This is a genomic window from Mitsuokella sp. UBA4253 (genome assembly GCF_002395285.1).
Lineage (GTDB): Bacteria > Bacillota > Negativicutes > Selenomonadales > Selenomonadaceae > Mitsuokella > Mitsuokella jalaludinii.
Genome location: NZ_DGWR01000002.1, coordinates 87,694 through 145,244, shown reverse-complemented (window position 1 = coordinate 145,244; position 57,551 = coordinate 87,694). Strand labels below are relative to the sequence as shown.

At 58.4% G+C, this 57,551-nt stretch carries 52 protein-coding genes and 1 CRISPR repeat array (1 of these 53 running past the window's edge); of the genes, 44 read left to right on the top strand and 8 right to left on the bottom strand.

Annotated features, from left to right (window positions below):
- The 7 genes from rny to ftsH form a co-directional block, all read left to right on the top strand.
- Positions 1 to 609 carry the 3' end of a ribonuclease Y gene (rny, locus tag B2X55_RS00995; protein ID WP_051652249.1) on the top strand. The gene continues 966 nt to the left of window position 1, outside the view, so the window shows 609 of its 1,575 coding nt (coding positions 967–1,575); the start codon falls outside the window, past its left edge; the stop codon is at positions 607 to 609.
- Between the two features lie 66 nt (positions 610 to 675).
- A complete protein-coding gene (locus tag B2X55_RS00990; protein WP_286820537.1) occupies positions 676 to 1,221 on the top strand; it encodes a hypothetical protein in 546 nt (181 codons plus the stop codon).
- A 41-nt stretch (positions 1,222 to 1,262) separates the two neighbouring features.
- Entirely contained in the window at positions 1,263 to 2,048 is a 786-nt protein-coding gene (locus tag B2X55_RS00985) for a TIGR00282 family metallophosphoesterase (protein WP_172674662.1), read from the top strand.
- 153 nt (positions 2,049 to 2,201) lie between these two features.
- Complete coding sequence (locus B2X55_RS00980) at positions 2,202 to 2,462, top strand: stage V sporulation protein S (protein WP_036377856.1); 261 nt, start codon at positions 2,202 to 2,204, stop codon at positions 2,460 to 2,462.
- A gap of 47 nt (positions 2,463 to 2,509) precedes the next feature.
- Entirely contained in the window at positions 2,510 to 3,340 is an 831-nt protein-coding gene (locus B2X55_RS00975; RefSeq protein WP_036377859.1) for a PHP domain-containing protein, read from the top strand.
- A gap of 16 nt (positions 3,341 to 3,356) precedes the next feature.
- The gene (locus tag B2X55_RS00970) at positions 3,357 to 4,190 is read left to right on the top strand and encodes an Asp23/Gls24 family envelope stress response protein (RefSeq protein WP_036377860.1); all 834 of its coding nucleotides are present in this window, start codon (positions 3,357 to 3,359) and stop codon (positions 4,188 to 4,190) included.
- Between the two features lie 53 nt (positions 4,191 to 4,243).
- Entirely contained in the window at positions 4,244 to 6,223 is a 1,980-nt protein-coding gene (gene ftsH / locus B2X55_RS00965; protein WP_286820534.1) for an ATP-dependent zinc metalloprotease FtsH, read from the top strand.
- Positions 6,224 to 6,325: 102 nt separating this feature from the next.
- Here ftsH and B2X55_RS00960 read toward each other — a convergent pair whose 3' ends face one another.
- Both B2X55_RS00960 and B2X55_RS00955 read right to left on the bottom strand, forming a co-directional pair.
- Positions 6,326 to 7,648 carry an aspartate aminotransferase family protein gene (locus tag B2X55_RS00960; RefSeq protein WP_286820533.1) on the bottom strand — a complete coding sequence of 441 codons (1,323 nt, stop codon included), beginning with the start codon at positions 7,646 to 7,648 and terminating at the stop codon, positions 6,326 to 6,328.
- Positions 7,649 to 7,661: 13 nt separating this feature from the next.
- Positions 7,662 to 9,617 carry a peptidase U32 family protein gene (locus tag B2X55_RS00955; RefSeq protein ID WP_286820531.1) on the bottom strand — a complete coding sequence of 652 codons (1,956 nt, stop codon included), beginning with the start codon at positions 9,615 to 9,617 and terminating at the stop codon, positions 7,662 to 7,664.
- 440 nt (positions 9,618 to 10,057) lie between these two features.
- On the opposite strand from B2X55_RS00955, the gene pheS reads away from it, so the two are divergent.
- The 19 genes from pheS (at position 10,058) to B2X55_RS00860 (ending at position 25,026) form a co-directional block, all read left to right on the top strand.
- Positions 10,058 to 11,086, top strand: coding sequence for a phenylalanine--tRNA ligase subunit alpha (gene pheS, locus B2X55_RS00950; RefSeq protein ID WP_036377866.1), 1,029 nt, complete (start codon positions 10,058 to 10,060; stop codon positions 11,084 to 11,086).
- A 15-nt stretch (positions 11,087 to 11,101) separates the two neighbouring features.
- Positions 11,102 to 13,537: a phenylalanine--tRNA ligase subunit beta gene (gene pheT, locus B2X55_RS00945; RefSeq protein WP_286820530.1), complete on the top strand. Its 2,436-nt coding sequence runs from the start codon at positions 11,102 to 11,104 to the stop codon at positions 13,535 to 13,537.
- A 47-nt stretch (positions 13,538 to 13,584) separates the two neighbouring features.
- Positions 13,585 to 13,845 (top strand): cell division protein ZapA, encoded by a 261-nt coding sequence (locus B2X55_RS00940; RefSeq protein ID WP_036377870.1) that lies wholly within the window; start codon positions 13,585 to 13,587, stop codon positions 13,843 to 13,845.
- Positions 13,846 to 14,092: 247 nt separating this feature from the next.
- On the top strand, positions 14,093 to 14,863 hold the full coding sequence (locus B2X55_RS00935; protein ID WP_286820529.1) for an acyloxyacyl hydrolase: 771 nt from the start codon (positions 14,093 to 14,095) through the stop codon (positions 14,861 to 14,863).
- Between the two features lie 251 nt (positions 14,864 to 15,114).
- Complete coding sequence (locus tag B2X55_RS00930) at positions 15,115 to 15,543, top strand: competence type IV pilus major pilin ComGC (RefSeq protein WP_051652252.1); 429 nt, start codon at positions 15,115 to 15,117, stop codon at positions 15,541 to 15,543.
- 42 nt (positions 15,544 to 15,585) lie between these two features.
- The gene (locus B2X55_RS00925) at positions 15,586 to 16,095 is read left to right on the top strand and encodes a prepilin peptidase (RefSeq protein WP_286820527.1); all 510 of its coding nucleotides are present in this window, start codon (positions 15,586 to 15,588) and stop codon (positions 16,093 to 16,095) included.
- Positions 16,092 to 16,592 (top strand): pilus assembly FimT family protein, encoded by a 501-nt coding sequence (locus B2X55_RS00920; RefSeq protein ID WP_286820525.1) that lies wholly within the window; start codon positions 16,092 to 16,094, stop codon positions 16,590 to 16,592. The genes B2X55_RS00925 and B2X55_RS00920 overlap by 4 nt, the downstream gene beginning before the upstream one ends.
- The gene (locus tag B2X55_RS00915) at positions 16,589 to 17,023 is read left to right on the top strand and encodes a hypothetical protein (RefSeq protein WP_286820524.1); all 435 of its coding nucleotides are present in this window, start codon (positions 16,589 to 16,591) and stop codon (positions 17,021 to 17,023) included. The genes B2X55_RS00920 and B2X55_RS00915 overlap by 4 nt, the downstream gene beginning before the upstream one ends.
- Complete coding sequence (locus B2X55_RS00910) at positions 17,007 to 17,528, top strand: hypothetical protein (RefSeq protein ID WP_286820523.1); 522 nt, start codon at positions 17,007 to 17,009, stop codon at positions 17,526 to 17,528. The genes B2X55_RS00915 and B2X55_RS00910 overlap by 17 nt, the downstream gene beginning before the upstream one ends.
- 17 nt (positions 17,529 to 17,545) lie before the next feature.
- Positions 17,546 to 17,965: a hypothetical protein gene (locus tag B2X55_RS00905; protein WP_226867429.1), complete on the top strand. Its 420-nt coding sequence runs from the start codon at positions 17,546 to 17,548 to the stop codon at positions 17,963 to 17,965.
- Positions 17,940 to 19,181, top strand: a complete 1,242-nt coding sequence (locus B2X55_RS00900) for a PilN domain-containing protein (RefSeq protein WP_286820522.1) — start codon at positions 17,940 to 17,942, stop codon at positions 19,179 to 19,181. The genes B2X55_RS00905 and B2X55_RS00900 overlap by 26 nt, the downstream gene beginning before the upstream one ends.
- Before the next feature lie 17 nt (positions 19,182 to 19,198).
- Complete coding sequence (locus tag B2X55_RS00895) at positions 19,199 to 19,819, top strand: type 4a pilus biogenesis protein PilO (RefSeq protein WP_286820521.1); 621 nt, start codon at positions 19,199 to 19,201, stop codon at positions 19,817 to 19,819.
- Positions 19,820 to 19,913: 94 nt separating this feature from the next.
- The gene (gene aroC, locus B2X55_RS00890; RefSeq protein ID WP_286820519.1) at positions 19,914 to 21,074 is read left to right on the top strand and encodes a chorismate synthase; all 1,161 of its coding nucleotides are present in this window, start codon (positions 19,914 to 19,916) and stop codon (positions 21,072 to 21,074) included.
- Between the two features lie 5 nt (positions 21,075 to 21,079).
- A complete protein-coding gene (locus B2X55_RS00885) occupies positions 21,080 to 21,610 on the top strand; it encodes a shikimate kinase (RefSeq protein ID WP_036377947.1) in 531 nt (176 codons plus the stop codon).
- The gene (gene aroB, locus B2X55_RS00880) at positions 21,603 to 22,691 is read left to right on the top strand and encodes a 3-dehydroquinate synthase (protein WP_286820518.1); all 1,089 of its coding nucleotides are present in this window, start codon (positions 21,603 to 21,605) and stop codon (positions 22,689 to 22,691) included. Before B2X55_RS00885 ends, aroB begins: the two co-directional genes overlap by 8 nt.
- A gap of 132 nt (positions 22,692 to 22,823) precedes the next feature.
- The gene (gene rplS / locus B2X55_RS00875) at positions 22,824 to 23,165 is read left to right on the top strand and encodes a 50S ribosomal protein L19 (RefSeq protein WP_036377891.1); all 342 of its coding nucleotides are present in this window, start codon (positions 22,824 to 22,826) and stop codon (positions 23,163 to 23,165) included.
- Between the two features lie 60 nt (positions 23,166 to 23,225).
- On the top strand, positions 23,226 to 23,747 hold the full coding sequence (gene lepB, locus B2X55_RS00870) for a signal peptidase I (RefSeq protein WP_036377894.1): 522 nt from the start codon (positions 23,226 to 23,228) through the stop codon (positions 23,745 to 23,747).
- A gap of 17 nt (positions 23,748 to 23,764) precedes the next feature.
- Positions 23,765 to 24,520: an exodeoxyribonuclease III gene (locus B2X55_RS00865; protein ID WP_286820515.1), complete on the top strand. Its 756-nt coding sequence runs from the start codon at positions 23,765 to 23,767 to the stop codon at positions 24,518 to 24,520.
- A complete protein-coding gene (locus tag B2X55_RS00860; RefSeq protein WP_278823358.1) occupies positions 24,517 to 25,026 on the top strand; it encodes an NUDIX hydrolase in 510 nt (169 codons plus the stop codon). Before B2X55_RS00865 ends, B2X55_RS00860 begins: the two co-directional genes overlap by 4 nt.
- Positions 25,027 to 25,145: 119 nt before the next feature.
- Here B2X55_RS00860 and B2X55_RS00855 read toward each other — a convergent pair whose 3' ends face one another.
- Positions 25,146 to 27,158, bottom strand: coding sequence for a molybdopterin-containing oxidoreductase family protein (locus B2X55_RS00855; RefSeq protein ID WP_286820514.1), 2,013 nt, complete (start codon positions 27,156 to 27,158; stop codon positions 25,146 to 25,148).
- A 166-nt stretch (positions 27,159 to 27,324) separates the two neighbouring features.
- On the opposite strand from B2X55_RS00855, the gene B2X55_RS00850 reads away from it, so the two are divergent.
- Complete coding sequence (locus tag B2X55_RS00850) at positions 27,325 to 28,950, top strand: peptide chain release factor 3 (RefSeq protein WP_036377902.1); 1,626 nt, start codon at positions 27,325 to 27,327, stop codon at positions 28,948 to 28,950.
- Positions 28,951 to 29,009: 59 nt separating this feature from the next.
- Here B2X55_RS00850 and B2X55_RS00845 read toward each other — a convergent pair whose 3' ends face one another.
- From B2X55_RS00845 to B2X55_RS00835, 3 genes are all read right to left on the bottom strand, one after another.
- Positions 29,010 to 29,456: a MarR family winged helix-turn-helix transcriptional regulator gene (locus B2X55_RS00845; RefSeq protein ID WP_036377903.1), complete on the bottom strand. Its 447-nt coding sequence runs from the start codon at positions 29,454 to 29,456 to the stop codon at positions 29,010 to 29,012.
- 3 nt (positions 29,457 to 29,459) lie between these two features.
- Positions 29,460 to 30,608, bottom strand: a complete 1,149-nt coding sequence (locus tag B2X55_RS00840) for an MFS transporter (RefSeq protein ID WP_286820512.1) — start codon at positions 30,606 to 30,608, stop codon at positions 29,460 to 29,462.
- 169 nt (positions 30,609 to 30,777) lie between these two features.
- Positions 30,778 to 31,542, bottom strand: coding sequence for a DUF4931 domain-containing protein (locus B2X55_RS00835; RefSeq protein ID WP_286820511.1), 765 nt, complete (start codon positions 31,540 to 31,542; stop codon positions 30,778 to 30,780).
- 238 nt (positions 31,543 to 31,780) lie between these two features.
- On the opposite strand from B2X55_RS00835, the gene B2X55_RS00830 reads away from it, so the two are divergent.
- Positions 31,781 to 33,436: a putative polysaccharide biosynthesis protein gene (locus B2X55_RS00830; RefSeq protein ID WP_036377950.1), complete on the top strand. Its 1,656-nt coding sequence runs from the start codon at positions 31,781 to 31,783 to the stop codon at positions 33,434 to 33,436.
- Between the two features lie 35 nt (positions 33,437 to 33,471).
- On the top strand, positions 33,472 to 34,350 hold the full coding sequence (locus tag B2X55_RS00825) for a diacylglycerol/lipid kinase family protein (RefSeq protein ID WP_278823354.1): 879 nt from the start codon (positions 33,472 to 33,474) through the stop codon (positions 34,348 to 34,350).
- A gap of 127 nt (positions 34,351 to 34,477) precedes the next feature.
- Here B2X55_RS00825 and B2X55_RS00820 read toward each other — a convergent pair whose 3' ends face one another.
- Positions 34,478 to 35,725 (bottom strand): ATP-binding protein, encoded by a 1,248-nt coding sequence (locus B2X55_RS00820; RefSeq protein WP_286820509.1) that lies wholly within the window; start codon positions 35,723 to 35,725, stop codon positions 34,478 to 34,480.
- A gap of 91 nt (positions 35,726 to 35,816) precedes the next feature.
- Positions 35,817 to 37,088 carry a tRNA(Met) cytidine acetate ligase gene (locus B2X55_RS00815; protein ID WP_286820508.1) on the bottom strand — a complete coding sequence of 424 codons (1,272 nt, stop codon included), beginning with the start codon at positions 37,086 to 37,088 and terminating at the stop codon, positions 35,817 to 35,819.
- 700 nt (positions 37,089 to 37,788) lie between these two features.
- Between B2X55_RS00815 and mnmA the strand changes: the two genes are divergently transcribed.
- The 15 genes from mnmA (at position 37,789) to cas6f (ending at position 56,138) form a co-directional block, all read left to right on the top strand.
- Positions 37,789 to 38,889, top strand: coding sequence for a tRNA 2-thiouridine(34) synthase MnmA (mnmA, locus tag B2X55_RS00810; protein ID WP_286820506.1), 1,101 nt, complete (start codon positions 37,789 to 37,791; stop codon positions 38,887 to 38,889).
- A complete protein-coding gene (locus B2X55_RS00805; RefSeq protein ID WP_286820505.1) occupies positions 38,886 to 39,896 on the top strand; it encodes an NYN domain-containing protein in 1,011 nt (336 codons plus the stop codon). Before mnmA ends, B2X55_RS00805 begins: the two co-directional genes overlap by 4 nt.
- A gap of 45 nt (positions 39,897 to 39,941) precedes the next feature.
- Entirely contained in the window at positions 39,942 to 40,385 is a 444-nt protein-coding gene (locus tag B2X55_RS00800) for a DUF3783 domain-containing protein (RefSeq protein WP_036377918.1), read from the top strand.
- The gene (locus B2X55_RS00795; RefSeq protein ID WP_286820504.1) at positions 40,378 to 41,325 is read left to right on the top strand and encodes a hypothetical protein; all 948 of its coding nucleotides are present in this window, start codon (positions 40,378 to 40,380) and stop codon (positions 41,323 to 41,325) included. Before B2X55_RS00800 ends, B2X55_RS00795 begins: the two co-directional genes overlap by 8 nt.
- A 66-nt stretch (positions 41,326 to 41,391) precedes the next feature.
- Positions 41,392 to 42,345 (top strand): ABC transporter substrate-binding protein, encoded by a 954-nt coding sequence (locus tag B2X55_RS00790; protein ID WP_036377953.1) that lies wholly within the window; start codon positions 41,392 to 41,394, stop codon positions 42,343 to 42,345.
- 23 nt (positions 42,346 to 42,368) lie between these two features.
- The gene (locus B2X55_RS00785) at positions 42,369 to 43,157 is read left to right on the top strand and encodes an ABC transporter ATP-binding protein (protein WP_286820503.1); all 789 of its coding nucleotides are present in this window, start codon (positions 42,369 to 42,371) and stop codon (positions 43,155 to 43,157) included.
- Positions 43,154 to 43,903 carry an ABC transporter permease gene (locus tag B2X55_RS00780; RefSeq protein ID WP_286820502.1) on the top strand — a complete coding sequence of 250 codons (750 nt, stop codon included), beginning with the start codon at positions 43,154 to 43,156 and terminating at the stop codon, positions 43,901 to 43,903. Before B2X55_RS00785 ends, B2X55_RS00780 begins: the two co-directional genes overlap by 4 nt.
- A gap of 10 nt (positions 43,904 to 43,913) precedes the next feature.
- On the top strand, positions 43,914 to 45,575 hold the full coding sequence (locus tag B2X55_RS00775; RefSeq protein ID WP_286820500.1) for a hypothetical protein: 1,662 nt from the start codon (positions 43,914 to 43,916) through the stop codon (positions 45,573 to 45,575).
- Positions 45,576 to 45,757: 182 nt separating this feature from the next.
- Positions 45,758 to 47,644, top strand: a complete 1,887-nt coding sequence (locus B2X55_RS00770; RefSeq protein ID WP_286820498.1) for a glutamine synthetase — start codon at positions 45,758 to 45,760, stop codon at positions 47,642 to 47,644.
- Positions 47,645 to 47,789: 145 nt separating this feature from the next.
- Positions 47,790 to 48,773 (top strand): type I-F CRISPR-associated endonuclease Cas1f, encoded by a 984-nt coding sequence (gene cas1f / locus B2X55_RS00765; protein ID WP_255240434.1) that lies wholly within the window; start codon positions 47,790 to 47,792, stop codon positions 48,771 to 48,773.
- Positions 48,770 to 52,135 (top strand): type I-F CRISPR-associated helicase Cas3f, encoded by a 3,366-nt coding sequence (cas3f, locus tag B2X55_RS00760; RefSeq protein ID WP_286820496.1) that lies wholly within the window; start codon positions 48,770 to 48,772, stop codon positions 52,133 to 52,135. The genes cas1f and cas3f overlap by 4 nt, the downstream gene beginning before the upstream one ends.
- A gap of 196 nt (positions 52,136 to 52,331) precedes the next feature.
- On the top strand, positions 52,332 to 53,537 hold the full coding sequence (locus B2X55_RS00755; RefSeq protein WP_286820495.1) for a type I-F CRISPR-associated protein Csy1: 1,206 nt from the start codon (positions 52,332 to 52,334) through the stop codon (positions 53,535 to 53,537).
- Positions 53,534 to 54,508, top strand: a complete 975-nt coding sequence (gene csy2 / locus B2X55_RS00750) for a type I-F CRISPR-associated protein Csy2 (protein ID WP_286820494.1) — start codon at positions 53,534 to 53,536, stop codon at positions 54,506 to 54,508. Before B2X55_RS00755 ends, csy2 begins: the two co-directional genes overlap by 4 nt.
- Before the next feature lie 2 nt (positions 54,509 to 54,510).
- Entirely contained in the window at positions 54,511 to 55,542 is a 1,032-nt protein-coding gene (gene csy3 / locus B2X55_RS00745) for a type I-F CRISPR-associated protein Csy3 (RefSeq protein ID WP_286820493.1), read from the top strand.
- A gap of 5 nt (positions 55,543 to 55,547) precedes the next feature.
- A complete protein-coding gene (cas6f, locus tag B2X55_RS00740; RefSeq protein WP_286820492.1) occupies positions 55,548 to 56,138 on the top strand; it encodes a type I-F CRISPR-associated endoribonuclease Cas6/Csy4 in 591 nt (196 codons plus the stop codon).
- A 130-nt stretch (positions 56,139 to 56,268) separates the two neighbouring features.
- A CRISPR array of direct repeats spans positions 56,269 to 57,496; the repeat unit is 28 nt; unit sequence GTTAACTGCCGCATAGGCAGCTTAGAAA.
- Positions 57,497 to 57,551: the final 55 nt, after the last annotated feature.

The window sequence follows — 57,551 nt, the reverse complement described above, 5'->3', positions numbered from 1 at the left end:
CTCGTCCGTCTGCTCGGCCGCCTGCGCTACCGCACGAGCTACGGCCAGAACGTGCTCAATCATTCTATCGAAGTCGCGCACCTCGCCGGTGTCATGGCAGCTGAGCTCGGCTGTGATGTCATGCTCGCGAAGCGCGGCGGTCTGCTGCACGATATTGGCAAGGCCATCGACCACGAGGTCGAGGGTTCGCATACGACCATCGGTGCCGATATCGCCCGCAAGTACCGCGAGTCGAAAGACGTCATCAATGCGATCCTCTCGCATCACGGTGATGTCGAAGCGACGAGCGTCGAATCGGTTCTCGTGTCGGCTGCTGACGCTGTTTCAGCAGCGCGTCCGGGTGCACGCCGCGAGAGCCTTGAGTCGTATCTCAAGCGCCTCAAGAGCCTCGAGGGGATTGCCGAATCCTTCGACGGCGTCGAGCGCTGCTTTGCCATCCAGGCAGGCCGCGAAATCCGTGTCATGGTCAAGCCGGACAAGGTTGACGATGCGGAGGCCGCAGCACTCGCTCATAACATTGTCAAGAAGATCGAAGACGAGCTCGAGTATCCGGGGCAGATCAAGGCCACGGTCATCCGCGAGACGCGCGTCGTCGATTATGCAAAATAAACGGTTCTGCTGTACTGAGGGTGCGGGCTTTGTCCCGGACCCTCAGTCTGTTAAGAGGATACTATCATGTTTGGTTTCAGATCACAGCGCAGCAAAGAGGAGGAGAAGGCAGGCATCCAGTTCCTGGCTTCGATGCTCGTCTGCTATCCAGAGATCAGCTCTTTGTCGTACGATCCGCGACGCTCGACGCTGACGTTCGAGTTCATCGTACGCGGCGATTACCCCGCACGCGAGCTCGATGCCTTTGCGCGGCTTCTCTCGGAGAGCATTGAGACATACCACGTGCTGGTCGCCGACGAAGAGGTCGGCGCCAACATCTGGGTCGAGGAAGTCTCTGCCGAGAAAAAGACGGTCATGTTCCATGTCGAGCGCGATGTCATGACACTCGAGCGCGACGAGCTGACGCTCATCGCACGCCTGTTCACGGAGCGCTTCGGCAAGGCGCTGCTCGTCGACGAGCACTCGCTGCAGAAGCTCGAAGAGGACTTCGCGACGGTGCAGAGTGAGCTTCTCGACCAGATGCTCGACCAGGTCCAGCGGCGGGAGTTCCGCTTCCGCATGCTCATGGTCGGCCTGCGCGAGAACGACCGCGTCGTCGTCTACAATCGCTGACGCGCTGATACGCTGCTGTGCAGAAGAAAGAGGGAGATATGTTGAAAGTCATGCTGGTAGGAGATGTCATCGGCCACTCGGGCCGACGGGCATTCTGCAAGATTACGCCGAAGCTGCGCAAGGAGAAGGCTATTGACGTCGTCATCGTCAATGGCGAGAACTCCGCGGGCGGCAAGGGCTTCACACGCAAGTCGCTCGATGAGCTCTACCGCGGCGGTGCCGATGTCATCACATCGGGCAATCACGTCTGGGATAAGCGGGATGTGCTCGAGTTCATCGATCAGGAGCCATTCCTGATCCGCCCGGCCAATTATCCAGAGGGCACGCCTGGCAAGGGCTGGTGCTCGTACCCGTTCAAAGCGAAGAACATCGGTGTCATGAACCTCTCGGGCCGCGCCTTCATGCCGCCACTCGACTGCCCCTTCCAGAAGGTCGAGGAGCTCCTGCACGAGATGCAGGATGAGTGCGACATCATTTTCCTGGACTTCCATGCAGAGACGACGTCCGAGAAGATTGCAATGGGCTGGTACCTCGATGGCCGCGTCAACGGCGTCGTCGGCACGCACACACACGTGCAGACAGCCGATGAGCGCATTCTGCCGCAGGGCACGGCCTATATCACGGATCTCGGCATGGTCGGTCCGCGCGACTCTGTGCTCGGCGTCAAGACTGACCTCATCCTCAAGAAGTTCACGACGGCCATGCCCGTCCGCTTCGATGTCGCTGAAGGCCCCTGCGTCTATTCAGCCTTGATCGTCGAGATCGACACGGCGACAAACAAGACTTGCGGCATCGAGCGCATCATGCTGCAGGAAGATGCGCTCTGAGCACGGAGTGCAAACACACTTTTGAGAAATAGCGCGGGAAAAGAAGGATTTCCATGCTCGATGACGAATAATAGAAACTAGTGATAGTATGAATAACAGCATGCATAGCGATTCATATTCCAGCAGTAGGTGAACAAGGAGGTCGTGCTAATCATGGAAGTCTTGAAAGTTTCTGCAAAGTCGAATCCGAATTCTGTCGCCGGCGCATTGGCTGGTGTGATCCGTGAGAATGGGAGTGCGGAGATGCAGGCCATCGGAGCCGGTGCGCTCAATCAAGCCGTCAAGGCCGTCGCGATTGCCCGTGGCTTTGTCGCACCACACGGCGTCGATCTCATCTGCATCCCGGCCTTCACCGACATCAAGATCGACGGGGAAGAGCGCACGGCAATCAAGCTGATCGTGGAGCCCCGCTGAGGCGGCTCTGGTGATGGATCAAGAGACGATTTAGGAGTGAAATCAGGATGCCAAGTGATCTGCATATGCACACGACGTACTCGGACGGCAAATTGACGCCTGAGGAACTCGTGGCAAAGGCGAAGGAGGCTGGCCTCACGTACATGGCCATCACGGACCACGATACCGTGGAAGGGATCAGCCATCTCTACGAGAACGGCCTGTACCCGGCGAGGGGGATACACATCATCCCCGGGATAGAGTTCAGCGCGCATCATCCGACGCGTGAAATCCACATCTTGGGATACAATGTCGACATCTATTATGGAGAACTCGTCGATAAGCTCAACGATGTCACAGAGGCGCGCTGGACGCGCTTCAGCGAGATGGTGGAGAAGCTCCAGCATCTCGGCTATGAGATCAGCGAGACAGAGGTCCTGACGATTGCGGGCACGAGCCGTTCCATCAGCCGCTCTCACATCGGACGCGTCCTCGTCAAGAAGGGGTATTTCCCGACGGTCCGCGATGCCTTTGAAGCGATGCTCATGAAGGGCAAGCCCGCCTATGTGCCGCATTATCACCTCGAGGTCGAGGACATCATCGGCCTCATCAAGGCGGCTGGCGGTACTCCCGTGCTCGCGCACCCGAAGCTCATCGGCGACGACAGGCTTGTCGAGGAGCTCTGTTGCCGCGGCATCGAGGGCCTCGAGGTCTTCTATCCGCAGCACGATGAAGCTGACACAGCGCGTTATCTCGACATGGCGAAGCGCTATCAGCTGCTCGTGACGGGCGGCTCAGATTACCATGGCTTCGCGACGCGCTACCCGCAGGACCTCGGCGTCTTCACCATCGATGACTGCTGGGCGGAGAAACTATACCGCCCGGCCCAGAAACTCTGAAAGCAAGGGGAAAAAGATGGATGTCATTGCCTTAGTCGGTCCGAGTGGGACCGGAAAGAGTCATCGCGCGCTGATTGTCGCGCATAAGAATGGTGCCGATGCCATCATCGATGATGGCATCCTCATCAAGGACGGCAAGATCTTGGCGGGCCACTCTGCTAAGAAGGAGCAGAGCAAGATCATGGCCGTCCGCCGGGCTATCTTTGTACTGCCGGGTCATGCAGAGGAGGTGCGCAAGGCCATCGAGAACTCGAAGCCGCACCGCATCCTGATCCTCGGCACCTCGGAGAACATGGTACAGAAGATCACGAAGGCCCTGCGCCTGCCACCCATCGCGAAGATCATCCGCATCGAGGACATCGCGACGCGGTCGGAGATGGAGAAGGCGCGCTTCTACCGCGTCAAGCAGGGCAAGCACATCATCCCTGTGCCGACGATCGAGCTCAAGCCGCATTTCTCCGGCTATCTCATCGATCCGCTGCAGTCGTTCTTCAAGCGCTCCTCGACGCGGCGCCGCCGCCTCGGCGAGAAGTCCATTGTGCGGCCGGTCTTCAGCTATTACGGCAAGCTCATCATCGACGATTCGGCCATCAAGGGCATCGTGCGCCACGTCATCCTCGCAGAGGGGCCTTTCAGCAAGGTCAGCGATGTGGAGGTCAAGCACCTCTTCGTCGGCGATGAGGACCAGGGACTGCGCATCTCCTGCAACGTCGTGCTGACGTACGGCAACCACATCCCGACGCTCTTGAAGCAGGCGCAGGAGAAGGTCACGAGCCATGTCGAGTTCATGACCGGCATGATTGTCCACGAGGTGGACATCGTCGTCAAGACACTCTACGTACGAGCATGATCGTGCCCCCGCGAGAGGCTGCGGGGGCTTTTCTTTATCTGGAGGTGACTACTATGAAAGAAGTCAAATCGCCAAAGAAGCCGATGGCTTTTTACTATATCGTCGTCTTGGCCCTGATCCTTCTCTTCAACGAGATGGCCAGGCCTTACATGGAGCAAGCACAGATCGTGCCGGTCGACTACAGCACGTTCATGCAGTCCATCGACGACAAGACGGTCGACCACGTCGAGATCCAGTCGAACCAGATCCTCTACACGGTCAAGGACGACCACAAGAAGTACAAGACCGGCATCATGAACGATCCGACGCTGGCGCAGCGACTGATGGAGTCGGGGGCGACCTTCACACAGGATATCAAGGAGGAGACATCGCCGCTCATGAGTTTCTTCCTGGCCTGGATCCTGCCGCTCTTGATTTTCTTCGCCATTGGCCAGTACATGAGCCGCAAGATCATGGACCGGGCAGGGGGGAACTCGATGATGTTCGGCGGCTCAGGCAATCAGGCGAAGATATACGTGCCATCGTCGGAGGGCATCCACTTCAGTGATGTGGCTGGCGAGGATGAGGCCAAGGAGAACCTCTCCGAGATTGTCGACTATCTGCACAATCCTGCGAAGTACACGAGCATCGGCGCCTCGATGCCGAAGGGCGTGCTGCTCGTCGGCCCTCCGGGCACCGGCAAGACGATGCTCGCGAAGGCTGTCGCCGGCGAGGCCAATGTGCCGTTCTTCTCGATTGCCGGCTCGGAGTTCGTCGAGATGTTCGTCGGCATGGGTGCTTCGAAGGTCCGCGATCTCTTCAAGCAGGCCAAGGAGAAGGCGCCGTGCATCGTATTCATCGATGAGATCGATGCAATCGGCCAGAAGCGCACGGGCGCGGCGATGGGCAATGACGAGCGCGAGCAGACGCTCAATCAGCTGTTGACCGAGATGGACGGCTTTGAGGGCAACACGGGTGTCATCATCCTCGCGGCGACGAACCGCCCGGATTCTCTCGACCCGGCGCTGCTGCGCCCGGGCCGCTTTGACCGCCGCGTGCCAGTCGAACTGCCGGACCTCAAGGGGCGCGAGGATATCCTCAAGGTCCATGCAAAAAAGGTCCGCATGGCAGACGATGTCAACTTCCACACGATCGCGCGCATGGCCGCCGGTGCCTCTGGCGCAGAGCTCGCCAACATCATCAACGAGGGCGCGCTGCGAGCTGTGCGCTCGGGCCGCAGCGAGGTGACGGAGGCGGATCTCGAGGAGAGCATCGAGGTCGTCATCGCTGGCTACCAGAAGAAGAACGCCATCCTGTCGGATGCCGAGAAGCGCACGGTCGCCTATCACGAGATCGGTCATGCGCTCGTCGCGGCTCTGCAGTCGCATTCCGCACCGGTCCAGAAGATCACCATCATCCCGCGCACGTCAGGTGCTCTCGGCTACACGATGCAGGTCGAGCAGCAGGATAAGTACATTCTCTCCCGCGAGGAGCTCGAGAACAAGATCGCGACGTTCACGGCCGGCCGCGCAGCCGAGGAGGTCAAGTTCGGCCTCGTCAGCACGGGCGCCTCGAATGATATCGAGCAGGCGACGAAGCTCGCCCGTGCGATGATCACGCGCTACGGCATGAGCGAGGAATTCGACATGGTCGCCATGGAGACGGTCAACAACCGCTACCTCGGCGGCGACACGAGCCTGACCTGCTCTGCTGCCACGCAGCAGCAGATCGACAAGAAGGTCGTCGAGCTCGTGCGCAAGCAGCACGAGAAGGCCATCGGCCTATTGAAGGCCCACATGGACAAGCTTGACGCGCTCGCCTCGTACCTCTACGAGAAGGAGACAATCACCGGCGAAGAGTTCATGAAGATCCTCGAAGGTGACAAAGCGGAAGAACCGCAGGTCGAAGCCGCCGAGCAGAAACTCCTCGCAGATGAAGCGAAAGATGACAGGGCGGATGCCGAAAAGGCGAAGAAGCTCGCTTTCCCGCCGGAAGAGGAGCGTGGCAGCGAGACGAAGCCCAATCCCGATGAAGTGAAGAACGATAACGCATAAAGGATGATGACCTGGATGCAAAGAGGCCGCCCCCTTGTTGATGGGGGGCGGCCTCTTTGTGTCGGGGCTCATTTCATTGTCGGAGATGTGCAGTGAAACGTATCAGAGCTTCTTCTCGGTCAGCACCATCTCGAGTGCATTGAGCGCGTTGTCGATGTCTTCTGCCGTGATGACGAGCGGCGGCTGGAAGGCCATGACGTTGCGGGCGACGCCGTTCTTGCCGATGATGAAGCCGCGGTCTTTGAGCGTCTCGAGTACATCGTCGAGCTCTGCGGCAGCAGGGCTCTTGTCGGTGTGAACGAACTCAGCACCCGTCATGAGGCCGAGGCCGCGGATATCGCCGATGATGGCGTGGCGCTTCTGGATCTCGCGCAGGCCGGCGCGCAGCTGCTCGCCGCGCTCGCTGGCATTCTGACAGAGGTCGTGCTTCTCGATGTAGTCGAGCACGGCGAGGCCGGCCGTCGTCGAGACGGGGTTGCCGCCGAGCGTCGAGGCGCCCGGGCGCGTGTAGGTATCGGCAATCTCCGCCGTCGAGATGAAGGCCGAGATCGGAGCGCCGTTGCCGAGTGCCTTGGCTACGGCCATGATGTCTGGCACGACGCCGAAGTTCTCGATGGCAAACATCCTGCCCGTGCGTCCAAAGCCCGTCTGGACTTCGTCGGCGATGAAGAGCGTGTTGTGCTGTGCGAGGATTTCCTTGACGCGCTGGAAGTATCCCTCAGGCGGCACGACGATGCCTGCATTGCCCTGGATTGTCTCCGCGATGAAGGCGCTGGGATGACCGGCCGTCGACGTCTGGATGACGTCCTCGACCATGTTGGCGCAGGCGAGGTCACACGTCTCGCGCTTCTTGCCGAGCGGGCAGCGGTAGCAGTACGGGTTCGGTGCGAAGTGGATGCCGCCGACAGGATTCTCATCCGTGCGCCACATCTGGATGCCCGTCACGCTCATGCCGAGCTTCGTGCGGCCGTGCAGGCCGTTCCGCAGGGCGATGATCTCGTTGTTGCCTGTGTAGATGGAGGCGAGCAGCAGCGCGCCCTCCGTGGCCTCTGAGCCGGTCGAGCAGAAGAACGTCTTCTGCAGCTTGCCCGGCGTCACTTCGGCGAGCTTTTCGGCGAGGTTCACGAAGTTCTCCGTCAGGTAGATGTTGCAGACGTGCTGCAGCGTGCCGACCTGCTCCTGGACTTTCTTCGTGATCTCCGGATTGCAGTGGCCGCAGTTCATGACCGATACGCCTGCGAAGCAGTCGAGGTACTTGCGTCCCTCGCTGTCGTAGAGGTATTGCATGGAGCCCTTGACGAACTGGCGCGGCTCCTTGTAGAAGTGGCCGAGGCAGGGCATGATGTACTTCTTCTTCTTCTCGATGATGGCCTCAGGGCCAAGGTATGTATGTTCAGCCAAGATAATCCCTCCTGATCCTATCATTCTATCATTCGATTTAGATTGAATTCCGGCTCTGGCGGAAGCGGTAGGTGCCGATACCCCACTCGCGCGGGCTCAGGTGCTCTACTTCCTCGAACGCTGCGTGGTCGAAGGCTTCTTCAGCGCTCTTGCCGGCTGCGAGCGCGTCGAGCGCTTCGCGGTAGAGCTTTGTCACGCGGCCCGTGAGTTCGGGCGTGTAGTCCTGCGCCTCAATGCGGTAGGAGGCGAGCCCGTTGAACTTCGCGAGGTACGGGTAGAGGCAGAGGTCCTTCGCGAAGTAGAGATGATTGCGTCCGTACTGGTCGATGCGGATAGCGTGTTTCTCGCCGGCCGTGTCGAGGAGCGCGTAGTGGCGGTCGAGGACCTCCGGGTTGTCGAGCTCGTTGAATTCCGGCAGGCTCATTGCCGGGAAGTCATGGTCACAGATCATCGACTCGTAAGAGCCGTGTACGACCGTCTCGAGCGGCAGTTCTGCCGTCTCGACGATTTCGCGCAGCTGCTCGAATGAGAGCTCGTACGATGTCGCGGCCATGGACAGGCCGTTTTCCTTCAGGAACTTTGCGGCGAGCTGGTTGAAGAGGTTGAAGGAGAGGTCGGCCTGCACTGGCAGATCCGTTATGCTCTGCGCGAGTTTCAGCGAACCGAGGTTGCTGACCATCAGGCCGTCCGGTCTGATCTCGCGCAGCGCCGTGAAGAACTGCTCGAGTTCACCGCACTCGCGGCGCATTGTCGTGCGTGGCGTCGTGACGACGACGCGCGCCTTGCCCTTCGCGTAGGCGAGAATCTCTTCGTAGTCGCCGAGCTTCCACGGGCGCAGCGGGCGGAAGGCCTCGCCGCCGACGTAGACCGTATCGGCGCCGCTACGGATAGCTGCCTTGGCCGATTCGACCGTATTGCAGCGCACACTGAGCACGCGGTGCGCTGCATTCTCTTTCTCGATATCGCGTTCCTGGCGCAGCACCTCATCCTGGAAGCCTGCCTCCTTGACCGCATGGCTGAAGAAGCGCGGCTCGCGCTCACCCGTGAAGCCGATGTCTTTCTTGCCCGGCTGGCCGAAGGCGAACGTCGTCGTGAAATCGCGCGCGCGGTTGTCGTAGAGCGTCTTCCAGCCCTCTTCATCTGTCGTGTAGCCGTTCGGATCTGCGATGTAGGCATCGATGGCCTTGCGGTACGTCGAGACGATGCGGCGGATGAAGCCAGCCGGGCGCATGCGACCTTCAATCTTGAAGGAGAAGACGCCTGCCTGGATGAGCTGCGGGATGGCGCGGTACATGCACATGTCCTTGAGGGCGAGCTTGTAGGCACCGGGGCCATTCTTGTCGAGGACTTCGCCCGTCTTCTCGTCGATGAGCTTATAGGCCCAACGGCACGGCTTGAGGCAGCGGCCGCGATTGCCGCTCTGGCCGAAGAGCACGCCTGAGTGGATGCACTGGCCCGACTCGCTGATGCACATGTCGCCGTGCATGAAGTATTCGACCTCGATGCCCGTGCGCTCGCGGAAGAGGCTGAGCTCGGAGAGCGTCATCTCACGGCCGACGACGATGCGCGTGATACCGTATTCCTTGAGCTTCTCGATGGCATGTTCATTGTGGGTGTTCATCATGACCGACGTGTGCAGCGGGATCGTGATGCCCATCTCGTGCACGAGCTCGAGCACCGCGAAATCCTGTACGAGCAGTGCGTCGGGGCGGATTTCGTTGAGGTAGGCGAGGTATTCGCGCAGCGCCGGGATCTCCTCGTTGCTGATGAGGTTGTTGAGCGTGATGTAGAGGCGCACGCCGTGTTCATGCGCGTAGTCGATGGCCTTCTTCAAGAGCGCATCGTCGAAGTTGAACTCGCCCTCGTGCATGCGCATGTTGAAGTGCTTGCCGCCAAGATAGACAGCATCTGCGCCAGACTCCACGCCAGCGACCAGCGCGTCCCACGTGCCGGCCGGGGCCAGGAGCTCTACCGATTTGCGATTAAGTAACATAGTTGTAAAAATCTCCCTTTTTTGAAAAGAATTCGAAAATAGAACCAAGAATAACAACAGCTACGACAAAAGATGACTTCCAATATTATATCAGGTATTTCCAATTCTATCAATTTCTATCTTTTATATGTGCGATACATGCGATGCATGCGGCAGGGGCAAAGAGGACGATTTGCATTTTCCACGTCGTTGTGCTATATTAAGAGAATCATGACGATGATGAAGAAGAGTATCCTGAGCGCGCATCGACAGGGAGTCCTGCCTGGACTGGGAGCGGGATGGTGTGCACGGGTGAAGTTCGCTTCGGAGTCTCCGCAGGAAAGGGCGGACGCAGGGCTGCGTTAGAGCCGCAAGGAAGCTATAAATCAGGGTGGTACCGCGAATCATACCTTCGCCCCTCGTTTTCGGGGCGGAGGTTTTTTGTTTTTAGGAGGTATACAATGGAGGAGAAGATTGAACAGCTGAAGGCACAGGCTGCCGAGGCTATCAAGAACGCTGCAGGGAATCTCTCGGAGCTCGATGACATCCGCGTCAAGTTCCTCGGTAAGAAGGGCGAGTTCACGACGATCCTGCGCGGCATGGGCGCACTCGCGAAGGAAGACCGTCCGAAGGTCGGCAAGATCGTCAACGAGGCAAAGGCGGAGATTGCACAGCTGATCCAGCAGAAGAACGAGGAGCTCAAGGCACGCGAGATGCAGCAGCGCCTCGAGCGCGAGAAGATCGATGTCACGCTGCCGGGCCGCCAGCAGCCGCTCGGCCACCTGCATCCGCTGACGCTGACGCTCGAGCGCATCAAGGACATCTTTTTCCGCATGGGCTTCTCTGTCGAGGAAGGCCCGGAAATCGAGAAGGACTACTACAACTTCGAGGCGCTGAACCTGCCGAAGGACCATCCGGCACGCGACATGCAGGATTCGTTCTACATCACGGAGGACATCCTCATGCGCTCGCAGACGTCGCCGGTGCAGGCGCGCACGATGCAGAAGAATGAGCCGAACGCGCCGATCCGCATGATCGCGCCGGGCCGCGTCTATCGCCGCGATGAGTACGATGCGACGCACTCGCCGATGTTCACGCAGGTCGAGGGTCTCGTCATCGATGAGGGCATCACGTTCGCTGACCTCAAAGGCACGCTCGAGCTCTTCCTGCGCCAGATCTTCAGCGAGGATGTCAAGGTCCGCCTGCGCCCGAGCTTCTTCCCGTTCACGGAGCCATCGACGGAGGTCGATATCTCCTGCGTCATGTGCCACGGCAAGGGCTGCAAGGTCTGCAAGGGTACGGGCTGGCTCGAGATCCTCGGCGCCGGCATGGTGCACCCGCATGTGCTGGAGATGAGCGGTTATGATCCGAAGAAGGTATCCGGCTTCGCCTTCGGCATGGGCGTGGAGCGCATCGCGATGCTCTCGTACGGCGTCGACGATCTCCGCCTGTTCTACGACAATGATATGCGCTTCCTGCGCCAGTTCTGAGAGAGGAGATAGAAAATGCAGGTTTCTATTAAATGGTTGAAGGATTATATCGATTTTGACTGGTCGGCAGAGGAACTGGCTGATCGCTTCACGATGGCCGGCGTGCCGGTCGAGAACGTCATCCGCGCAGATGAAGGACTCGATAAGGTCGTCACGGGCCGCATCGAGAAGCTTACGAAGCATCCGGACTCGGATCACCTCCAGATCTGCCAGATGAATGTCGGCGAGAAGGAACTCGTCCAGATCATCACGGGCGCGCAGAATGTGGCAGAAGGCCAGGTCGTGCCGGTCGCGATGATCGGCGCGCACCTGCCGAACGGTCTTCACATCAAGAAGGGCAAGCTGCGTGGCCTGCCGTCGAACGGCATGCTCTGTTCGGCCGGTGAGCTCCACCTCGACCTCACGAAGCTGACAGAAGAGGAGAAGGACGGCATCTACATCCTGCCAGAGGGCACGCCGGTCGGCGTGCCGGCCAAGGATGTGCTCGGCCTCGACGATGTCGTGCTCGAGTTCGAGCTCACGGCAAACCGCGGCGACTGCTTCAGTGTCATCGGCCTTGTGCGCGAGATTGCCGTGCTGACGGGCAACAAGCCAAAATGGCCGGTCATCGCCTGCAAGGAGGATGATGAAGCCAAGGCTGCAGACATGGTCTCGGTCGGCATAGAGGCGCGCGACCTCTGCGACCGCTTCAGCGCGCGCGTCATCAAGAACGTCAAGATCGGTCCGTCGCCTGAGTGGATGCAGCAGCGCCTCGAGGGTGCTGGCATCCGCGCCATTAACAATGTCGTCGATGTGACGAACTTCGTCATGATCGAGCTCGGCCAGCCGATGCACGCCTACGACTACGATGAGATCACGGGCCACACGCTGACGGCCCGTCTCGCAAAAGCGGGCGAGAATCTCCACACGCTCGACGACAGCTCGCGCCTCGCCAAGGGGACGGAGCTCGTCATTGCCGATGCCGAGCATCCGGCAGGTCTTGCCGGCATCATGGGCGGCATCGAGACGGAGGTCACGGAGAAGACGCGGACGGTCGTACTCGAAGCTGCGTCGTTCAACGGGCCGAGCATCCGCCGCACGGCGCGCGCCTGCGGCCTGCACTCGGAGGCTTCGGGCCGCTTTGAGCGCGGTGTCGATGTGACGAACACGCCGCGCGCACTCGAGCGCGCCTGCCAGCTGTTGCAGGACATGGGTGCCTGCACGGTCACGCAGGGCATTGTCGACTGCTACCCGGATAAGAAGCAGCCGGTGACGATCGACTACACGACGGACGAGATCAATCGCCGACTCGGCACGGCTATCCCGGGCGAGGAGATGGTCAAGATCCTGACGTCGCTGGGCTTTGAGGTTGAGGCCAAGGGCAATGAGAGCTACCATGTCACGGTGCCGTCGTGGCGCAATGACTGCACGTACATGGAAGACCTCTCGGAGGAAGTCGCGCGCATCTACGGCTTCGACAACATTGCGAGCACGACGCCTTTCGGGCGCATGGTCCAGGGCAAGCAGAGCGCGAAGCAGAACTTTGTCGACAAGATCAAGCACACGCTTACAAGCCTCGGCATGACGGAAGAGCTGTCGTTCGCCTTTACGAGCACGGATCTCTTCGACAAGTTGCTCGTGCCAGAGGATTCGCCGCTTCGCCAGGCCATCCCCATCCTGAACCCGCTGACGGATGAGGCGCCGCTCGTCCGCACGTGCCTCTTGACCTCCATCATGGAGAATGCCGTGCGCAACTTCTCGCGCAAGAACAACGACATCAAGCTCTTCGACGTCGCACCAGTATTCCTGCCGAAACAGCTGCCGCTGACGGAACTGCCGGAGGAGCGCCTGATGGTCGCGGGCCTCATCACGGGCCGCCGCGAGGAAGTCGGCTGGAACCAGGGGAATGAGATGGTTGACTTCTTCGACATGAAGGGCATTGTCGAGGAACTCTTCCGCGCCCTCGGCATCTCGAAGTACACGGTCGAGGCAGGCGAGCACTTCGCCATGCATCCGGGCAAGACGGCCCTCTTCAAGAAGGGCCGCGAGGTGATTGCTTCTGTCGGTGAGCTCCACCCGCAGGCTGCCGAGAACTTCGGCATCAAGCAGAAGGTCTATCTCTTCGAGATGGACCTCGAGGTCCTCATGAAGTACACGGGCAAGAGCTTCCACTTCGAGTCGCTGCCGAAGTACCCGGCCATTGCGCGTGACCTCGCCATCGTCGTCGACGAAGACGTTGCTTCGGCCGATATCGAGCGCGTCATCGCGAAGAACGGCGGCAAGCACTTCAAGGATGTCACGCTGTTCGACGTCTACACGGGCGAGCACGTCGCAAAGGGCAAGAAGAGCATGGCCTTCAACCTGCAGTTCCAGTCGAAGGATAAGACGTTGACGGATGAGGAAGCCGATGCAGCCTTCAAGAATATCCTCAAGGCTGTCGAGAAGCATTTCGCAGCAGAGTTGCGCGCCTGACCGTCAAGAGCATGACAGGAATGACAGCATGACTGGAGGTGCATCGCATGGCTGATGTGGAACAAAAGACACCACAGCGCGTCGTCGTCGAGATCTTCGGCGACAGCTACCCGCTGCGGACAGATGACCCCGAGCGCCTCAAGAAGCTCGCAGCCGGCCTTGACCATCTGATGAAAAAGATGGCGGGCAGCGTCAAGAGCTTCGACGGCACGAAGATCGCTGTGCTCACGGCCCTGCAGATCGTCGATGAGTACGACAAGCTCAAGCATGATTACGACGAGCTCGTCGAACTGCTCGACGAGAAATGAGGAATCCGCATACGGTCCGCAGAGAGGCCGCCCGCAGGGGCGGCCTCTTTGTTTGCCTTCCCTTGGATGATGTGCGTAGCTGAAAAGAATTGAGCAGTCATGGCATCTGTGATAGAATGAGGAAAGACTGATTGGACGCAGAGCATGCGGCCCCTGAAGATAGGAGACAGAAAGAAGATAAAAAGGATGGTGCATCATCATGTCTGGAGAATGTGACAAGAAGTGCGGTCATCGACACGATCGTGCGATGAAGAAGAGACGTGCGGCGCGTTTCATGTTGCCGATGGCTGCTCTCGGACTGATTGCCTGGCAGAGTGCTGCTCTGGCTGCTGTGCCTGCGGCAGCACAGGCGGGGCAGGTTGTACCGGCTGCACAGACGGCAGAGAAGGGACAGGCGGCAGCAGCACCATCTGCACAGCAGGAAGAGCGTGCAGATGCGATGAAGGGAGAGGCTGCAAGCCCTCATATGCAGCCTCGCGAAGTGTCTGAGACAACTGTGGCAGCTGAGGTAAAGACTGAAGCTGCCAAGGAGAAGCGCAAGGATGTCGAGGTGCAGCTCGAGTATCTTGACGGCCGCTTCTTCAAGAAGCGCAACGTCGATCTCTACAATGTGCACGTCTATCGCCAGTACAAAAAGCTTGGCGCGCTCTCGCTGCACTACGGCCTGACGTTCGAACGCGCGACGGGCTACACGACAGAGGATGATATCTGGCGCGATGCTGAGGCCGTCGGCTTCGGCCCATCTTACATGATGCGCTGGACGAAGCACGTCTCGGGCAAGCTCGACGGCTCCGTCGACGCCTCGGGTAGCCTGCTGGCCTACAACCACGCACATCCGGGCAATGGCCGTGCCTACGGTTTCCTCTGGCGCATCGGCCCGCGCCTGACGTATCACTACACCGACCGCAATTCGTTGAGCCTTGCCTACCTCTTCCATCATTCGTCGAACGGCATGGGCACCCACAATCCGGGCTACAACGGCGTCGGCTTCTCGCTGGGATTCACGCACTGGTATTGAATCACATAGCTGTTTGCTATTCCCCGAAAGAGCACCTTCTCTTAGAATCGGTATTCTAGAGAGGGTGCTCTTTTTTACGAGTAGCTATTTGTAATAATATAAATATTTTAAATCTTTGCAGGATTTGAAGGCATCTGCGTAGAAAAACATAAATATCCGCTGGATGTGGACAAGTCGGGTGCGGGAATGTGTACACCGTATCAGCTCCGGAAGGCGGAGCAGAGTATTTGATTCGAGAGGAGGATTCTTTCATGCAAACTCGACAGAATGAAGCAGGTTTCACCTTGATCGGCATGCTGATTGCCGTGGGCATCGTGGCAATCCTCGCGATGATTGCCGTACCGAAATTCACTTCTGCCATCACGTCGGCCAATACGGCCAAGATCCAGTCTGACTTGTCCACACTGGACACAGCGATTGCCGTCTATGAGATCGATACGGGCAAGACGCCGGGGGCAATCGCGGACCTGAAGGATTATCTGCAGGATACGACGATAGCGCCGCCGAAGGGGAAATGCTACTTAGAGGGTGCAGCTACAGAGATCACGGCTAAAGAGTACACAATCGATACGGCGAACAGCAGGGCACTTTGCCAGGGCAAGACCGTCGGTGCATTCACAAAAGAGAAAAGAGCTGCAGATGTGAAACCGGAAAGTGGAAATACTGGTACAGGTGGTTGAGTAATGGCTAAGCAACTGTCCTTACAGGTATGCATCATTATCATGATGATACTGTTTTTGATGTTTACCGGCCTGTCACTGGTTGACATGGAGTGCCTTGCGATGGCCCGCGGTGGTCTGTTCTGCGTGTTTTTGCTCGCCATGGCAGTCATCGACTTCCGCACAGGACTGCTGCCGGATAAGGGAAATCTCTATCTGGCCGCTCTCGGTCTGGTGATGGCTGCAATCGTGGGCAGTCTGCGGGATGCACTCTTGGGCGCTTTGCTCGGCGCAGCCCTGCTCTTTGCTCTGCGCACGCTGTCGCGCGGCGGCATCGGGCTCGGCGACGTCAAGTATGCGGCGGCCTTCGGCATCTGGCTCGGCTGGCAGGGGACATTATTGGCTCTCATGCTGGCCTTTGCTCTCGGGGCCTGCCTGGCGCTCGTCTTGCTCGGCATTGGGCGGCTGGGCCGTCGGGACAGGCTGGCTTTTGGCCCGTTCCTGTCGGCGGGGGCATACCTGAGCTACATCGGCAGTGCGGCATTTTGGTCTGCCTATGAGGTCCTGCTATGAAGGAGCATGGCTCTCTGCTCATCGAGATCATCATCGCCTGCGCCGTCCTCGCGGTGTTTGCGATGGTGGCGCTGCCGAACGGGCTGGCAATCTACCGCGAAGCGGCAGTGGAGTACGAAGTGCAGTGCCTTCTGAGTGATATCCGCTACATGCGCGAGGTCTCGCGCACGACGGAACGCTGGCCGAAGAGCATGGAGCGGAGAGATGCATATCAGCTGCCGCTGCGCCGCCAGGCGCAAATGCGATTCCGGCGCGGCGGCTACACCATGCTGGCTGGTTCGGCTGTGCACAGCAGCCATGATTTCCTGCCAGGCATCGTGATCACGGGGCGCTTTGCCACAAGCTCGAGGGACGGCATTGCTCTGACGTTTGGTGATGACGGCCTCTTGGCGACACCGTGCACGATGTTGATCTACATGGAGGGCCATCCGCAGTCGGCGCGCAAGCTGATTCTGAGTGCGGGCGGCCGCTGCCGCGTGGAGAGGAGTGTAAAATGACGCGATGGTCGGATGCGAGCGGCTTTTTCCTGCTCGAGACAATGGGGGTGGCGGCCGTGCTCATCATGATGGCCGGTGCCCTGATGCTTTTCCGCCAGGGTGTGCTCATGGAGGAGCAGACTCGTTTCGGGGCGGCGGCGACTTGCTTGGCGGAGTCAGAACTGGCTCACATCGAGTACCGCGCCGCAGCTGGAACACTGACAGAAGGCGCGTCTGAGCGCAGGGAATACGTCGTGTTCTCACCGGCTGCCATTGGATCTGCCACTGAGGATGAAACGGGAGGTGACTTCCTGCTCCGCACGGATATCCAGCGGATGGAGCAGGAGGGCACCTATCTCGCTGCCGTGACCGTCGCATGGCAGACGCGCGGCGGGCGACAGCACAAACAGTCGTATCAGAGGAGGGTAGGAGTGTATGAAAGGGAGCCGTAACACATCGGGATTCATCCTGCTCGACATGCTCGTCTCTCTGCCCATCCTCGTCTTTCTCCTGGCAGCGATGGGGGCCATGGCAGTCATGGCCTTCCGCGCTGCCTTTTTCATGATAGCGGACAGTGAGCTGCAGCAGGAGGTTCAGATGGCTGTGCGCCAGGTAGCTGAAGACGCGCGGACCTCGTATGCAATCCGAGGCTTCACGAAGGACGAGAAACCTGGCTACACCTTCTATCAGTACCGCTCGCCGGATGAAGCTTCCTCGAGTACGTTCCGCACGCAATACTGGGTCCATAAGGTGGGGAATGTGGACAAGCTCGTCTGGAAGGATGAGATGCGTCCGCTGACGGGCAACCACTCGCTGGCGGGCGTCGACATCACGGCATTCTCCTGTAGCGAGGTCGCACCGCGCCTGCACGAGATACGGCTGACGGGCAGGAGTCGCGTGACGCGCCACAGCTACACACTTGCCGTCTGTGTCTACGGGCCAGAGCGGATGGATTAGTGAAGGAGGGAAAGGCGATGGGACGGGAGAGCCAGCAGGGGTCGGCTGTCATCTGGGCGCTTCTAGTGACAATATTTGCCATGATGCTCGCCACGGCCGTCTGCTACACAGCCTACAACAGCCGGAAGATGGCGGCCTCATACGAGCGCGAAGTGACACTGCGTTTGGCGGCAGAGGCAGCCTTGCTGGAGGCCTTGCAGCGTGTCGAGAAGGAGCCTGTTCTCGTCGATACAGGCATGATAATCGCGCCGCGCGAGGTCGAGACGGAGAAGGGCACGCTCGTCGTGCAGGCCGCAGCGGAGCAGAAAGCGGGCTCTTACTGGCTCGTCGCTGTGGCGCGCGAGAAGTCGGGTGACGTCTGGCAGCGCCATAAGATCGCGCGAGCCCGCTTAGAGAAGAAGGAGGATGGCTATGTCTGGAAGGGAAGGAGCCGCTGAGGCACGCGGCAGGATGGGGAGTCTGCAGGCGCTCTGCCGCGGCCTGCTGGCAGCGTGGCGCAGCAGAGATGCAGTCCGTGAGAGCAGCTGGCTCTGGGATGGGCGCCGTCGCGTCGTCGGGATTGCCGAGGCCTCCGGAGGCAGGGCTCTGCTCTTTGCCGAGCTGCTGGCAGAGGGCGAGTCATATCAGCTCGTGCGCACGGCAAAAGAGCAGCTTGCAGGCGATGTCACGATGGCGGAGGCCGCTGCCATGCGCGCCAAGCGGGAAGGCTGGCAGGCGCTTGATTTTTCCGTCTGTCTGCCAGATGAGGTGGTCCGCTTCTATGAGATGGAGCTGCCGCCTCACATGGAAGGAGACGAGTGGCGCGAGGCGGCGCACTGGGAGCTCGATGCGCGCCTGATGGCCGAGGGGCTCGATGCTGATGCGTATGCGATGGCTTATCGCCGCCAGGGCGAGGTTTCTGTGATGCTCGCCGCTGCTGAGCATCAGTACCTGGAAGGCCTCCAAGCAGGTTTTGCTTCACAGGGCATCGCCCTGCGCGGCATGGCTGCTCTTGCGCCTGATGATGGCAGCGGTGAGGCTCTGCTGGCCGCGCACGGCCTGGAGCTCTTGCCGGCGCAGCGCATGTTCCTGCCGGCCATCGCCGCTGCCCTTGCTGCGCTTTCGGACGAGCCGGTTCTGAGCCTGCGGCTTTGGGGCGAGATGATTCCGAGGCGTCACTTCCGCTACCGTCGCCTGGCCGCTCTCTGCTGCGCCGTGACATTCCTCATTCTCTTTGCCGCGGCTTTTTTTGACACGCGGGCCTATTTCGAGGCAAAGCGCGACTGTGAGCGGGAGGAGCAGGCGCTCGCACTGCTGCAGCGCGACGAGAAGACGATGAGGATGACGGCGAAGCTGCAGCAGGAAATCCAGCAGCGCGATGCGAAGGCAGCGCGCCTCGTGGAGGGCGCCATGCCTTGGTACAGCGTGATGGTCCATCTCGGGCGGCCGGAGCTGCAGACGGAAGGTGTCTGGCTCAAGTCTATCGCGCTGCGACAGGACAAGAAGATCGAGATACGTGGTGCGGCGCTCAGCTACGGCGCGCTCTCCTCGTTCCTGCAGTCCTTCGAGGCGGACCGGGACTTCTTCCCGCAGGGGCCGATACTCGAGGAGTCAGCAGAGGAAACGGGAGCAGAGAAGCCTGGCATCGCATTCCGCATCAGCTTGGGCATCTAGTGTAAAGGGGGCTGGGTATGGTGAAGAGAGTAAAATGGCTGAAGCATTGCGGCGGGGAAGGACGCTTTTCCCTCGGCTGCTGTCTCACATGCTTCGCGGCACTGTTGCTCTATCTGTTCTTCGTGCACCTGCCGTTGCAGGAGGCATGCGCTTCGTACGAGGGGCGGCGGGCGGAACTGCGCGGGCGTCTGGCCGCTGTCATGAACTTCAAGAATGTGCACGGCGATATGGCGGCGTACGCCAAAGAACTCTCAGATCGGGAGGTGCGCGCGCAGCGCGTGCTGCCGATGAGCCTCGGGCAGGGCGTCTTCTTGCAGGAGCTCCAGCAAAAAGCCCTGCAGAGTCAGGTGAAGCTCCAGAAAGTCGTACCGGCTGAGACGCGCACGGTGGACGGCGTGCAGCAGATGCCTGTCAGCATATCCTGCAGCGGCTCGTACTTTGCTGTGCTCGACTTCCTGCGCCGTATGCAGCAGTCAGAGCGCCTGCTCTCCATCCATGAGACACGCATCGAGCAGCGCACGGAAGCGCAATCGGAAGTCGGGGCGCTTCAGTGTCAGCTTGTTGTCACAGCCTACGCCTGGCCACAGGGAGGCGCGCAGGACGGGATGGAAGGCGAGGAAGGAATGTCTCGTGAGTGATGACATCTGGATACTGAAATAAGACCTTGATTTATAGGCTCGTATCCTTTACACTGTAATCAATAATGATTTGAAATACGAGAGGTGTATGAATATGAGCGAATTGCGTTTTATGACAGCAGGCGAATCACACGGTCCGTGCCTGACGACTATCTTAGAGGGCCTGCCAGCCGGTCTCAAGCTAGATCTCGATGCAATCAACAAGGACTTGGCGCGCCGCCAGCAGGGCTACGGCCGCGGCGGCCGCATGAAAATCGAGAAGGACAAGGTCAACGTCCTCTCAGGCGTGCGCTTCAATGAGACGATTGGCGGCCCCATCACGCTGCAGGTCGTCAACCGCGATTTCCAGAACTGGGGCGAGCGCATGGCGGCTTTCGGTGAGCCGGCCGGTGAGAAAGTGACGGCAGCGCGCCCGGGCCATGCCGATTTCACGGGCATCCGCAAGTATGACCGCGAAGATGTGCGCGACATCCTGGAGCGCTCGAGTGCACGCGAGACGACGATGCGCGTGGCCGTTGGTGCCGTGTGCAAGGAATTCCTCAAGGCCCTCGGCATCACGGTTGTCTCACAGGTCGTGAACATCGGCGGGGTGGCCATTGACCCGGCGAAGGTCGACCGCGCAAAACTTGGCGAGGATGTCGGCTCGGAGCTCAACTGCTACGACGCCGAGGCAGAGGCGAAGATGAAGGCGAAGATCAAGGAGGCGCGCAAGGCGGGCGATACGCTCGGCGGCATCTTTGAGATCACGGTGCGCGGCCTGCCGGCAGGACTTGGCAGTCATATCCAGTGGGACCGCCGCCTCGACGGCAAGCTCGCCGGCGCGCTGATGTCGATCCAGGCCATCAAGGGCGTGGAGATCGGCGCGGGCTTTGACTGCGCCATCCTGCCGGGCAGCCAGATCCACGATGAGATGTTCCTCGATGCGGCGGGCAAGGTCTACCGCAAGACGAACCGCGCGGGCGGTCTCGAGGGCGGCATGACGAATGGAGAAGAGCTTGTCGTCAAGGCGGCGATGAAGCCAATCCCGACGCTCATGCAGCCGCTCCATTCCATCGATATCGAGAGTCACGAGGAAGTCCTGGCATGCAAGGAGCGCAGCGACACGTGTGCTGTCTCGGCAGCCTCTGTCGTCGGCGAGGCGATGACGGCCTTCGTCATGGCGCAGGCCATCTGCGACAAGTTCGGCTCAGACGCGATGGTGGACCTCCAGGCAGCTCTCGCCGCCTACAAGGCGCGCATCGGGAAGGATTGGTGATGCCGATGAAGAACATCGTGCTGATTGGCTTCATGGGCACGGGCAAGACGAGCACGGGCCGCGTGCTCGCACAGAAGCTCGGTGCCGCCTTCCTCGACCTCGACCAGGAGATCGAGCGCGAGGCGGGCATGGCCATTCCTGACATGTTCGCGCAGAAGGGGGAGGCGTACTTCCGCGCGCGAGAGCACGAGATGGTCGAGCGCGTTGCAGGGCGCAGGAACGCCGTCATCTCGACGGGCGGCGGCACGGTCAAAGATCCCCGGAATGTAGCAGCTTTGCGCGAGAACGGCGTCATCGTCTGCCTGCAGGCAGACGTCGAGACAATCCTCGAGCGCACGGCCAGCAAGGGCGAGCGACCCGTTCTCGACAAGGAGGACCAGGGTAACCGCCGCCTGGCAATCGAGAAGCTCATCGAGGAGCGGCGCGAGCTCTACCGCCAGGCGGACTTCTCGGTCGATACGAGCAAGCTCTCGCCGCTGCAGGTCGTCGAGGAAATCCTTCATTATCTGAAAGCAAGAGGTGTCGTCCATGCGTAAGGTACGCGTCGCTCTCGGAGAAGAGAGCTATGATATCGTGATCGGTTACGGTCTGGAACAGGAACTTCGGGCATTCGTGCAGGGAGCCGGCTTTTCGCGCCAGGCCATGCTCGTGACAGACAGCAACGTCGGACCGCTCTACGGCGAGAACGTTCGCGCCATTCTAGAGGCCGGCGGCCTCTCGGTGACGGTCGTGACGATTCCCGCCGGTGAGAGTTCCAAGAGCCTCGCCGTTGCGGAGAAGCTCTACACGAGGGCTATCGAGCTCGGCCTCGACCGCAAGTCGCCGATCTTTGCGCTCGGCGGCGGTGTCGTCGGCGACCTCGCAGGGTTCATCGCGGCGACGTACATGCGCGGCGTTCCGTTCGTGCAGTTGCCGACGAGCCTCCTGGCGCAGGTCGACTCGAGCGTCGGCGGCAAGGTAGCCGTCAACCACGCGCTCGGCAAGAACCTCATCGGGGCCTTTTACCAGCCTGAGGCCGTATTCATGGACCTCGCCATGATGGAGACGCTGCCGAAGCGGGAGATCTACACGGGTCTCGGCGAGATCATCAAGTACGGCATCATCTACGATGCGGACTTCTTCTCGTATCTTGAGCAGCATGCCGATGCCGTGCTCGCGCTCGAGCAGGAAGCCGCCGTCCACATGATCGCGCGCTCGTGCGAGATCAAGGCGGCCGTCGTCAGCCAGGACGAGAAGGAGAGCGGCCTGCGCCGCATCCTGAACTTCGGCCACACGATGGCACATGCCATCGAGAAGGAGACGGGCTACCTGCGCTACAATCACGGCGAGGCTGTTGCAATCGGCATGGTCGGCGCGGCGGACATCAGTGCGCGCCTCGGCATGATTGATGCCGCTGATGTCGCACGCGTCACGTCGCTCATCGAGCGCCTGCACCTGCCGACTGTCGCGGAGGGCTGCACGGTCGACGCGATGTATCAGGATATCTTCCACGACAAGAAGACCATCAACGGCAAAGTCAACTGGGTCCTCATGAAGGGAATCGGCGAGGTGACCTGCCGCAACGATGTGCCGGAAGACATCGTGCGCGCTGCGATGGCCGCGCGCATCGGCAAGTGACGCCAAATCTAAAAAAATTGCGAAGGGCGGTTGAAACCGCCCTTTTTTTATGGTATGCTATCTAGGTATATGGACGGTCCTCTGAGTGAGCATCGGGCTTGCCATGAACGTCTGACATCAAGGAGGAAAAAAATGAACATCATCGAAACCTTAGAAAAAGAACAGCTCCGCTCGGATATTCCGGATTTCGCACCTGGTGACACGGTCCGCGTCCATGCCAAGATCGTCGAGGGCTCCCGCGAGCGTATCCAGATGTTCGAGGGCGTCGTCATCAGCCGTCAGGGCACGGGTGTCCGTGAGACGTTCACGGTTCGCCGCATCTCCTACGGTATCGGCGTTGAGCGTATGTTCCCGGTACATTCCCCGCGCATCGAGAAGATCGACGTTCTCCGCAAGGGTATTGTCCGTCGTGCAAAACTCTATTATCTGCGCAACCTTACGGGTAAAGCTGCTCGTATCAAAGAAAAACGCTAATCTGCGTACGGTAGGGACTGCTTTGGCAGTCCCTATTTGTTTGTGAACAGGAGGAACACCATGAGTTCATTGGGAGAAGAGGCTAAAGACTGGGTCATATCCATTGTCATCGCGATTGTCCTGGCCTTCATCATCCGTCAGTTCGTCGTCGAGCTCTACATCGTCGACGGCCCGTCGATGCGCCCGACTCTGCAGTCGCAGGAGAGGCTCGTCGTCAACAAGTTCATCTACGATTTCCGCGCGCCGCAGAAGGGCGAGATCCTCGTCTTCGAGTATCCGCGCGATACGAGCCGCGATTTCATCAAGCGCGTCATCGCGACGCCTGGTGACACGATCGAGATCAAGGATGGCCGCGTCTACGTCAACGACCAGATGCTCGATGAGGACTACATCCTCGAGAAGACGCGCAGCGAGTACCCGAAGGCGACGGTGCCACAGGGCACGGTATTCGTCATGGGCGATAACCGCAACAACTCGGAGGACAGCCGCTTCGCCGATGTTGGCTTCGTGCCCTACAAGCTCATCAAGGGCAAGGCCGTGCTCGTCTTCTGGCCGCTCAGCGCGTTCAAGACGCTGCCTTGACGGGGAGGGACGTATAGATGAAGTGCATTTCCTGGAATGTCAATGGCCTTCGGGCCTGCCTCAAGAAGGGCTTCATGGAGTCGTTCGTGAAGCTCGATGCAGATATCTTTGCACTGCAGGAGACGAAGATGCAGCCTGAACAGGCCATCCTCGACCTGCCGGGCTACAAGCAGTACTGGAACAGCGCGGAGCGCAAGGGCTATTCGGGCACAGCGGTCTTCTCGCGCATCGAGCCGCTTTCGGTGACGTACGGCCTCGGCATCGAGGAGCATGACCATGAAGGACGCGTGATCACGCTGGAGTTGCCTGACTGCTATTTCGTGACGGTCTACACGCCGAACTCAAAGCGCGGACTCGAGCGCCTTGCCTACCGTATGGCGTGGGAGGATGCGTTCCGCGCGTATCTCGTGACCTTAGATGCGAAGAAGCCCGTCATCGTCTGCGGTGATCTCAATGTCGCGCATGCGGAGATTGACCTCAAGAACCCGAAGACGAATCACCACAATGCGGGCTTTACCGATGAGGAGCGCGGCAAGTTCACCGAACTCCTGAATGCGGGCTTTGTCGACACGTTCCGCGCGCTTTACCCGGACCGCACGGGCATCTACACGTGGTGGTCCTATCTGCGCAAGGCGCGTGAGACGAATGCGGGCTGGCGCATTGACTACTTTGTGACGTCGGCGCGGCTGCGCGAGAAGATTGCGGATGCGACTATCCACAACGAGATCTTCGGCAGCGACCACTGCCCGGTCGGACTGGAGCTCAGAGCATGACAGCGACAGCTCTGGAGAAGGGCCGCAAGAAGACGAATCTGACGACGCTCTGCTACATCGAGCAGGACGGCAAGTACCTGATGATGCACCGGGTCAAGAAGGCGCATGACATCAATCACGACAAGTGGATTGGCGTCGGCGGCCACTTTGAGCCGGATGAGACGCCGGAGGAGTGCCTGCTGCGCGAGGTGCGGGAGGAGACGGGGCTCGTGCTCGACTCGTTCCGGCTGCGCGGCATCATCACGTTCATGTCGGACAAGTGGCAGACGGAGTACATGTTCCTCTACACGGCAGATGCGTTCCACGGGCAGCTCGTCGGCCGCGACGACTGCCGCGAAGGCACGCTCGAGTGGGTGGCGAAGGATGCGGTCTACGACCTGCCCATCTGGGAGGGAGATAAGATCTTCTTCCGGCTGATGGAGCAGCAGGAGGCGGTGTTCTCGCTGAAACTCCGCTATGTGGGAGATGCGCTCGTCGAGAAGGCGCTTGATGGGAGGGCGTTCTGAGGCGTTGAAGAGCGTTCGTCAAATGAGATAGGAAAACCCGGTACGAGCCAATCCTCGTACCGGGTTTTGTTTTGCATCGTGTGAGGCGGGCGAGGGCACCTGCTCCGGCTTCACCAAAGTCAGCCTTTTTCTATCGTTACGCTGACGTCGTAGAAGGTGCTGCCGCCCTCTTTGTCGGTGAGGCGCATGGAGGTCAGGCGGTTGGCGTTGCCGTCTTTGGTGTAGCACTGCCACCAGACGCCTTCGGTGACGAGAGTGCCGCGCTTGACGCGGTCGGAGGTCTTGATGGTGAAGTGGGCTTGGCCGCGCTTATTGCGGGCTCGGACGGGGTCGCCGTCCTGGAGACTGCGTTCGGCGGCGTCGTCTGGGTGGATGAGGAGTGTCATGACGCCATCGCGCGTGAGCTCTTCGCGTTCGTTGAAGGAACTGTCGAGGATGCGCATGTCGGGGGCGTTGATGAGTGGGAAGGGCTCTGCGTCGCCGTGGGGCGGGAAGTAGTCGGGCAGGGATGGCTGGCAGGCTGGATTCTCGATCTCGATTCTCTGGGAGGGTGTCTGGAAGTCCATCTTGTAGTCTTTGGGCAGAGGCAGGTTGACGGGGCGGCAGTCTCGGAGCTGCTGGAGCGCGTCTTCGCCGAGAGGCAGAGGCCAGGCTCCCTTTGTGCTGGCGATGAGCTCTTCGACGAGTTCTTCTTCACTCTTGTCGAAGATAGGGTCAGCAAGGTGCATGGCTTTTGCGAGCAGGCGGGCGGTCTGCCAGTTGCTCTTGCTCTCGCCGACGGGCGGGATGACGGCCTTGGCGCGCTGGATGGTGTAGTGGCCGTAGGAATAGTAGAGGTCTTCGCTCTCGAGCGAGGTGGTGGCGGGCAGGATGATGTCGGCATAGCGGGCGGTGTCTGTGAGGAAGCGCTCGTGGACGACGGTGAAGAGATCTTCGCGCTGAAGGCCCCGCAGGACTTGATTCTGGTCGGGAGCAGTGCAGGCGGGATTGGAGGAGTAGACATAGAGCGCCTTGATGGGCGGCGTCAGGCTCGCATCGTTGAGCGCGTGTCCGAGCTCGCACATGTTGATGTGGCGCACGCCGGGGCGCTCGAGATCAGGGCGACGGATGATGCTCTTGTCGAAGGCGTGGCTGCCAGAGGCGGAGGTCAGGAGGCCGCCTCCCTTTTTTGCATAGGCGCCGGCGAAGGCGGGCAGGCAGGTGATGAGGCGCGTCGTCATGGAGCCGTTGGTGTAGCGCGACTGGCCGCTGCCGAGACGGATGAAGGGGGCGCGGGCACGTCCGTAGGCGCGCGCGAAGCTGCGGATGTCTTCAGCGGGGATGCCGGTGATGTCTGCGGCGGCTTCTGGCGTGTAGCGCGGCAGGATCTTGCGTTCGAGTGCTTCGGCACCCTGCACATGCCCGCGCAGGAAAGCGCGGTCGCAGAGGCCTTCTTTGGCAAGCACGTGCAGCACGGCGAGGGCGAGAGCACCGTCGGTGCCGGGCCGCGGGCAGAGGAAGGCGTCGGCACAGTCGGCCGTCTTCGTGCGGTACGTGTCGATGCAGTAGATCCTGGCACCTCTTTGGCGGGCAATCTCGATGTCGTGGCGGAAGTGGATGTCGGTCGCGAGCATGCTGATGCTCCAGAGTATGATCATGTCGCTTTCTTGTGCCTCCTGCGGGGCAGTCGGCAGAGTCGCGCCCATGACATCGCGGTAGCCGCGGCTCTTAGCCGGCGCGCAGATGGTGCGGTCGAGACTCGTGGCGCCGAGCGCGTAGAAGAGCGCATGACCGGCGCTGTAGCCGATCGTGCCCATCGTGCCGGCATAGGAGTAGGGCAGGATGGCCTCGGCGCCGAAGTCATCGATGATGGACTGCCAGTGCTCGGCGATCTCAGCGATGGCCGCATCCCAGCTGATGGGCTTGAAACGTCCTTCCCCCTTCTTGCCGATGCGCTTCAAGGGTGTCATGATGCGTCCCTTGGCGTGGACGGTGCGCTCGTAGTGGGCCATCTTGGGGCAGAGCGTGCCGCGCGTGAAGGGGTGATTGGGGTCGCCTGCAATGTGGACGGCGCGGCCATCCTGCACGGTGACGAGCAGACCGCAGCAGTCGGGGCAGTCGTAGGGGCAGACGGACGGCTTGATTTCGTTCATAAGAACCTCCTGTAGGCAGATGTGAGATGTCTCTATTATACCATAGCTCATGGCCGGACGCCTCATGCAGGAAAAATGGGATTGCAGGAGGAGAAGGCTCTATGATAGAATGGTAAGCAGTGCAATTTGACCTGTATCATTCATATATATTGGGAGGAAAAGGATTTTGTCAGCTTTAAGCGAAGAACTCGATAAGGAAATCAAGAAGCGCCGCACGTTTGCGATCATCTCGCACCCGGATGCCGGTAAGACGACGCTGACGGAGAAACTCTTGCTCTACGGTGGTGCCATCCACCTTGCGGGCTCCATCAAGTCGCGCAAGACGCAGCGCCATGCGGTGTCGGACTGGATGGAGATCGAGAAGCAGCGCGGTATCTCGGTCACGTCGTCGGTGCTGCAGTTCGACTACGCGGGCTGCCGCATCAACATCCTCGATACGCCGGGCCATCAGGACTTCTCGGAGGACACGTACCGCACGCTCATGGCCGTCGACAGTGCCGTCATGGTCATCGATGTCGCGAAGGGCGTCGAGGCGCAGACGAAGAAGCTCTTCAAGGTCTGCAAGCAGCGCGGCATCCCCATCTTCACGTTCGTCAACAAGCTCGACCACTACGGCAAGCTGCCGATCGACATCATGGACGAGATCGAGAACGTGCTCGGCATCCGCTCGTATCCGATGAACTGGCCAATCGGCCAGGACGGCCAGTACATGGGCGTCTATGACCGCCGCAACAAGAAGGTCCTGCTCTTTGCCGCTGATACGACGCACGGCCAGGAGGCGCGCATCGCCGATGTCTACGAGCCGGATGACCCGGCTGTCATCGAGCGCATTGGCGAGGATACGTGGCAGGCCCTGCAGGACGACATCGAGCTGCTCGACGAGGCCGGCGAGGCGTTCGACATGGAGAAGGTCAATTCAGGCGAGCTCACGCCGATGTTCTTCGGCTCGGCCATGACGAACTTCGGCGTGCAGGACTTTCTCGAGGGCTACATCCGCATGGCGCCGACGCCGCAGCCGCGTCTGTCGAGCGATGGCCTCATTGCGCCGGACGACGAGAAGTTCTCGGGCTTCGTCTTCAAGATTCAGGCCAACATGAATCCGGCACATCGCGACCGCCTGGCCTTCATCCGCATCTGCTCGGGCAAGTTCGAGCGCAACATGAGCGTCTGGCACGAGCGCTCGGGCAAGATCATCAAGCTCGCGCAGCCGCAGCAGTTCCTCGCGCAGGACCGCCAGATTATCGACACGGCCTACCCGGGCGACATCGTCGGTCTCTTCGACCCGGGCATCTTCGGCATCGGCGATACGATCTGCGACGAGAGCCACAAGTTCAAGTACGCTGACTTCCCGGTCTTCCCGCCCGAGAAGTTCGCGCGCGTACAGGCGAAGGATACGATGAAGCGCAAGCAGTTCGTCAAGGGCATCGAGCAGCTGACGCAGGAAGGCGCTATCCAGCTCTTCCAGCAGGCAGGTGCCGGCATGGAGTCGTACATTGTCGGCACAGTCGGCACGCTGCAGTTCGAGGTCCTCGAATACCGCCTCAAGAACGAGTACAACGTCGATATCACGATGAACATGCAGCCGTATGAGGTCGCGCGCTGGCTCGCCTTCAAGGACGGCCGTGAAGTCACGCCGGCTGCTCTCAAGGGCGCCGACCGCGGCATGTTCGTCTACGACCGCAAGGGCAACCCGGTGCTGCTCGTCAGCAACGAGTGGGCACTCGGCTGGATCATGGACAACAACCCGGACCTCATCCTCAATCACGTGCCGTTTGACCGCAAAGAAGCCTGACGCGCCGTTTTTGGCATCAGAAAACCCCAGACAGGGCGAAAGCCTTGTCTGGGGTTCTTTTATTCTCCTGAGGATAAGTTCCGCTGGATGCGCAGCATCACATCGTTGAGGCCCTGCAGCATTTCGGGTGAAAGGCCCTGCAGAGCCTTGCGGCGGTGTTCGGCCACGGCGCTGGACAAGTCGCGGTGGGCTTGTGCGCCCTTTTCCGTGAGCTCGATGAATTTGCCGCGGGTATTGGGATGGGCGACGCGCGTAATCAGGCCTTTCTTCTCCATCTTCGTCAAGGTCTTGGAGATGGCCGCGGGCTCTACGCCCAGGTATTGGCTCAGTGCGGTCTGTGCACAGTCCTCGCGGTGATGGATCAGGTTCAGGATGGTCCATTCGGAGCTGTAGATGCCAGTGTCGGCAATCTCCTGATTCAGCGTCTTGGAGAAGAGCCGCATCGTCTGGTAGAGCTGGTGAATCAGGCGGTCACTGTCGCTCTCCTGCCAGATGGTCTTGTCCATGGTTTACTCCTCTGCTTCTTCTGGCTGGCGCACCTGGCGGGCGAGGCGGTGCGTCAGCAGGCCGAATAACACGAAGGCGGCCATGATGGCGAGGACATAGCGGTACATGGCGATGTAGCCGACCGTGCCGGCCAGGCTGCCGAGGACGACGATGCCGGTGCTCGTGCCGATGTCCAGCATGTTGTAGAAGGTGGCGCTGGCGGCGCTGCGGCGATCGGCCCGGACGACATTGAGCATCCAGGTCATGAGTGCCGGCAGCAGGAGGCCGGCACCGAGGCCGTAGAAGACGGAGGCGGTGAGCAGCATGGGCAGACTGCCTGCTGCGAGGATCAGGGCAAGGGCCACGCAGTAGAGCAGGGCGCCTGGAATCACGACGGCAAAGGCGCCGTAGCGGTCGAGAAGGCGACCGCCGAACGGGCGGGAAAGGAAGATGAAGACGGTTCCCACGATGAAGAACAGGCCGGCGCTCTGGATGCCGGCTTCTGCTGCCATCATCGCGATGAACGTGTTGACGCTGCCGTAAGCGGCGCCGAAGAGGATGGTCAGGATGGCGGGGATGCCAGTCCCTGCCTCATAGAGGCGGTTGCGGAAGGAGAGATGAACGGCCGGCACCGGGAGTGCAGGCTCTCGCTCGGCTGTGCGGTCCTGGCGGGCGGCAAGAAGCGCTGCGAGCGTCGCGACGCCAGAAGCGATGAACAGGGCCCAGGGGCTGATGTCGGAAAGCAGCACCAGGCCGAATGCCGGGGCCAGTGCCATCGCGATCGTGCTGCCAAGGCCGAAGTAGCCGATGCCCTCACCGCGGCGCGAGGCCGGGATGACGTCAGCGACCAGCGCTGCGGCGAAGGTCGTGCTGAGTCCGAAGCCGAAGCCGTGGATGACGCGGGCGATGACGATGGCACCGATGGAATCCAGCAGTGCGTATCCCGCCGTTGCCAGCAGGGAGAAGAGAAGACCGGCATAGAGACAGGTCTTCTTGCCGAAGGCACGCACGCCGGTGTCGGTGAACAGGCGGATGAAGATGGCGGAATACCCAAAGATGCCGGCAATCAAGCCAATCTCTGAGCCAGATGCACCCAAGCTTGCCACGTAGATGGGCAGGGTTGGGAGCAGGATATGGAATCCGGCAAACAGCAGGCCATTTGCCGCAGTCAAAGCAATGAAATCTCGGGACCAAAGTTTTTCTGTTGTCATGAAGACGACCACTCCTTTTCAATATGAATATTAACTAGTTAATTTACGTTGCGTTAACTAGTTTAATCTATTTGGCGCACTTTGTCAAAGGATAAATGTTGACATATCCCTGGCTGGAGTGCGTGGGTGTTCAGAAATAGCGCTGCCGGATGGCGTGGATGGCTTCATCGAGGCTGCTCGGGCGGAAGTGGATGCCGTAGCCGACGAAGATCGGCGGCGTGGCGAAGCGCGGCAGGAGCTTGACGGCGATACGCCCGCCGAGGTCGTAGAAGAAGATGTTGTAGCTCTGCGTCTGGCTGCCGAAGTGATGCGTGAGGAAGTCGACGATGATCTGGATGAAGTCGGCCGTCGTGTCGATGGCAGCTGACGTGAGCTTCTTTGGCAGGATGTTGAACTCCCAGAAGCCGATGCGCGGCACATCGGAGACATTGAGGGTGACGCCGTCGCGCTCGCAGATGACGGGGCCTTCGAACTCTTCCGGGTGGCAGAGCAGCTCCTTCTTCACGTGTGGAAGGCCGACGAGCTGCATGTGGGGGTGGCGGATGGTGCCGCCGGAGAGCGGTCCGTAGTTCTTGAAGAAGAGCACGGCCTCATAGCGGCCGCTTTCTCTGAGCTCCTGCCACATGCGGAGCCCGAAGCGGATGAGCGCGTGCATGTGCTCCTTCGTGTAGGCGGGCATGTCACTCTTGCATTCGCGTCCCTCGATGAGCACGAACTGGTCGGCGCCTTCAATGACATTGTATTTGTTGCGCAGGAAGATCATGTCGCCCTCCGTTGCGATGACATCCGTCAGGTTCGCGCGGTCGCAGAACGGGCAGGCCTGCTCGCGGTGGCGTATTGTTTCGGGTTTATGGCGGGCTGCGCTGACGTCGAAGCCCATGAGATTGATGTCCATGCTGCTTTCCTCTCTATATTTGTCAAGAAACTACTGGATTGATTCGTCCAATAATGATATAATCTCAATGTTGAGTACCATTATAGCGGTATACGGACGTTTTTGCAATTTGAGAGAGGCGGGGGAACCTGCCTTTCTTCTTTCCTAGTTCCAGCTGGTTCCAGCAGTTTTCGCAAATCTATGCACGTAGGCGGTGTTTTCCATTAGCAAGCAAGATGTAGAGGCAAATGTGCAGTCGGTGCAGCAGCCTCAGAAGTCCCCGGAAGCGGGGAAGAAGTCCAGCAAGGGAGAGTCCTTCCTCAAGGGCACGTTCATCCTGACGATTGCCGGCTTTGTCGTCAAGGTCATCGGCTCCCTCAACTGGATCTTCGTATCGCGTATCCTCGGCGGTGAGGGTATCGGCCTTTACCAGATGGCCTTCCCAATCTATTTCTTCGCGATGACGGTCTCACAGGCCGGCGTGCCGGTGGCCATCTCCATCATCACGGCGGAGCGCGTGGCGCTCAAGGATATCTATGGCGCCAAGCGCGTCTTCCGCATCTCGATGGGACTGATGCTCGTCACGGGCCTTTTATTCTCCATCCTGACGTATTTCGCAGCGGACTGGCTCATCGAGTGGCACTTCATCCGCGATGCGCGCGCGTACCTCTCGATGGTCGTGCTCGCGCCGACGGTATTCTTCGTGACCTTCCTCGCGGCTTCGCGCGGCTACCTGCAGGGCTGGCAGCGCATGACGCCGACGGCCGTCTCGCAGATTGTGGAGCAGATCTTCCGCGTCATCACGATGATCCTCCTCGCGCAGCTCTTCCTGCCCTGGGGACTCGAGTACGCTTCGGCCGGCGCTTCGCTCGGCGCACTCGTCGGCGCGGTCACGGGCCTCATCGTGCTCGTCTACTACCACTGGAAGCTCGACCGCGATATCGAGCGCGACTACGGCCACGACATAAAGCCCTTGCCGGGCACGGAGCACGAGTCCATCCTCAAGATCATGCGCCGCATCTTCATGTTGTCGCTGCCAGTCTCGGCGGCGAGCATCATGCTGCCGGTCGTCTCGAACCTCGATCTCATGATCGTGCCGCAGCGTCTCGAGGTTGCGGGCTACAGCGTCAATGAGGCGACGGAGCTCTTCGGCTATCTGACTGGCATGGCTGTCCCGCTCGTCAACCTCTCATGCATCATCACGGCCTCGATGGCGATGAGCATTGTGCCAGCCATCTCGGAGGCGCGCGCGCTGCGCGACATGAAGCGCGTCTACAATCAGACGGCAGCCTCCGTGCGTATCTCGAACTTCGTCTGCTTCCCGGCCTTTGTCATCGTCTTCGTGCTCGCGACGCCAATCTCGTCGCTCATCTACAATGCGCCGGGCGCCGGCCCGGCCGTCATGATCTCGGCCTTCAGCATCGTGCTGCTCGGCCTGCATCAGGTCTCGACAGGCATCCTGCAGGGCCTCGGCCATCCGACCATCCCGATGGTCAACATGATCCTCGCGGCGGCGGCCAAAGTCATCCTCAACTGGGAACTCACGGCGCTGCCATGGCTCGGTATCATGGGTGCGGCCTGGGCGACTGCGGCGGACATGGGCGTCGCGGCCATCATCAACCTGTTCTTCATCTACAAGTTCATCGGCTACCGTATGGAGATCCCGCAGCTCTTGAAAACGCTGTTTGCCGCGGCAGTCATGGCGGTCGCCGTCTACTTCTTCTATGACTGGACGATGGCCTGGTGGAATATCGGTGCCATCTCGACGTTCGGCGCGGTGTTCTTCGGCTGCTTTGTCTACATCGCGGTCATGCTGCTCGTCGGCGGCCTGCTCGAGGATGACCTCGCACGCATGCCGATGATCGGCCGCATCGGCATCCGCATTCTGCGCCGCATCGGCGTATTCAAATCGTGAGAATATCATTTCGGAATAGATAGGGGGAACGCATCTTGAAGAAGCTCGTGCTCTTCTACAATCCTGTTTCAGGGCATGCGGCGTTCAAGAACAAGCTCGACTGGATGGTCGAGGCTTTTCAGCGCCGCGGCATCCTCGTCGTCTTTTACCGCACGCGCAAGGAGGGCAATGAGGCCTTCATCCCGTTCGTGCGCGAGGTAAATCCTGACGGCCTGCTCGTCGCGGGCGGCGACGGCACGGTCCATGAGATCGTCAACCTCATGATGAGGGGCCATCTCGACTTGCCGCTCGGCATCATCGGCAGTGGCACGTCGAATGACTTTGCGACGTATCTCGGCGTCAATGCGGACCTTGAGGCGTACCTCGATACTATCGTCTCGGGCCGCTTGCGCCGCGTGGACCTCGGTCTCGTGGACGGCACGTACTTCATCAATGTCGCAAGCGGCGGCGCGATGGCCTGCATCGCGCACGAGGTCAATGTGCGAATCAAGAATTCGCTCGGCAAGATGGCGTACTACCTCAAGGGCATCGGGGACCTGCCGAAGTTCCGCTACTTCCCGCTCAAGATCGAGGCGGATGGGATGCATTATGAGCTCGAGACGTTCCTCTTCGTCATCATCAACAGTCCGGTCGTCGGCAGCATGAAGAATGTGGCGCGCGGTGTGGCGGTCGATGACGGCAAGCTAGACCTGCTGTCAATTGGCAAGTGCAGCATCCCGAAGCTCATGAGCATCACGGCAGATCTCATCGCGGGGAAGCCGGTGTCGGAGCGGGAGAACGTGCTGCATGTGCAGGCGAAGTCGTTCTGCATCGAGTCGGGGATTCCCGTCGAGAGCGATATCGACGGCGAATGCGGGCCGATGTTGCCGCTGACGATCGAGACCGTGCCGCGTGCCGTAGCGATTTACTGCTGAAACACACATACAAATGCATATAAAAAGGCTGCGCATCAGGGGTACAACCGATGCGCAGTCTTTTTCAGTATGGAATGGATGGGATATGCGTTCCGGCTTCATCGTTCAGTCGAATGCTACCCCGGTATTATGCATCGTGATCATCGAGCTGGCCGAGGTAGTGGGCGACGAACTGCTGGGCGGTGCGGCCGCTGCGGCCGCTGTGGGTCATTTCCCAGCGGACGCCTGCGATGCGCAGTTCTTCTGGCGTCAGCTTGATGCCCTCTTTGCGCAGCATGTGGTCGATGATGGCGAGGTACTCTTTCTGGTCGGGAGCGTAGTACTGGATGATCAGGCCGAAGCGGTCGGAGAGGGAGATCGTCTCGTTCATGCTGTCGTCGCGGTAGACGTCGTCCTGGCTCTCGCTGCGGTCGCGCCAGCTCTCGCGGATAAGGTGGCGGCGGTTGGAGGTAGCGTAAATGAGGACGTTCTCGGGGCGCGATTCGACGCCGCCCTCGATGGCGGATTTGAGGTACTTGTACTCGGCATCGGATTCCTCGAAAGAGAGATCGTCGAGGAAGATGATGAAGCGCTTGCTGGCGAAGTAGCGCAGAGCGTCCATGATGTCGGGCAGGTGGCTGAGCTGGGGCTTGGTGAGCTGCAGGATGCGCAGGCCGCGGCTGTAGTAGACGTTGGCGAGGGCCTTGACGGCGGAAGACTTGCCAGTGCCGCGTGCGCCGACGAGCAGGACGTTGTTGGCGGGTTTGCGCTGGACGAAGGCTTCGGTGTTGTCAATCAGCTGCTCTTTCTGGTGCGCGTAGCCGATGATGTCTTCCATCTGCATGGCCTCGAAGTGGCGGATGCCGATGAGGCGCTGGAGCTTCGCATCCCAGCGGAAGGCTTTGAAGGAGGCGATGTCGCCGTAGCCGAAGCTCTGGTAGTAGCGCAGCAGGGCCGCGGCGAAATTTTCGGCAGTGCGGGCGTTCTTGAGCAGCTCTTCGAGTGCGGTCGAGGCCTCTGTGTGGAGCGGCACGGTCGGCTTGTAGGCGTCGAGCAGCGTCAGGTCGAGGTAGAGGCTCGCTGGCTCAGTCAGGAAGGGCAGGAGCAGCGTGAGGTCGTGCAGGAAGGCCTGCTTGAGGCTCGTCCCGACGGGGCTGTCGTGCATCTCGATGGTCTGGGCAGCGAGGTTGGGGTCGTGCACGAGCAGGTAGATGATGTAGCTGCGCAGCAGGTTGCCGTGCAGGCCGACATCTTCAGCCGTCTCGATGATTTTCGCGGCGCACGGTCCTGTCTGGCGCTTGTCGCCGTCGAGCACGGCCATCAACGATTGGATGGCCGTGTCATCGAGCAGGCTGCGGCAGATCAGCAGTTTGTGCAGATTCGGGTATTCAGACATGGTAATTCCTCCTGATAAAATGCATGTGTTACTGAGATAGTCTCCTCATTATACTCTGTATCGGCATGATTGTAAACATGTAAACCGAGATTCAGGCATGTGAGGCGTTCGTGAGGAAGTGCGGCGAGCTGGTGAAATCGCTCTGCTTGAGGCTCGCGAGCGGCGCTTCTGCGGGCAAGGCCAGGGCGCGCAGTTCGGTGGCCTTGGTGTCGAGGGCGAGCATCGCCTGCAGCGGTGTCAGGCAGCCTTCGAGGCGCTGGCGGGAGTGGAGTGCGGCGCTGACCTTGGTGATGAGGGGGAGCGTGCTGCGCTTCTTGATTTCGTGCAGGAGCTCGCGGCCTGTCTCGTCAAAGGCGAGCACGCGCGCGTATAGAGGGCCTGTCTCATCGGCGGTACGGGCAGCATGCTCCGTCGAACCGAGCAGCAGATGCGGGATGATGCGGCTGATACGGCTCGCGGGATAGCGGCTGGTGACCATCTTGGCGAGGAGTCCTGCAAGTGAACGGCTCTGTGCGCTCTTGGCGAGCAGCCGGTTCGCAAGCCCTTCCTGCAGGCCGAAGACCGCCTTGAGTTCGCCTTCCTGCATCGTCAGCAGCCGCGCGAGCAGGGGGGCAAAGAGACGCTCCGTCGAGGCGATCTCCGCGGGGCATGCCTGACGGATGGCAGTGTACGTCGCCTCGGGCAGGGACTCCTCCAGTGCCGCGAAGTCGGGCTGCGCTTTTGCGAGCTCTCTGCGGATAGCCGAGGAGCTGGCAAAGTGGCCGAGTGACGGCGCATGGTAGCCCGCGCCGCGCCGCGCGACTAGCAGCGGCTCGATGCCCGGTGCATAGTGCTGCAGTGCGCGCAGGTACTCGATGGCGAGGATGTTGTTGGGCTGCCGCAGAAGATCCGCCGCAAGGCCGCTCTCCTGCGCTAAGATCGCAGTCAGGGCCTTTGCGTATGAAGCGCCTGCGCGCAGGGCTTCATGGAGCTTTGCCTGCGTCTCTGGTGCGTCGATGGTGCGGGCTGCTGTCATGAGCGGCGTGAGTTCGGGGCATTCCGCGCCAAAGGAAAGCGTCTCGACACAGCCGAGCCCCTGCAGCAGACGCACGCCGCCGCGCGCGAAGTCCTGGGCACTGCGGCAGGCGAAGAGGAAGGGCAGTTCGAGGACGAGCTGGCAGCCGCCGCGCACGGCGAGGTCCGCGCGCTGCCACTTGTCAAAGATTGCCGCCTCGCCGCGCTGCGTGAAACTGCCGCTCATGACCGCGACGATGGCCGCTTCATCGTGGAAGCGGGAGCGGATGGCCTCGCGGACGGCGCGGAGCTGATAGGCGTGGCCCTGATGGAAGGGATTGTATTCGGCTATGATGCCAATGACATGCATAAGGGAGCTCCTTTCGTAAGAAAATTTAAAACCAGATATAGAGCAAAAGGGCAGGGAGGGGGACTTTCCGGTTTCGTCACTCCGTTAAATGGGCCGCATGCATTGTTCGTCTTTCCGATGTTCATTCGCCGCCTGACGCGGCGTTCTGACATCTCGATGCAAGATGATATGCGGTGCGTCCCATCCCGTTGGGCAATCACTCCGTTCCTGCAAGCGGAAAGGCCCCCTCCCTGCCTAGTTGCGTTTTGCAAAACGAGCGCTTTGAAGCCTGGAGCGTGCGGCGCATGAACTCAGGGCGGGGGAATGTGTTTCGCCTGCAGGAGCGAAGCGACCGCCCGCAGGGCTGGCCCCCGAGGAACTATGGCAAAGGAGATGGATGTGAGAACGGCGCGGCAGGCGGCGAGGCGTCTTGGCCCGTTTTTCTTTCATGGGGGCCATTTTAGCGGAGCGACGAAGCCGGAACATGTTTCCCCGCACCTTTGTTATTGTACCAGATTTTGATGAATGGATAAGGGAAATCCATTTCCGCTCCTCCAGTCTAGCAGAAGCCCCCTTCCGCGTCCAATCTGTTTGGGCTTTTCCTGTGGATATGGTATACTAGGATATACGGGCAGTCATCGGGCTGTCTTTTTCATAGAAGGAATCGGCTTGACCGATGTGTATAGATACGAAAGAAGAGAAGAAAGGATATGATAACAGAATGACGAAAAAGAAGGTAGTCGTCGCGATGAGCGGCGGCGTGGACAGCTCGCTTACGGCGGCGCTGCTCAAGGAGCAGGGCTATGAGGCCATCGGTGTGACGATGCGCCTGTCGGAGGAGAGCCGTGATTTTGATGAGAATGACCGCGGTTGCTGCAGTCTCAGCAGTGTCGACGACGCGCGCCGCGTGGCGGAGATCATCGGCATCCCGCACTATGTCATGAATTTCAAGGAGATGTTCCAGGAGAAGGTTATCGACTACTTCCTGGCGGACTACGCGAAGGGATGGACGCCGAATCCTTGCATCGCCTGCAACCGCTATGTCAAGTTCGAGGGCCTCCTGCAGAAGGCGATGGAGCTCGGCGCGGAATACGTTGCGACGGGCCACTATGCGCGCATCGGGCAGGATGAGACGGGCCGCTATGTGCTCAAGAAGGGCATCGACACACACAAGGACCAGTCGTACGCGCTCTACCACCTCAACCAGCAGTCGCTTGCGCACTTCCTGATGCCGCTCGGCGACTACACGAAGGTGGAGACGCGCGAGCTGGCGGAGCGCTACAAGCTGCCCGTCGCCCACAAGCCGGACAGCCAGGAGATCTGCTTCGTGCCGCACGATGACTACAAGGCATACCTGCGCGCGAAGAATCCTGCCTGCCTGCATCCTGGCGATATCGTCGACCTTGCGGGCCATGTGCTCGGCCATCACGAGGGCGTGCCTCTCTACACGATCGGCCAGCGCAAGGGACTCGGCATCGCGCATCCGGAGCCGCTCTACGTCGTGGACCTCGACATGGCGCATGACCGCGTCATTGTCGGCGGAGCAAAGGATGTCTATGCGGACGGCCTCATAGCGGGCGACCTCAACTGGATTGCCATCGATGCACTCGAGGCACCCATCGCGGTCACGGCCAAGGTACGCTACGGCCGTCGCGAAGGCCGCGCGCATGTCGAGCCGCTTGCGGGTGGCAAAGTGAAGGTTCGCTTTGAAGAGCCGCAGCGCGCGGTGACGCCGGGGCAGTCGGTCGTCTTCTACGACGGCGATACGGTCGTTGGCGGCGGCATCATCGAGAAGGCACTGCGGAAGGGGGAAGAGGTATGACACTGGAATCCAGCAATACGACGGTCGGCATCCTCTACGACATTGAGAATGCGCCGTTTGAGATGCTCAACTACACACTCGGTAAGGCGCGCCGATTCCAGCCGTGCCGCACGATCGTGATCTCGGATTGGGAGGAGCGCCCCGAACAGAAGCGCTGGGAGAAGCTCCTGCGCCGTCCGGGCTTCACGTTCCGCCAGATCAGCAGGACCTTCCTCGGCAAGAACTCGCTGGACTCGGCCCTCTACGATTCGGCAAAACTGCTCTACGAAGAGGGCGTGCGCCGCTACTTCATCATCACGACGGACTCGGATTTCGTGCGCATCGCGCAGATGCTCAACTCGAAGGAGAAGTCCTATATCATCGGTGTTGGCACGAAGCAGGCCAGTGAGACATTGCGCAATGCCTACGATGAATTCATCGTGTATCCAGCGGAGGAGAAAGAGACTGTGAGAAAGAAACACGCGCGCAAGGGCGCAGAGGCGGGCGAGAAGGCTGAAGTGGCTCTCGAGCAGACTGATACCAAGAAAGCCGAGCCGAAAAAGGATGCCAAGTCCAAGAAGGCCAAGGCAAATAAAGCCGAGAAGAACGAGAAGGAAAAAGCGGTGAAAGCCGAGAAGCAGGAAAAAGCGGCCAAGGCCGCAAAAGCTGCAAAAGAGACGAAGAATGCAAAAGAGGTAAAAGAAGCAAAGGAGGCAAAGCCTGCCAAGGCTGCCAAACAGGTGAAAGCCGCAAAACCGGCCAAGAATGCGAAGCCGGGCAAAGCGGTGAAAGCCGAGAGCGCCGAGAAAGCAGAGCAGGCCAATCATCAGGAAGCTGCGACTGCACCGGTGCCATCTCCTGCGGTCCAGCATGAGCACAAGAGCAAGGCGGCCGCACTGCCGGAAGGCACGTTTGCCGTGCGCCTGCCGAAGACGCTTCGCAAGCAGCTCGAAGCGCGCATGCAGGAAGAGGAAGTCACGATGGATGAACTCATCACGTATCTTTTGACGCGCGGTCTCTCCCGATGATAGCGATGACAGATGGACAATGATTGATGGAAAGGATATATACAAATGAAACGAGAAGAACTGGTCCTGTTCTACCAATTCCGTGATGACGAGAAGCTCGCGCTCGCACAGAAGACGCTGCACCGCCTCGGCATACACACAAAAGTGCTGCCGGAAGAGGCGTGGCGCGAGAAGATCGGCTATTTGCTGGGCCTAAAGGGCTTCCGCGCGGCCAATCCAGAGGATTACGAAGGCGACCCGTTCGTCTTCCCGCATGAGGTCATGGTCCTGCAGCACATCCGCAACAAGCGCCTCGACGCCGTTCTCAAGGCCCTCAAGGACGCCGGTGTGCCGCAGGTCCACTACAAGTCGGTCGTCACGCCGTTCAACACGCTCTGGACACTGCGCCGCCTTTGCGAGACGATGCAGAAGGAGCATGCGGCGATGATCGAGATGGAAGAAGTGAAGGAAAAGAAGAAGCAGGAGGCTGCAGGCGACGGCGATGAATGACACGGAACGCGATCTGAGCAAGGGCGCGGGCGGGAAGCCGGAGAGACCCGGTGCGGCGGGAAAAGCTGAACCAGTGGATCGGACAGCAAGCCGTGGCCGCACGGCCTCACTCGACAAGACGGCGCGCCTCGACGATACGCAGGAGTTGCCACCTGACCTTGCAGCTTCGGCAGCGACTGAGGAAGAGCCCATCCAACAGCCCTTCCCGCAGGCGGGCGGATCTGCAGCTGGCGGCGATGTGCGCGAGCTCGCACCCGACAAGGATCTGCAAGAACAGGCAAAGAAGCAGGCAGAGGCCAGGAAAAAACAGCAGAGCTGGCCCGTGCGCCACAAGAAGGCGCTGCTGCTCGGCGTTGGCTTCCTCATCGCTGTCTTCATCGGTTTTGCGCTCGCTGGCTATCGCCAGGACCAGGCCGACCTCCAGAACAACGAGCGCCAGCATCAGGAACAGCAGATGCAGGAGCGCGCACAGAAGCTCGATGCACAGGAAAGCGACCTGCAGAAACAGCGCCAGGCTCTCGAGGCCAAGAAGAAGGCGCTTGAAGAGAAACAGCGCAGTCTCGAGCGCGAGCAGGGCCGCATTGAAGGGCGCGGTCAGGCCCTGCAGGACAGCGCCGATGGTGAATCGGGTGTCCAGAAGTTCCTCGACAAGGTGACAGGGCAGGCAGAGAAGAAGCAGAAGGCCGCAGAGGAGAACCGGCGGCAGGGTGCTGATGCCGCCGCATCAGCTGCCAGTGTGCAGCAATCCCTCGACGATGCCCAGTCGATGCTCGACGACGTCCAGCAGAAGCTCGACGATGTGCAGTCCATGAAGAATGAGGCTGGCAGGGTCAAGGACAAGGCGGCGAGTGCGTATGCGGAAAACAAGGACACGATCGACACTGTGCTCTCCTATGCCAAGGAGGGCGCCGCGATGCTCGGCAATCTGCTGCTCCCGTGAGCCTGTGACAATGCGATACAGGTGTTGTGCAGGCATACTGGATAGAAAGGAAATGTGAAAGTGAAGATGAAGATTTGGAAACGAGTAGGCTGCCTCGCACTTGCAGCCGCGGCGATGCTCGCAGTCGCTGGCTGCGGCACGGGCAGCCAGTCGGCTGGCTCGGGCAAGATGCAGGAGCTTTCCATCGGCCTGATGCCGGATACGGACTCCCTGCCATTCCTGATTGCCGAAGAGAAGGGTTACTTTGCAGACGAAGGCGTCAAGGTCAATCTCAAGCCGTTCAAGAGCGCGATGGATCGTGATTCTGCCATGCAGAGCGGCCATCTCGACGGCGCTGTCTCCGACATGCTCGCCGCTGCCTTTGCCAAGGACGGCGGTTTCGATGTCAAGGTCACATCCTCGACGGACGGCAGCTACAAGCTCATCGCCGGCAAGGCAGAGCCCGCCGCAGATGTCAAGGGCCTGCGCGGCAAGGATGTCAGCGTCTCGCGCAATACGATCATCGAGTACGTGACGGACGAGATCCTCGCGAAGGATGGCCTGAAGGGCGATGACATCAACAAGGTCATCATCCCGCAGATCCCGACGCGCCTCGAGATGCTGCAGAACGGCAAACTCGCTGCCGCAACGCTGCCTGAGCCGATGGCCAGTATCGCCATCTATAACGGCGGCCGCCTCCTCAAGAGCTCCGATGACCTCGGCATCAACCCGGGCGTCATCCTCTTCACGGATAAGGCCACCAAGGACAAGCAGAAAGAAATCCAGGCGATGTACCGCGCCTACAACCGTGCCGTCGATTACCTCAACAATGCGCCGCGTGAGGAATACATTGACTTCGTCATCGAGAAGGCCGGTTTCCCGCCTGCCGCCAAAGAGGCGCTGAAGCTGCCGACGTACCACAAGGCAGCACTGCCGAAGGAGCAGGACGTGACGGACTGCATCAAGTGGCTCAACGACAAAGATTTGGTAAAGGAGACGTACGGGTATGATGACCTCGTCATCAATCTGCTCGGCGAATGAAATGGCATATGAATCCAACTGACATGATTGCATTCGACCACATGACGGTGCGCTACCGGAGTGCGGAGCGTGCTGTAGCTGTTGCGATTGCCGATGTCAGCCTGACCGTTCCGCAAGGAACGGTTTGTGCTATCATCGGCCCTTCAGGCTGTGGCAAGTCGACGCTCCTGCGGGCAGTGGCGGGGCTCGTGCAGCCTGAGGGCGGCTGCGTGAAGATTGCGGGCGGCAAGGCGGATCCGAAGAAGTACCGCATCGGCTTCATGCCGCAGAACTACGGCCTGCTGCCGTGGCAGACAGTGCGCGAGAACATCGTGCTGGGCTGCCGCATCCGTCACGACTGGCACGCGGGCCGCGAGGAGGATGAAGCGAGGCTGGCGCGGCTCATGGCAGCACTCCACATCGAAAGGCTCGCCACGCGCTACCCGCATGAGCTCAGCGGCGGCCAGCAGCAGCGCGTGAGCCTCGCACGCTCTTTCCTGCTGCAGCCGGACATCCTGCTGATGGACGAGCCCTTCTCGGCGCTCGATGCCATCACGCGCGAGGAGATGCAGGACGTTTTCCTAGCGCTCTGGCAGGAGCAGCATGTCACGACGCTGCTCGTTACGCATTACGTCGAGGAGGCGCTCTACCTCGGGCAGAAGATCGCGCTGATGGCGGCAGATCCAGGCCGCATCGCGCGCGTCTTCGACAATCCGCTCGGCGGTCATCCGGAACAGCGCGGCAGCCGGGAATTCTTTGAGATGAGCCGTGCCCTGCGCGAAGAGATACGGGGCATCAGCGCACAGCATGCAGGAGAGGGGGCGGCGTCATGAAGGGCATCTCGCACACCCTGCTCTCATACCTTACTGCAGCTGTCTTCCTGCTCGCAATCTGGTGGGGGCTCGCGCTGCTGCTCGAGCTGCCCATCGTGCCGACGCCCGATAAGGTGTTCGTGCGCTTGACAAACGTCTTCGCGCGCGACATCCTCGAGCACGCGGCCTACAGCCTCTGGCGCATTGCAGCAGGCCTCGGTTTGGCTGTCTGCATCGGCTATCCGCTCGGCGTCATCATGGGCTACTTCCGCCAGGCCGACCGCTTCCTGTCCCCGGTCGTCTACCTGACGTACCCAATCCCGAAGATCGCGCTGCTGCCAATCCTCATGCTGCTCGCCGGTGTCGGCGAGCTCTCGAAGGTCCTCATGATCTTCCTGATCATCGTCTTCCAGGTCGTTGTGGCGGTGCGCGACGCCATCCGCACGCTGCCGGAGGAGCGCTATTATCCACTCTACTCGCTCGGCGCCTCGCTTGGCCAGATCTTCCGTTTCGTCATCCTGCCGGCCTCCCTGCCGAAGTTCATCACGGCCATCCGCGTCGCGATGGCGACGGCCGTCTCTGTGCTGTTCTTCACGGAGACGTTCGGCACGCAGTATGGCATGGGCTACTACATCATGGATGCCTGGCTGCGCGTCAACTACTTGGAGATGTACGCGGGCATCCTCGTCCTCAGCGTCATGGGACTCCTGCTCTTCGGGCTCATCGACTGCTTTGAGCATGCGGTTTGCCGCTGGCAGCGGAAGTGAGGCGCTTGGCTTGAAAAAATTTGTTTTTGTGGTGCTCATGCTGCTCGTCGGCGCGGGCTGGGCCGGCTTCCATGCGCCTGAGCTCTTGCCGCAGGCGCAGCGGTTGGCAGATGATGCGTTGAGTCACTTCGAGCGCGATGACGGGGCCATCCACGTCGAGGGCAGCGGCGCGGCCCTGCCGGATGTCAAGAAGGCGGCTTCTGCCTTTGACGGACTGACACAGGAAAAACTCGGCGCCGTGCGCCATCATTCTGTCCGCGTATTCGTGGCCGCCTCCGATGCGGATTACCGCCGCATCCTCAAGGAAGAGTTCTCGCTCTCCGACGAGGAGGCGCAGGAGGTCGCCGCCATCTCGGGCGGCTGGTCGGGCGGGCGCCTGCATGTCACGGCGGTCAACGCGAAGGCCGGCGTCATGGACAGCCATAGCGACCGCTATGCGACGACGGCGCACGAGCTCTTCCACCAGCTCCAGTACGAGCTGAGCCGCGGGCGCGACACGGACAAGGAAGCCTTGTTCTGGCTGGAAGAGGGCTCTGCTGACTATGTCGGCGCCATGATGGCCGAGCATCTCGGCGGCCGCAAGCTCGCGCGTTGGCAGAATGATGTGCTCGACGATCTCTTAGGCGCGCCGCACGCCGCGCGCCCCGACCAGCTCATCCACCTGGAATTTGCCGAGCGCAAGGCTATCATGGCAAAGGAATACCACGCCTACGAGATGGCCGACATGATGACCGTGCAGCTGCTTGCGCGCTTCCCCGAAGAGCAGCGCGGCCAGAGACTCGCCGCCTACTTCACCGCCCTCGGTGAGGGAAAGTCAGGGGAGGAGGCGTTTGCGCAGACTTTCGGCCTGACGCTCGACGATTTCCTCCAGGAGTTTGCCGCCTGGTGGCAGGCGCAGAAGAGCGAGCCGGCCAAGATACAGATCGAGGCATGCGAGGGCGTGACCGACGGTCAGGTCGACTCCTACGCCGCCGAGGCCGAGGCCGTGCAGTCGCTCTTGCAGCGCCGCTTCGGCCAGACGCTGCGCGGCAGCTACACGCTCGTGCTCGCCAGTGGCAAAGAAGAGCTCGCACAGGCCGTCAGCGTGCGTTCTGATATGACGTTCGATGAAGCGCGGAAGAATGTCGGCGAGAGCCTCTGGCTCGAGAACGGCAGCACGGTCTTCCTCGATGCGGCAGCACTAGACTCGCGCCGCCAGCAGATCTTCAGTATGGGCGTCATGATCACGCGCATCATGGAGGCACAGGCCATGGGCGGCACCGAGCAGGAAGTCGCCTGGCTTGCGCGCGGCACGGCCTATCTCATCGGCACGCTGCGCCTCAGCGAGGAAGGGCTCGGCAGCTTCGAGGATTACCGCCGCAGCTGGCTCAGTGTGCTCCAGGAGAAGGGGCGCTTCCCCGATGGCGCAGACTTGACCGCGCCAGAGTCCTATGACAGGGCTGTCGCTTCGTTCGGCGATGAGTCGTGCTCGCTCGTCGCGGAGCTCACCGCGCATGACCTGCTGGCGCGCCGCGGCTGGGGCAGCTTTGCCAAGTGGATGCGCGCCACAAGTCTAGCGGGCGGCGACGGCGAGAAGGCCTTCCGCAGCACTTACGGGGAAGGCGCATCCGCCTACGCGTCAGCAGCGTCCACGAAGCTGCTCCGCGAGGTGCAGGACATGTATACACGCTAGCCCTCTTTACAAATGGATGAGGCTGTGCTAACATAGGGATTGTTCAAGCGGGTGCGCTCGAACGAGACGAATAGTCATATGGCAATGGCGCCATGCAGAGGTGATACTTCCGATTCGTATGATCGGGATGTTTTTTCTGCATGGCTTTTTTGTTGCTTAATTTTAAAAAGGGTGGTATAAACATGGACGAGTTACTTTATGTGATTCCTGCAAACTCCGAAAAAGAAGAAATCCTGAACACGCTCAAAGCACATCCCGAGATCAAGTTCGTATCGCTAGTCGGCATCGATATGGCCGGCAACGATACGGATGAGAAGATCCCGATGCGCATCTTCCTCAAGGATATCGATGAGTTCTATGCTGGCACGGCTGTCCAGACGGATGGTTCTTCCGTCGTGCTGACGGGCATCGCCACCCTGAACAACGCGAAAGTCGATATGCCGGTCGATCCTTCCGTCAACTGGTTCGTCGACTACAACATGGAGAACTACGACGAGGAGACGGGTAAGCCAATCGGCACGCTGCGCATTCCGTCCTTCCTGATCCACGAAGGCAAGCGCGTCGATTCGCGCGCTGTCCTCGCTGACACGCTCGCCTATGTCAAGAAAGAGCTGATGGCCCTCTTCAAGGAGCACCCGCAGATTTCCGGCATCGAGAGCGTCAACGGCACGGATGTGACGGACATCCAGTTCACCTCCGCTACGGAGCTCGAGTTCTGGGTCAAGACGCCGCTCGAGGATGCTGCCATCGAAGAGATGTCCGCTTCGCAGGTCCTGCAGGAGCAGTACTGGGAGCGCACGCACGGCATCGTCCGCACGGCTATGGAGCAGTGCCTGCTCGTTCTCGATAAATACGGCTTCAAGGTCGAGATGGGTCATAAGGAAGTCGGCGGTCTCAAAGCACAGATTGACGAGAGCGGCCGCATGACGCACGTCTGCGAGCAGCTCGAGATCGACTGGCGCTTTGCAGATGCCCTGCAGGCTGCCGACAATGAGCTCTTCGTTCGCACGATCGTAAGAGAGGTCTTCCGTGGCATGGGCCTCGAAGTCAACTTCAAGGCAAAACCGATGATCGGCCTGGCTGGCAACGGCGAGCACACGCACATCGGCATGGCTGCCATCACGAAAGACGGCAAGCTCCACAACCTTTTCACGGCTGATGACCAGAAGAAAGACTTCATGAGCGCCATCGGCTACGGCTCCCTCATGGGCCTGCTCAAGAACTACGAGGTCATCAACCCGTTCGTCTCCGCTACGAACGATTCCCTCAACCGCCTCAAACCGGGCTTCGAGGCTCCGGTCTGCGTCGTCACGTCCCTCGGCCATACGCCGGAGATCCCGTCGCGTAACCGCACAATCCTCACTGGCCTGATCCGCGATCTCAGCAACCCGTATGCAACGCGCTTCGAGCTGCGTGCATGCAACCCGTACACGAATACGTACCTCGTCCTCGCAGCCATCTATTCGGCCTGCCTCGACGGTGTCAAGGCCTGCGCTACGCATACGACGGCAGAATGCCTCGCCGAGATCTCCAAGGATGCCGGTGAAGAGGGCTTCTACCTCGAGAAAGACCGCGCATACCGCAGTGAAGATGATGTCTTCGAAGACTACACGGAAGAAGAGCGCACGCGCCTCTTCGGTGCTCCGCCGGCTACGGTCTGGGAGAACATGCAGAACTTCGAGAACTACCCGGCAAAGCTCGCCGTCATCACGGCTGGCGGCGCACTGCGTGACCAGATCATCGAAGCCTTCCGCGCTGGTGCTCTGACGCGCTGGAAGACCGAGCTCATCGCCCGCATCATCCCGGAGAACCGCGACATCGTCCGCGCAGCCAAGGAAGCCAAGACGGACTTCGTCACCGACCTCGATTCCTACAACTGGAACAAGATCAACGGCATCCGCAGCTACCTCGCCAAGGACAGCATCGATGAGAAGTCCCTCTTCACGCTCCTTATCAACGCCCTCAACGATGGCGATTACGCAACGGCATCCGGCCTGCAGGTCGAGATGTACGACAAAGTCGAAGAGCTCAAGAGCCTCTACGACTCCTACGTCAAGAACATGATCTGATTGCCACCGGCAACCAGAGACAAAAAGGCACCGCCTCGGCGGTGCCTTTTTTGTGTGTGAAGGAATACAGTGGTGCCATGTCGAATGCTAACAATATGAAATAGAACGTGACTGATGGACAGTATGCTATCGAGAAGGTGGTATCATGACGATGACGAAATCAGAAATTGATGCATCGAATCTGAAAGTCATTCTGCATTCTAAACGGGCAAATATCTACTATTTGGAGAAGTGCCGGGTTATGCAGAAGGACGGACGTGTCCTTTATCTAACGGAGGGCAAGCGTGAGAATCAGTACTGGAATATTCCGATTGCCAATACGACGGTTCTGTTGCTGGGAATGGGTACATCCATCACGCAGGCTGCCATGCGCATGCTGTCTATGGCTGGCGTCATGGTTGGATTTTGCGGCAATGGCGGGACGCCGTTGCTTTCCGGCGTGGAAATTGAATGGCTCAGCCCGCAGAGTGAATACCGGCCAACAGAGTATGTGCAAGGGTGGCTGTCCTTTTGGTTTCAGGCAGACAAGCGGTTGGCGGCAGCGAAAGAGTTCCAATTGAAGCGGTGTCAGTTCATCGAGCAAGTCTGGCAGAAGGACCGCGATTTGCAGAGCTGGGGCTTCTATGCAGATGATGATGAAATCGAGTCTGCCATGCAACGCTTCCGCCAAGTCATCCAGCAGGCTGTGGATATCAAACAGCTGCTGGCCGGTGAGGCAGTCTTCACGAAAGCACTTTATAAGTATGCGAGTGAGCATGTCAATATGCCGGATTTTGTTCGCCTTCATGATGCTCCTGCGGGAGATAAAGCCAATATTTTCTTGAATCACGGCAATTACCTAGCCTATGGCCTGGCTGCGGTCACACTCTGGGTACTGGGGATACCACATGGCTTTGCCGTCATGCACGGGAAGACGCGGCGCGGTGCCCTGGTCTTCGATGTTGCAGATCTCGTAAAAGATGCCATTGTTCTGCCGGGCGCATTTATCTGTGCCGAAGATGATCTCAGGGATCAGGAGTTCCGTTCGTACTGCCTGCAGAAATTCACGGAGCACAAGGTATTGGACTTCCTGTTTGAAGAAGTGAAGTATGTGAGTCAGTTATGGGGAAAGGAGGGCCCTGTATCATGATGGTGCTGTTTACAAGCCGCAGCGAGAAGAAAGCCCTGCTGACGGTTCGCCGTATCCTGGATCAATTTGCAGACCGCATCGGCAATGATACGTGGCAGACCATCATGACACAGGAGGGCGTACAGGAAGTCAAGACACTCTTGCGCCGGAGTGCGACGAAAAGCACGGCTGTGTCCTGTCGCTGGATTCGCTCGCGCAATCGCAGCCAGCTCCTCTGGGTGGTGGGAAATCGCGACAAATTCAACGAAGAAGGCATGGTGCCCGTCAACACAACGAAAAAGAACATCCTGCATAAGGAGTGGGAGGGCGGCTGGCCCTATCTTGCATTGATCAAAGCGTTGGTAGCGGTAGCAGCCCTTTTCCATGACTGGGGGAAGTCATCGGATCACTTCCAGGAAAAGCTGCGGTCATCGTCGATAGAAAAAGACCCCTATCGTCACGAATGGGTTTCCTGCCAGATGCTGGCGGCTGTGGCGAAACTCAGTGGTGACACAGAGGATGATGATGCGTGGATACGTCTCTTTATGGATGGTAAGCTGAAGAAGACAGCTTTGAAAAAGGAGATGAAAGACAGAGGCAGTCAGGCAGAGGCATTGCCGGATATGCCACCAATCATGCGCCTGATCGCTTGGCTGATTCTGTCACATCATCGCTTGCCCGTGACGCGGAATGAGATGGAGTGCAAAATCTGTGCGATGGAGCCACTTCTGTCTGCGGAGGCGCTCTTTTCAAAGGTTAAAGCTGACTGGGGGTATGAAGGAGTTGTCCCTGTCGCGAAAAATCCCTGCTTTGCGTTTTCGAGGGGATTTTTGCTGGATGATGGTGACTGGAACAAGTCGGTCAAAAAATGGCTGGCACGCCTGCTTCGGGAAAAAGCACAGTTGCAGCAGCTCCGCTCGGAATCGAACTCAGCTTTGCGTCCACTTCTTCTCTATGCGCGTGAAGCCCTGATGCTGGCCGATCACTTTGTCTCTTCTCAGAAGTGCCAGACGGATGTACCGACAGAGGAACAGAAGAAGGTTTTATATGCCAATACAGAGGGCGATAAGCTCTGTGATACACTGTCCTCGCATTTGGTTCGGGTGGCTGCGCAAGCCGTCAACATCGCGCACCAGCTGCCGCTCTTTGCCAGCGAGATGGATGTGACAGACACAGTACGTTTCAAACCGGCAAAAGCACCGTATCAATGGCAGGATAAAGCAGTCCGCGAAGTCCAAGCGGCAAGGCAAGAGGGGGCGGAGCAAGCTTGGTTCATCCTGAATATGGCAAGCACGGGCTGCGGCAAGACTACCGCAAATGCCAAACTGATGCAGGCATTGTCGCCCAATGGCAAGTCGATGCGCTATACGTTAGCGCTGGGGCTCCGCTCGCTGACGCTCCAGACTGGTAGCGAATATCAGGAGCGCATGCATCTGACGAATGATGAATTGGCCATCATCATCGGTTCTTCAGCTGTTGAAGAATTGTATCGTCAGGAAAAGCAGTCAGATGTTGTAGATACTGCGGATTCAGAAGAGAAAGGTTCTCCTTGTGAGATCGGTGGCGCTGGCGAAGAAGAACTTTTGGAAGATATGCTTTCCTTTGAAGATAACTTCACGCATGAACAGCTGAAGTATCTGGACATCTACCTGGATGGACGCAAAAATCCGCAGTCAAAGAAAAATGGAGCCTTCCTGTTCAAGCCAGTACTTGTTGCGACCATTGACCAGATCATCCGTGCGACAGAGGTGACGCGCGGTGGGCAGGGCTTGCTTCCGTTCCTTCGGATGATGTCAGCGGATCTCGTCATTGATGAAGTGGATGATTTCTCGCCGGAAGATTTGACGGCGGTCGCCCGCCTGGTTCATTTAGCTGGCGTACTGGGCCGCAATGTAGTCCTGTCTTCTGCGACGATTCCACCCGATTTAGCGCAGGGGTTCTATCAAGCTTATCAGGATGGCTTGTGCTGCTATAATGCATTCTCAGACAGGACAAAAACGCTAACGGCTGTCTGGGTGGATGAATTCCGTTCTGCATCTGCAACCATACCGCTGCAGCAGCCGAACCAGTATCGATTGGCCCATGAGAGCTTTGTCGAGAAGCGCGTCAAGAAATTACAGGCGCAGGTCGTGAAGCGAAAAGCTGTCTTGGTTCCGTGTCAGCCTCAGACGACGAAAGAACTGTCATGGCAGTCGTATGTTGCAGCGATGAAGCAGGCCGTCCTGCAGCTGCATGGGAGTTACCATGTCGTTGACGAGAAGACGAACAAGGAAGTTTCATTTGGACTCGTACGATTTGCCAATATCGATCCGTGTGTCAATATGGCTCTTGCCCTGCTGTCAGCTGACTGGCCAGATGATACGGCAGTTTTCGTCATGTGCTATCACAGTCGCCAAGTCCTGCTGCTGCGTCATGAACAGGAAGCGTATCTCGACCATGTCCTGCGCCGCAAGCAGGAACGCGGGGTACAGGTATCCTTCCAGGATACCATTCTTCGCAGCCATTTGGATGGCCATCGTGAGAAGCGTTGTATTTTTCTGGTGGTGGCTACTCCAGTGGAGGAAATCGGCCGCGATCATGATTTTGACTGGGCAATCGTAGAGCCGTCCTCTTACCGCTCTATCATCCAGCTGGCGGGCCGCGTCCATCGTCACCGTCCATGCCTGCAGGATATATCCGCTCCGAACATCGGTGTCATGCAATTCAACTGGCAGGGCATGATGAATCCGGCACAGAGGGCAGTCTTTTGTCGGCCGGGTTTCGAGAAAGCCTCGCACTATCTGCTGCAGAGCCATGATATGAAGGAATTAGTGCCCGACGGTAATTGGGACCATATCGATGCCATTCCCCGCGTGCAGATTCCGAAGCCGCTTTGTCCAAAGTCGAGGCTGATTGATCTGGAGCATCAGAGACTGGCGGATTGGCGCAACCTCGATGATAAATCACCGGATGAAGTGGGCGGCTGGCAGCAGACCTGCTGGTGGATGACTGGCTTGCCACAGTATCTGCGTCCGTTCCGCGCAGGCGTTCCAGATAAAGAGCTGTGCTATCGCTATGATGCGAATGAAGGCATGCTGGGGTTTTATGAAAGAAATGGTGGCAAATACACGGCTTGTGGAGATTTGTGCAACCTGAAACCATATCCCCAGGAGAAACTGGATGTGTACAGAGAGCGTTTCTGGCTACCTCGGTCCTATATGGCGTCTCTTCAGGCACAAGCTGCCAGAAGGCCGTATTTGGATGACGACGAAGGAGAGGTCCTGCAACGTATATCCGAGCGATATGGGCAGTTGGGCCTTTCTGGCTATGAAGACGAGGCGAGGGTGTGCTGGTATGATGACCAGCTTGGAGTGTTTCATACCTTGGTGAACGAAAGAAAGTGATAGGCAGTCGAATCCGTTTCTGCTATAATGAATCCAGTAGGATCTGCCGCATAGGTAGCTTAGTAAATAATCATGTTCTGATACAATTGTCATCTGCCGTGTAGGCAGCTCCTGAAAAATGTTGTATCAGAATCAAATCTCTATCTTGAATCCATAATTATGTTATGATATAATATAGCAAGAAGGAGGGAAGATTATGGGATCGATAGCAACTTACATCGCTGATAAGGCGGCGAAGAAGCAACAAACTCCAGCTGAATGGCTAGAGAGTAATTTGAAGAACCTTGACCGATATTGGGTGAGCTCACATATCGGCAAGTACACACATCCAGACTTGGCCGTTCATTTACATGATAATAGTAACCCTACAGGTGAAGGCTACTTGACGACAGCTGATGCGGCAGTACAACAAGATATTTTTGTGGATGGTGGTTCCGCCTTCATGACGATTGCGTCATTCTTAGTTTCACGGTTTTCACAGAAAGAAACTATAGCGGAACAGAAAGATGACCTTGAGGCTAAAACAGCTTGGCAATATTTTCGTGAGGATTCACCATTTATCCGTCGTGAGATAGAATCGCTAGGGATTGGATATGAATCATTACGAGAGAAGATTTTGCGTATTCAGATATCAAAGGCTCCGGAGGAAAGTGATGCACGCCTAAAACAAGTGTATTTCCCTATACCTGACCGTGATGGAGAATATCATCTACTCAGTATTTTACCACCGAGTATTTTGATGCTTGAACTTACGAATCGGATCAGAAAGGCATTTCAAGTGCAGAGAAAGTGCCAAGATAAAAAGTCAGAATGTTATGGTGGTTCATATCAGACTTTTCCCGATTTGACTAACGTCCGCTTTGGAGGCGCAAATGTTCAAAATGTGAGCACGCGGAATTCTTCTTTAGGAATACAAGTTTTGCCATCGTTGCCACCATGCCTGGCTGGTCGGAAAATAAAGATGCCTAAAAGAAATTTTTTCTTTGACTCACTTTACTGGCGCAGTTTCAGTAACATGCTGTTACATCTCGATTCGCTGTTTCGAGATCAGCGCCATAATCTTGAGATGCGTGAGCGCCGTGAGGATATCATCCTGGATTTTGTTGAGTCTGTCTTATACGAAGCGAATCGTCTGCAGGCCCTTCCTGCTGGCTGGAGCAAGGAGACTGAGCTGTCAGATGAGCAGGCAGTTTGGCTGGATGAAGCCTATGGAAGCCAGCGGCAAGCTGATACGGATTGGATCTGGCCGGTCTGCTTGGATTTTGCTCGTTGGCTCGTAAATGCCTACGGGAGGTTCTGTCGCATAGAGAAGCGGAAAGAGATTTCGCTTTCGGATGCAGAGCTGCATTCCTTTGCGGCGACGATGGAAGAGGTGCTGAAGCAGGAGGTGAGAGAAGGATGAATAGAAGCAAAACGTATTTGCTGCTACGACATGTCAAAATCCACAACGCAAATGCTTTCAGCAGCCCGCTCACGATTGGCTTCCCCGCCATGACAGCCTGGCTGGGTGCCATGCATGCGCTGGAGCGAAAGCTCCGATGCAATGAGGCGCTGTCGGGCATTCACCTGAAAAAAATGGCGGTGTCCTGCCATGACTTTGATTTGCAGACTTATAAAGGTCCGGGTGACTATGTGAACTCGGTAATCATCACCGCGAATCCTTTGCGGAAAAAAGGAGCATCATTTGAGCGGCCTCCATTTATCGAGGAAGCGAGAGTTCATCTGACCGTATCTCTTCTTATTGAAGTGGACGGGCTGGTGCCGGGCAGCTTCTCACTTTTCATCGAGAAGGTAGCGGAAGCTCTAAGGGGAATGAAGATTGCAGGAGGAGACATCTTAGCGTTTTCGCCTTTTTCGTCGATAAAAGATTCTATGAAGTCAACTTCGACACGCAATTCGAGAATCCTCTTAGTGGATGAAGATAACGAAAAAGATGTGCGCCATGCCATCCGCAGTCTTATGCCGGGATATGTCCTGATCGAGCGTCGTCAGCTGCTGAGAAAGAGGCAGGAAAAATCGGAGCATAAGGATACCTTGCAAGCCATGTTGGATTTGCTAGCCTTGCACTATGAGTACGATGATGAGCAGGACACATGGCGTTTGCAGCCGCGCCAGGAAAAAGGCTGGCTTGTGCCGATTGTCACGGGGTTCAAAGGGTTGACACCACTAGGGCATGTTGCAAATCAGCGCGATGCAAGCACATTGCATCGTTTTGCCGAACCGGTGTTGACACTCGGTGAGTTCAGGATGCCGCATCGTTTTCAGGATATCGATCAAATGATGTGGCACTATCATTATGATGAGCAGGCTGGCTTATATGTCTGTGTGAATGAGCAGATGGGATCAAGTGAAAAAGATAAAGGAGAGGATTAATCATGGCAAAATCAAACACGAAGGGCTTAGCAACGGTATTGTCTTTTGAGAAAAAAATTGTTCTCTCAGATGGTTTGATGTATGGGACGGTTTGGGATGAGCGTCAGAAAAAAGCGACTGCACTTCCTTTACATGAAAAATCTGTCCGCGGCACGATCTCTAATCGTTTGAAATCAGCAGTGGCTAACGACCCTGCCAAGCTCAATGCAGAAGTCGAAAAACCGAACTTGCAGACCGTCGATGCGGCATCACTTTCCATGGATCAGGATACTTTGAAAGTTACGTTTACGATGAAGATTCTGCCGGGCGCAGCTGTTCCTGCAGCTTGCAATAATACAGAGCATAAAGAAAAAATCTTGAAGATGGGACAGCGCTATGCAAAGCAATACGGATTCGGTGAACTGGCAAAACGGTATGCGCTGAATCTTGCCAATGCGCGTTTTCTCTGGCGGAATCGCGTCGGTGCGGAAGAGCTGGAAGTGCAGGTAGAAACCGATGGGCCCGATGCGACACAGTGGCTGTTCCATCCGTATGATTATTCCCTGCAGAATTTTGACAAGAGTGATGAGAGGGTTGAGGCATTAGCTGAACAGATTGAATCGGCATTGGCTGGTAAGATCCCGTATCTGTTGTTGACAGTGACGGCTTTTGCCAAGATTGGCAAGGGGCAGGACGTCTATCCAAGCGAAGAGCTTATTCTTGACAAAGGAAAAGGCAAGAAGAGCAAAGTCTTGTATGAGGTAGATGGTACAGCGGCCATGCATTCGCAGAAGCTCAGCAATGCAATCCGCACGATTGATACCTGGTATGAAGAATATGGGACAAATACAGGAGTAGGGCCAATCGCCGTAGAGCCGTATGGTGCAGTGACGAACCTAGGCAAAGCGTTCCGTACTCCAAAGGCAAAGAACGATTTCTACACGCTTTTTGATAAGTACTCACTGGATGCTGATTTTGACAGTCCGGAAGCTGCGCACTACGTTATGGCGGTCTTGATTCGTGGCGGTGTCTTCGGTGCAAGCGGAAAAGAATAAAGGGGATGATGGGCATGTGGTTCTACCAAGAGGTTATCTTGCAGCCGACAGAAGATATCGCAATCTCATTCCTTTGGACTAAAGTTTACCGCCAGATCCATCTGGCACTGGTCAACAGCAAAGATGAACAAGGCGTGATTCGGTGTGGTGTGGCATTTCCGGAGTACTCTGATGTACAGCCGACACTCGGTCGTACACTTCGCCTGTTGGCTCCAGAAGAATCCGATTTGCAGCGTTTGAATCTGGCCGATGCATTAAAGCACCTTGCGCCAGATTACGTGAAGATCAAGACTGTTCGTCCCGTACCCATCAGGGCATGCAAAGGTTTCGTGATGTACAGTCGCTATCAGCCCGAGGCGACTGCTGCGCGGAAAGCCAGACGCTATGCACAAAGGCACAGTATGTCAATAGAAGAAGCCCAAAAGATTTTTCCGTCAGCTGCAAACAAGACGAGGTATCCGTACATCCAGTTAGAGAGCATGACAAATCATCATCGCTTCAGCCTATTCATCCAGAAGCAGGAAGCGGTAGAGCACCCTTGTGAAGGCTTCTCTGCCTATGGATTTAGCAGGAGATCATCTGTTCCCGACTTTTGACCAAAGTTTTTGTCGTATGCCTGAATGCCTTGTAAATCAAGGGCTTTGACAAGTGCATAAAATTTTGGTTAAATAGGTGTTAGACGGTGCGAGCTCAAGTAGAATAGGGCTATTCGCACAAAAGATTACTGTTAACTGCCGCATAGGCAGCTTAGAAATCCAAAACCTGATAGTTATTATCCTTATGTAAGTTAACTGCCGCATAGGCAGCTTAGAAATTGAGCAGAACCCAGATATGTTTTCCGTTTTCGTTAACTGCCGCATAGGCAGCTTAGAAATTTATATATCAAGGGCCGAGGGCGGCTTTATGGTTAACTGCCGCATAGGCAGCTTAGAAAGAGAGGCAACCGCCACAAGCAAATAGCCGCGAGTTAACTGCCGCATAGGCAGCTTAGAAAAAGAATTGCCCTCTACATCCCGAGAACCGCGTGTTAACTGCCGCATAGGCAGCTTAGAAATTGGCGATCTCTGCTGAAGTGTCCTGGATGGCGTTAACTGCCGCATAGGCAGCTTAGAAACAGTGCAGATTGAGCAGAAGAACGTCATCTTTGTTAACTGCCGCATAGGCAGCTTAGAAATTCCGCGACTACGAATATCCCGTGACGGGGACGTTAACTGCCGCATAGGCAGCTTAGAAAGTCCCGAAGGGATAGGGTTGACGAAATATCACGTTAACTGCCGCATAGGCAGCTTAGAAATTCAAAAGATAACGCCACGCCGTCGGTGCTCGGTTAACTGCCGCATAGGCAGCTTAGAAAAAGGACTGCCGCATTGCGTCAGGCCGCCATGTGTTAACTGCCGCATAGGCAGCTTAGAAAATTGCCAACATGGTCGCTCGCCACAAGGGGCCGTTAACTGCCGCATAGGCAGCTTAGAAATGAAATGGGAAAAAGAGCCGGATAAGGTTCTTGTTAACTGCCGCATAGGCAGCTTAGAAATCACGAAGTTGGCAGCATATTCTACTGCGAAAGTTAACTGCCGCATAGGCAGCTTAGAAACGCCGCCGTGTCCGCTGTGTCCTGCGCAATGAGTTAACTGCCGCATAGGCAGCTTAGAAATGAAAGACGGCATGATTCATATCAAGCGGCAGGTTAACTGCCGCATAGGCAGCTTAGAAATTTGGCATGGTAGCGAACAACATAGGCGAGTCGTTAACTGCCGCATAGGCAGCTTAGAAAGCAATGTCGCCGATTTTTACAAAGTGCAGGCCGTTAACTGCCGCATAGGCAGCTTAGAAAAGCTTTGCCGCGGAAGCCGGTGATATAGCTGCGTTAACTGCCGCATAGGCAGCTTAGAAAGCGCAGGACATTGCCGCACGTCGCAGGGTCGTGTTAACTGCCGCATAGGCAGCTTAGAAACTCATGAGGGCGGCCCTTCTTGTCGGGAATAGGTTAACTGCCGCATAGGCAGCTT

Bases quoted from the DNA above. Each gene is read 5' to 3' on its own strand.
- B2X55_RS00885 (WP_036377947.1), top strand. From the start codon at position 21,080: ATGAAGAACATCGTGCTGATTGGCTTCATGGGCACGGGCAAGACGAGC.
- B2X55_RS00930 (WP_051652252.1), top strand. From the start codon at position 15,115: ATGCAAACTCGACAGAATGAAGCAGGTTTCACCTTGATCGGCATGCTG.
- B2X55_RS00905 (WP_226867429.1), top strand. From the start codon at position 17,546: ATGGGACGGGAGAGCCAGCAGGGGTCGGCTGTCATCTGGGCGCTTCTA.
- B2X55_RS00865 (WP_286820515.1), top strand. From the start codon at position 23,765: ATGAAGTGCATTTCCTGGAATGTCAATGGCCTTCGGGCCTGCCTCAAG.
- B2X55_RS00990 (WP_286820537.1), top strand. From the start codon at position 676: ATGTTTGGTTTCAGATCACAGCGCAGCAAAGAGGAGGAGAAGGCAGGC.
- pheS (WP_036377866.1), top strand. From the start codon at position 10,058: ATGGAGGAGAAGATTGAACAGCTGAAGGCACAGGCTGCCGAGGCTATC.
- B2X55_RS00795 (WP_286820504.1), top strand. From the start codon at position 40,378: ATGAATGACACGGAACGCGATCTGAGCAAGGGCGCGGGCGGGAAGCCG.
- B2X55_RS00835 (WP_286820511.1), bottom strand. From the start codon at position 31,542: ATGGACATCAATCTCATGGGCTTCGACGTCAGCGCAGCCCGCCATAAA.
- B2X55_RS00970 (WP_036377860.1), top strand. From the start codon at position 3,357: ATGGATGTCATTGCCTTAGTCGGTCCGAGTGGGACCGGAAAGAGTCAT.
- B2X55_RS00915 (WP_286820524.1), top strand. From the start codon at position 16,589: ATGACGCGATGGTCGGATGCGAGCGGCTTTTTCCTGCTCGAGACAATG.
- B2X55_RS00980 (WP_036377856.1), top strand. From the start codon at position 2,202: ATGGAAGTCTTGAAAGTTTCTGCAAAGTCGAATCCGAATTCTGTCGCC.
- cas6f (WP_286820492.1), top strand. From the start codon at position 55,548: ATGATGGGCATGTGGTTCTACCAAGAGGTTATCTTGCAGCCGACAGAA.
- aroB (WP_286820518.1), top strand. From the start codon at position 21,603: ATGCGTAAGGTACGCGTCGCTCTCGGAGAAGAGAGCTATGATATCGTG.
- B2X55_RS00790 (WP_036377953.1), top strand. From the start codon at position 41,392: ATGAAGATTTGGAAACGAGTAGGCTGCCTCGCACTTGCAGCCGCGGCG.
- B2X55_RS00900 (WP_286820522.1), top strand. From the start codon at position 17,940: ATGTCTGGAAGGGAAGGAGCCGCTGAGGCACGCGGCAGGATGGGGAGT.
- csy2 (WP_286820494.1), top strand. From the start codon at position 53,534: ATGAATAGAAGCAAAACGTATTTGCTGCTACGACATGTCAAAATCCAC.
- B2X55_RS00955 (WP_286820531.1), bottom strand. From the start codon at position 9,617: ATGTTACTTAATCGCAAATCGGTAGAGCTCCTGGCCCCGGCCGGCACG.
- ftsH (WP_286820534.1), top strand. From the start codon at position 4,244: ATGAAAGAAGTCAAATCGCCAAAGAAGCCGATGGCTTTTTACTATATC.
- B2X55_RS00815 (WP_286820508.1), bottom strand. From the start codon at position 37,088: ATGCATGTCATTGGCATCATAGCCGAATACAATCCCTTCCATCAGGGC.
- pheT (WP_286820530.1), top strand. From the start codon at position 11,102: ATGCAGGTTTCTATTAAATGGTTGAAGGATTATATCGATTTTGACTGG.
- mnmA (WP_286820506.1), top strand. From the start codon at position 37,789: ATGACGAAAAAGAAGGTAGTCGTCGCGATGAGCGGCGGCGTGGACAGC.
- B2X55_RS00785 (WP_286820503.1), top strand. From the start codon at position 42,369: ATGATTGCATTCGACCACATGACGGTGCGCTACCGGAGTGCGGAGCGT.
- B2X55_RS00820 (WP_286820509.1), bottom strand. From the start codon at position 35,725: ATGTCTGAATACCCGAATCTGCACAAACTGCTGATCTGCCGCAGCCTG.
- cas3f (WP_286820496.1), top strand. From the start codon at position 48,770: ATGATGGTGCTGTTTACAAGCCGCAGCGAGAAGAAAGCCCTGCTGACG.
- B2X55_RS00755 (WP_286820495.1), top strand. From the start codon at position 52,332: ATGGGATCGATAGCAACTTACATCGCTGATAAGGCGGCGAAGAAGCAA.
- csy3 (WP_286820493.1), top strand. From the start codon at position 54,511: ATGGCAAAATCAAACACGAAGGGCTTAGCAACGGTATTGTCTTTTGAG.
- aroC (WP_286820519.1), top strand. From the start codon at position 19,914: ATGAGCGAATTGCGTTTTATGACAGCAGGCGAATCACACGGTCCGTGC.
- B2X55_RS00855 (WP_286820514.1), bottom strand. From the start codon at position 27,158: ATGAACGAAATCAAGCCGTCCGTCTGCCCCTACGACTGCCCCGACTGC.
- B2X55_RS00780 (WP_286820502.1), top strand. From the start codon at position 43,154: ATGAAGGGCATCTCGCACACCCTGCTCTCATACCTTACTGCAGCTGTC.
- B2X55_RS00910 (WP_286820523.1), top strand. From the start codon at position 17,007: ATGAAAGGGAGCCGTAACACATCGGGATTCATCCTGCTCGACATGCTC.
- B2X55_RS00895 (WP_286820521.1), top strand. From the start codon at position 19,199: ATGGTGAAGAGAGTAAAATGGCTGAAGCATTGCGGCGGGGAAGGACGC.
- B2X55_RS00940 (WP_036377870.1), top strand. From the start codon at position 13,585: ATGGCTGATGTGGAACAAAAGACACCACAGCGCGTCGTCGTCGAGATC.
- cas1f (WP_255240434.1), top strand. From the start codon at position 47,790: ATGACGATGACGAAATCAGAAATTGATGCATCGAATCTGAAAGTCATT.
- B2X55_RS00935 (WP_286820529.1), top strand. From the start codon at position 14,093: ATGAAGAAGAGACGTGCGGCGCGTTTCATGTTGCCGATGGCTGCTCTC.
- B2X55_RS00975 (WP_036377859.1), top strand. From the start codon at position 2,510: ATGCCAAGTGATCTGCATATGCACACGACGTACTCGGACGGCAAATTG.
- B2X55_RS00925 (WP_286820527.1), top strand. From the start codon at position 15,586: ATGATGATACTGTTTTTGATGTTTACCGGCCTGTCACTGGTTGACATG.
- B2X55_RS00800 (WP_036377918.1), top strand. From the start codon at position 39,942: ATGAAACGAGAAGAACTGGTCCTGTTCTACCAATTCCGTGATGACGAG.
- B2X55_RS00960 (WP_286820533.1), bottom strand. From the start codon at position 7,648: ATGATAGGATCAGGAGGGATTATCTTGGCTGAACATACATACCTTGGC.
- B2X55_RS00860 (WP_278823358.1), top strand. From the start codon at position 24,517: ATGACAGCGACAGCTCTGGAGAAGGGCCGCAAGAAGACGAATCTGACG.
- lepB (WP_036377894.1), top strand. From the start codon at position 23,226: ATGAGTTCATTGGGAGAAGAGGCTAAAGACTGGGTCATATCCATTGTC.
- B2X55_RS00845 (WP_036377903.1), bottom strand. From the start codon at position 29,456: ATGGACAAGACCATCTGGCAGGAGAGCGACAGTGACCGCCTGATTCAC.
- B2X55_RS00770 (WP_286820498.1), top strand. From the start codon at position 45,758: ATGGACGAGTTACTTTATGTGATTCCTGCAAACTCCGAAAAAGAAGAA.
- B2X55_RS00805 (WP_286820505.1), top strand. From the start codon at position 38,886: ATGACACTGGAATCCAGCAATACGACGGTCGGCATCCTCTACGACATT.
- rplS (WP_036377891.1), top strand. From the start codon at position 22,824: ATGAACATCATCGAAACCTTAGAAAAAGAACAGCTCCGCTCGGATATT.
- B2X55_RS00920 (WP_286820525.1), top strand. From the start codon at position 16,092: ATGAAGGAGCATGGCTCTCTGCTCATCGAGATCATCATCGCCTGCGCC.